This is a genomic window from Mesorhizobium sp. SEMIA396, from assembly GCF_024518615.1.
Lineage (GTDB): Bacteria > Pseudomonadota > Alphaproteobacteria > Rhizobiales > Rhizobiaceae > Mesorhizobium.
Window position 1 is genome coordinate 111590 of the sequence record NZ_JANIFC010000013.1, and the last position, 55279, is coordinate 166868.

The window sequence follows — 55279 nt, forward strand, 5'->3', positions numbered from 1 at the left end:
TTCAACACGGCTGCTGAACGATGCTTTGAAGTCTACGGCTATCCCGAGCTTGAGGCCGTGGCAGTCGCACGGCGTATTGCCGAGATGTCTATGAGACCCACGGCGCCGCGTGGAAGGGTCGCCGGAGCCAGCGATGGTCTTGCCGGAGCAACGACCCCAACCGGCCTTAGCGCGCGTCCAGAAGGCCTACAGACGATGACCTTTGGGTTCACCCTAAGGCGCTGACCCAGCCACCACAAGACCGACATACCGCACCCGGAGCAATGACGCGCCGGGGCGATCCATCACGACCAGAAGGAACGAACACTATGAACGATTTCAGCAAGGCCTCCGGGCTCCAGATCAACAGCAACCAGATCGACATTCGCGGGCAGGAAGCACGGGACCGACAGGGCCTTGAAGACCGCGTGGACCAGATGCGGCGCGACCATGAGCAGGCCGAGAAGGATCGTAAGGAAGCCGCCTTTCAAGAGCAGATCGCGGCGCAAACGGAAGCAGGCCTTCGGGCAAATCAACAGCTTCAGGCTAAGCGCCTTGGCATCAACACCGGGCAGGCGCTGAACGAGAGCCAGAAGGCTCAGGTAGCAGCGGCTAAGCCCATGAATGGCTCAGCGCCGCAGGTCCTTGTGGATCAGCTTGCGGTGACCGTTGGTGGCATCCAGTTGGGACCCCAGCAGGCCAAGGACATGGCGGCACGTGGGGAGATCAGCCAGGGCGACTACGTCGCGGCTGTGAACGCAGCTCTGGTCCCCTACGGCTATTCTTTCAGGTAACCACGGGGGCCGAGAGTGACGACGGGGCTTCGGCCCCTGAGTTGCCCACCGTGGGCGACCAGACCGACGACGATGAACTGACAGCCGACCAGAAGGAAGAGAAGCAGTATGCCGAGTTTGTGCGCATGGCCGACCAGAGCCTTGACCGCTTCAGGGACACTCACAGCGAACCCCAACAGCAGTTCATTGTTGACGCCTTCGTGGAGACTGGAGAAATCCCGACTGGGGAAGCCTTTGGGATCGAGGAGGTTGAAGCGGCTGTGGTCGTGGCTGCATTCGAGCAGCATCTGGAGCGCAACGTGCTTAGGCAGCATGGGCTGACCCTTGACACCTACTTTGAGCATGTCGACGACGCCGACTACCCGGCACTACGCAAGGCTGCAGCTAAGGGCGAATGGCACGTCTTCCATGGGCATGCCCAAGCCATAGCAGCCGCCCGGAAAGCCGGCACAGCCTTCACTGACTAACGCGTCCCCTGCCCCCGATGCATCGCCCCAAGAGGTGTGTCGGGGGTGGGTGCTTTGGGACCGGTATTCTACTGCCCAGCCTTGACCTGAACGAAGCGCATTGAGACTTTCCTGTCTCCGATGTATGCCCTAGACGGGTTGATGCTCACGGTGGGCCGCCGCCTTAGAGAAGGACAAAATGTTCCGGCCGCTGCGTACGCCGCCGTTCGTCTAGTTTGGTGGGCATAGTGGCTCTGATTTATGGGCTGATTAAGGGATGGCGCTCCGCCACGGTCGCCATTCTGGCGCGACTGATAAGGGCGAAGCGCGCTTGGGCGGAGATCGCGCGGCAAGCTCGTGAGCGAGCAGACCAGTAGAGGACACAGCGGGGGCCTTTTGTATACAGCATGAAGATTGTGGCGTCCTGCCCCACCGCCCCCAGCGCACGCTAGCCTTTCCTGGCCCTTAAGCGGGCTCCGAGCCTTCGGCGAACGGTTCTTCCGCGCGGTCAATGGGGTCCAGCACGTTCACCGGGACCCCTTTCGCTCTGGTGTACTCAATGAGCTTCTGCACGACGTGTTCTGCGACCAAGGTGACGCCCATACACATTTCGCTGAGATCATGTCTGGACAGGCGTATGGCGGTGCCGACCGGAAATGCACGCTCTTTCCAGTGCATCCCGAGCATAATCGGCCCACCTCGCGCCACGAACGACTGATCCGTCCCTATCGTGGCGTTGTCCATCAAGACGCTCTGACCGTCCTCGCCAACTACAGAAGCGCCAAACAAGCACCACCGAATGCGAAGTTCGCCGCTTGGAGCATCCTCCAAAGTCACATTGCCCATCCGATGTGAGAGGCAGTTTCGAGCGAGCCGAAAGGTCTCGAACATTTCCCCAAGATCAGGCCTGAGTTGCAGGTCCAGCGCTAGCCAACTGTACTGCGCGCCTACGTTGAGCTTCTCGAACTTCCGTTTCGCCTTCAGGTCTTCGCTTTCGGAATAGGTCATCGTTTGAAGGAGGAGGTGTATGAAAAATGCCTCCGTCAGGAACATAGAAAAACTGTCTGCCAAATCCCTTAGACAGTTGCCGATGGTCCAGCTTTCGAACTCCTCAAGGTAGTGTCGCTTCATTTCATCTGATGGGTCTGGTGGGACGAAATGGAACTGCACGTTGTCAGAGAGGATATGCGAGATAGGAGGATCTACCGCTATAGCGTTCGTACCGACCCCCATGAAAACAGACGCCCTCCGCACTCCGACTTCGGCCACCGCCTTCAGCTTGTTGAAGTCGATATTGAGTTGCATCTTGGGGGGCAGTGCTTCGGTATCGTCCATGCGACAGACTACCAGAAAGATGGCCAACGCGGAGTTTGTATCTGCCTTGACAGAAGGTACACCGCTCGGGCACAAAGAGGTACACCGAGCTTAACCGCTTCGGGGGAAGAGCCCCTTCTACCCCCTTGATTTTTAACGGTTAGTTCGGGTGGAACGCCTCAGTGGGATTTGGCATTTAGCGCCGTCCGGGGGCACCAGCAACATGCCGTTTGTCACGGTGGTGTAACCGCCGCAAAGCTGAAGACGTTCTATCCAGGTGGAAACGCCGAGCGGGATGCAACTTTGGTCGATGGTATTGTTGGAGCAGGCATCGACGTCGCTCTCACACACACGTGTTCTTGCGAGGCGAATACGACTTCTCCTTCTTCGGCAAGAAGTCGCTTGAATGTTGCGGCGGCGGATGCACGCTCGAACACCCGCTTCAGACGCACGATTTCCGCGTCGGATCGCGATGGAGTTCCAACTGTTCAGCTTCTGAGGTTGACGCTCTCCACAGGAATGGCAAGACCAAGGTCCAGCTTGTGAATGGCATTCCGCGGGCGCAATGTCGCCACGAACCCGACGGCCAGGGGCCTGGATCGCAAATAGTTCGCGGCTCAGGCCCCTCGTCCGTCCCGGACAATGCTATGGGGGCTCTTCTGCCGGGCGCTCCGGCCCTTGTTGTGCTGGCCCGGTCAAATTCCACCGGATGAACGTAGCATCCTTCCCGGTGACTTCCCGCACCGCCCTTAACAGCACCTCATGCAAGACGCGCGTCTGTCTGTAGTGGTCGCAATGCGGCGATATGAACGGCTTGATGATGCTCAGGTGCAGCGCTTCCGCCGCCACGAGAAAGCGCTCGATTTCAGCCAGCGATAATCGCTTTGAAGGTTTTGACCGAGCCATTGCGACACCTTTTAAGAGTCGCCCCACCCGAGGATAATATTCCTACTTTCCTCAAGGCATGTAAAGCGGTCACGCCCAAAGCCACCACTAAGACAGGAACCAGGCGGGAGACGCCGTCCCAGGGATGCGACGACGCATTGCCGAGATATTTCTCTGTTGTCGCGCAAAGAAAAAAGCCCGTCGCGGTTTGGCGGCAGGCTCTCTCTATGGGCTCCAGTGGACTAGAATTTGTAGGCGATGCCGAAGCGAACCTCATTGATCTTCAGATCGACATTACCAGTCGGCAATGATTCAGTGCCGAAATCAGTATAGCGATACTCGGCGCGCAGCAGAAGATTGTCGGTCATGGCGTAGTCCAAGCCCGCGCCTATCGTCCATCCAGTAAATGTGTCTCCGAAAGAACCTGAGACGGTATTACTGCTTGTGTCGATGTCGCCAAATGCAACGCCACCCGCGACATAGGGAAGCAAGCGATCAACGGCATATCCCAATCGAAGTCTTGCCGCCCCACTCCACTTAAGTTCCTCGGTCCCGATGCCGCCCGGAAATGGGAGACCGGGAGCGGCGAATATTTGGCCGCTGTCATCAACATTCGCATATACGACGTCCAGTTCCGCACCAATGACGATATTGTTCGGCATCTGGTAGTTGTAACCGGCGTAGACACCTCCAAGGAACCCGTCAGGATCTGTCTCAATGAAGCCCGGGCCGCTGGCCTGCCGTATATTCCCCTCACCCCGAGCGTAGCCTGCCTGAAGACCGATATACCCACCTGTCCAGCTAAAAACCGGGGCGACTTCTTCGACCATGGCATCGGCAGCGAACGCCGACGAAGCCAGCAGAGACAACGACAAACCAAGAAGCAGCTTCTTCATAGGTGATCCCCTGTAACCCACCCTCTCGTAGCAGAGCGCGCCGATATGTGCCGTTGTATTTCCGCCACATTAGACCCTGATTCAAAACTGCGGTCAGCGCGCTTGACGAGATTGTATTGGCGAGAATCTTGCGTGCCGACCTTGCCTATGAGCGAGCAGCAAATGCTGGTCTTGCTCGAACAGCTTGCTCACGCCCGAATGCTCGTTAGAGACGGCCACGATCCGCAGCCCTCTGCACGCCGCCCTTGCGTATCAAACCGTACGTTGAATCCTTCTTGGGTCACGCGCGAAAAGAGAGTAAATAAATCCCTTCGCAGGAAGGGAGGCCGCGATGGTTGAAACGCATATAGAAATCGCACGCGCGGCTATAGAAACCAGCTTTCGGTTGCGGCACCATTCCCTGGCCGGAACCGCCTTCATTTCGCCGCGGTATGGACCACTCCCGACGCGCAATCGAGGCCTCGCGCGAACTGCTCAAGGGCCTTCGCCAACGTCACCGCGATGACCTGGCCCGAGGTTGGGAAGATCCGGATCCAGATCCTGTTGCCGTCTCGGCCTTCGATGCCGACATTCTCCGCTCTGCATTTCGAAACCTGGTAAGGGAAACAAGCGTTCCCGCGTGTGAATGGCGCCACCTGGCTGAAAGCTTGGTCCGCGAATATGTCGGGTGCGAGCAGGTTGACGCAGGCTTGTTGGACTGGATTACCCACAAGTAGTCACCGCTTGGATAAATCGCGTACCGACGCAAAACAGCCCGTTCCGCCCACATTGCCGGTGACACGAAACGGGCTGCGGAAGCCGGCATGCGGTGCTTCCTGCAATCCAACTTTGGACGCGCACGGATGTTCCGTTAGCTTCTGCTGAAAAGCGGGTACATCCTGCTGCTGTGGCCATTCGACAGTCGCAGGTAGAGTAGACCCGCCGCTCCATTTGCGAAGCGACGGGCTCTCGCCCACCCCATACCCGTCAAAGCAATTTAGATGCCAAATTGTTTGACCCGTTATGGAGCACAGCCTTCGCCTTGCCAGTCGGTCCTGCCAGTCGCCTTCTCGTCGCTCTACCTCGACATCGATAACCATGCACATCATGCCGGCGTTGGCCGCGATCACGAAATTGTCGGATTCGTACGAAGCAGAGTTCTGTACGATTCCAACCCTTTAACTTTGTACACCCCTGTTTTGTAATTCGGCGGCTGGGGGGACGCCGTGCATCAGGTCGCATTTCACTGTCAATCGCGCGCCAGAGGGCGTATCTTCTCCAAATCGTCTGCACGTGTTTACGGGCGCAGACGGCAGGGAGATTGGAAAGCTCTTGCCCCAAGCGGGATTGAGCTATGACCAATCCAGAGAACGCTTCCTATAAAAACCAATTGTTGCGTCGGCTTAACCCTGGTGACCTGGGGCTATTGCAGCCACACCTTGAACTGTGTGACCTCGAGCTGAAAATGACCTTGGAGAAAGCCGATTCGGAGATCGAGACGGTTTACTTCCTGGAAGACGGCATTGCCTCTGTGGTCGCGGCGGCTTCAGGTAAGGAGGCCGAGGTAGGTCTTGTCGGCTTTGAGGGAATGACCGGTGCCGCGCTCGTGATGGGCGCTGACTATGCGGCGCATCAATGTTACATTCAGTCGCCCGGCAGCGCTTTCAGGATCGGAGCCGAGCCCTTCAAGGAGGCTCTTGCGAACAGCCCAACGTTGCGCCTGTTCCTGTTGCGCTATGTCCACTACTTCCACATCCAGACCAGCTATACGGCCCTGATCAACGCAAAATCAAACCTTGAAGAGCGGTTGGCGCGCTGGCTTCTAATGTGTGACGATCGGGTCCACGGCGAACGCCTTGCGATCACCCACGAGTTTCTCGCCGTCATGCTTGGAGCAAGACGCCCAGGGGTTACCGTTGGACTGCAAGTGCTGGAAGGGCGCGGTTTCATCTATTCTCGACGAGGCGAAGTGCATATCAGGGACCGCAGCGGCCTTGCGGCTTGCGCAAACGGCACCTACGGCAAACCGGAGGCCGAGTATGCGCGGCTGGTTGGATGAGAGCGCCTTCCCAGCATGCCGGACGTGGACCACTATAATAGGTGGTTCCAGACACTTGTGCCTCGCGCCAGCAAAACAGCCCGTCCCCATATTGCCGATACAGGAAACGGGGTGCGGAAGCCGCGATGCGATGCTCCCGCAATCCAACTTTGGACGCGCATGGATGTTGCGTTAGCTTCCGCTGACATGCTGCAGTCAGCTACCGCGACACCGAAAGTCGTTCATATCCCGTGGGTCAGTACAAGGTAAATAGCGGGCACTAACATCAACCAGCCGCCCATTCCTAGAACCACCAAAATGGCCATGCGCTCCGTTCGCCTGACAAGGTCGGCAATGTTTTCCTCGTCCGGCAACGAGACGGCGTCCGCAAACCCCGCGGCATGGTCGTTGTCATTTCCCGGTTGGTTTGCGCTGCCACTCGCATTCAATCTCTGGACCAATGTCATTGTTACCGTTCACCAAAAAGATCCCAACCGGCCCGTTCTCGGCGCGTGAGCCGGAACGGGCCAAGGCGGAAAACTAGTTAAAATCGAAGGACGACCGAAGGACCACGCCGGCGGTAGCACCGGACGCGACGGCGACCATGCCGCCAGTAACTGCGGCAAACCCGTCTCCAGCCTCGCCGGCGGCGGCGGTGAGGACGGTGGTGCCAGTCCCGATGGTAGACCTGCTGCACTTCTGCCTGTGAATCTTCGTCAAAGGCCTCTGTTTGTGGCGTCTCAAGTTCGTCGAGGATGCCGTGTCCGGCTCCTGGAACACCCGCCATTGCCTCGATTGGGCGGACAGCGCTTGCAAGGGCCGCTGCCCCGGCAACACCAAACATTGCGGTCAAGAAGGATCGCCGATCCATAATAAACCTCCCAAGGTGCATGAGCTAGAAAGCGCTCGCTGCCGAATGAGCAGCCCAGCGCACGGTGAAATACAGGACCCGCCAGCCGCCGAAAGCGGCTCACGGGTCCTATCAGCGCAGGAAGGGACGTAGCCGCGCCGATCCACGTCATGTCAGCCAAGGACTATCCCCATCACCAGGAAAGTGATGGCTGTTGCCAAAATCGGTGCGAGCAACCATCGCGCCTGACCGACACTTTTTTCCACTGTTTCTCTCCGCGTTTGCAGAGACAACAACCTTCAGGCCTAAGCCGTTCCGCCTACTCCCAGCGGGTAAGACCATTGCGTTTCCCAATCAGACTTTGGTCCTGCGGAGATTCCGACAGAAGCCCGTATGAGGAACGTTTGGCCTGGCGACGTGTTCGGGTAGTTCGCGCGCAGCCGATCGTGCTGCCGCCACATTAAAAGAGGAGGAAAACAATGGGGATGCACCTAACCAGCGCCGCTGCGGCGCTCTTGCTGCTGGCCAGCGTCGGCGCGGTTGCGGCACAGGATGTGGTTATCACACAGGAACAGGACACCGTCGTGCGCGAATACGTGAAGAAGCAACCCTTGGCTTCTGTGAAGCTTCCGGGGGTGGAGCTGAACGTCGGCACGGCTCTGCCAGACACGGTCGAGCTCCACGAGGTCCCCAACGTCAAATACCGCTATACTGTGGTCGACAACCGAACGGTTCTGGTGGACCCGAGCACACGCAAGATTGTGAAAGTCTACGACTGAAACTTCGAACCGGCCACGCCCGCCGGCAGGGATGGCGGCGGGGTGTGCTCGTCAAATCGCCACTGAATCGGACAAACGAAAATGATGAGCCCTGAAGTCGAGACGTCGCAAGCCCTCGTGGCGCGCCTGGCTGATCTCCAGGCGAAAGCGCGGGCAGCACCTATAAATGAAGCCGAAATGAAGACCTTCCAAAAGCTCGCAGCCGTCACGGACGACAGTTGCGGTCATTCGGCTCGGGATTTGGCCGTTCCAGCTTCGATGACGACATAGTGGTGCACGAGGTCAAACCCTGATCGCCGCCGCCAAAATCCGGTTCTGCCTGCGGATCGCCGCGCGCAGCTCCGGGTATCTTCGCCGCGTCGCGCTTCACGAACTCGATGAACATCATGTCATTGAAGGTCAGTTCGTCGAGCCCCGACGCTCCAAAATATCCCAAATTGGGCTGCCTTCTATGACGCGCTCGCAACCTGGGCGGATGCCCCAATCCTGGTGAACGTGTTCCGCACCCTGACAGACTTGTAGACGTAGGCGACCCAGAGCCCTGTCACCACAAACGAGACTATGGGGGCCACCAGCGCATCGCCTGCGAGCACCAGGCTCACCGGAACGCCCAGAACTGACGCAACCCAGATCGTGTCCAGGATAAACACGACGGGAATCGCCAGCCACTGGAGCAGAAACAATTGCGGAAAGCGGCGGCTACGCCGCAGCATCGAAACGAGCACAACCAGCTGAAGCGCCAGAAACGCCAGATTGAGGGCAACCTCGCCATACACCGCCAGCGGCCCATTCGAGAGGGTCATGAGTTGCTGGTAGCCGTCGGCCGAATTGGCGAAGTCGGCAAGCGTCCGCAATGGTGACACTGCCTGACCGATAGCCAGCAGCATCAGCCAGCCGCCGAAGCCCACAAGAGCCTCAGGATTCTGTGACGGCTTCGCGGCTGATCGAACGGCAAGGAAAACAGGCACGCCGATCAACAGCAGCAAGATCGCCCAATGCCAGACTGAAAACGTCCCCATTTACCCCTCCCTCTATTTATGCCCTTATAGGTTGTACCAGATTTCAAACTCAACTCAAGAGGCGACCCGCGTCTGAAACCAGGTCTTATGCGGAAGCGACGCTTTCTCCTGCCTGCTCCTGACGTCTCACACCCCAATCGCCGCCACCAATATCCTATTCTGCCTCCGTATCGCCGCGCGCAGTTCCGGTATCTTGGCCGCGTCACGCTTCACGAATTCGATGAACATCATGTTCATGTTGTTGAAGATCAGTTCGCCGAGCGCTGCACCGTCTATGTCCTGGCGCACCAGGCCAATCTCCTGCAGCCGGGCGATCAGGGCGCGGATCTGTTCGGTCAGGGCGCGGTCGAGCGCGGTGTAGGCCTGGCCGAACGGGCTGTCGGGCAGTTGCGTCGAGATTGCCATCGCCTGCCGCCACATCTCCTTGCTGAGATAGTGCAGCGAGTGCTCGATATAGATGCCGACCAGCGTGTCCAGCGCGTCGCCGACATTGGCCGGCGGCCTGGCGACGACGCCTTGCCCGGCATTCAGCACCTCGTTGACCTCCAGCGAGACGATGGCGCCGAGGATGTCGCCCTTGTTCTCGTAGTAGTTGTAGATCGTCCCGACAGAGACCTCGGCCTGCGCGGCGATCGCCTCGATCTTGGCGCCTTCGTAGCCGGCCTCGCGAAACAGTTCGGCCGCCGCCTCGATGATACGCCGGTGCCGGTCCGCCTTTTGCCTAGCCCGCAATCCGCTCATTCCCAGCCTCTTGCCACAAAAACAGAATTGACTCAATTTTAGAATTGGTTCAATTTTTTGCAAGAAGCCACAAAGGCAAGGGAGAACACTCGATGTCACACACAGCCAGCAATCCGCTTTCCATCCTGAAGACCCGTTTGCGCACAGCTGCCGCCGCCGCGGCGCTGCTGCTTTCGACGGGCGCGCAGGCCGCCGATCTCAACGCGCTGATCTGGTGCGATCATGCCGATCCGGCCTTGCTGCAGCCTTTCGAGGAGGCCAATGGCGTCAAGGTCAACGTCAAGGAATTCGAGGGCACCGGCGCCGGCCTCGCCATCGTCGAGCAGTCGCAGCCCGGCGACTGGGATGTGATGGTGATCGACAGCATCGACGTGCCGCGCGGCGTCGAGAAGGGACTGTTCGAGCCATTGCCGGAAGACAAGCTGCCGCTGGCCGATCTGTTTCCGCAGGTGAAGATGGACGGCTCCACCGTGGTCGGCGGCAAGCGCTACGGCATCACCGAAAAGTTCGGCTACAACACGATCGGCTACAACAAGACCAAGGTCGATCCAGCCGACATGCAGTCGATGGCAGCACTCACCGGCGACAAGTACAAGGGCAAGGTCGCCATCTACGACTACTACCTGCCGGTCATCGGCATGGCCGCACTGGCGATCGGCAAGAAGACGGCCGATCTCACCGAAGCCGACCTGCCCGCCCTCAAGGACGAGCTCTTGAAGATGAAGGCCAATGCCAAGCTGGTCGGCGAAGTGACCGCCAGCCAGACGGCGCTTGCGACCGGCGAGGTCGACATATTGGTCGGCGGCGGCGAATGGGTGACGGCGGGCCTGGCCAAGGAAAACCCGGCGCTGGACTTCTCGGTCCCCAAGGAGGGTGCGATTCTCTGGTCGCAGTCGCTGGCCATGTTCAAGGATTCCAAGAACAAGGACATGGCGCTGAAGTTTATCCAGTACATTATGAGCCCGGAAGGCCAGGCGCGCCTTGCCACCTCCTCCTGCTATTGGGGCATGCCGGCCAACACCAAGGCCGCACTCACCGACGACCAGAAGAAGGTTTTGCGCTTCGACGAGCAGCCGGGCTTCCTGGCGCGCGCCCAGGCCTATCCGGCGCCGAACGCCGATCTCGACAAGAAGATGCAGGATATGTGGACCGAAATGCTGCAGGCGAAATGAGCCGATAGCGCTCATGAGCAGCTCGGCAAACAACGGACGTGCCCTGCCCCGGGCGGGCTCTGCTCTGCCCCGGGCGGCCCTGCCCCGGGCGGGCTCTGCCCTGCCCTGGGCGCTGGTCACGCCGGCGCTCGGCTGGACGCTGCTGTTCTTCGTGCTGCCCTTCATCGCCATGGGGCTTTCCAGCCTGACGGCGCATGAGGGCGGCGGCTTCACGCTGTCCAATTACAGCCAGTTCTTCACCAACCCTTCCTACTGGCAGGCGATGGTGAACTCACTGCAGGTCACCGCGATCGTCACCGTGGTCTCGGTGCTGCTCGCCTATCCCTTTGCCTGGATCCTCGCCGAACAGGTGCCGGAACGCTGGCAGCGGCTGGCGCTGATGCTGGCGGTGCTGCCGTTCTGGACATCCTATGTCGTGCGCTCCTATTCCTGGCTGCTGGTGCTGGCGCAGAACGGCGTCGTCAACCGGGCGCTGACCGGCTCTGGCCTGATCAGCGAGCCGCTGCAACTCGCCAACACGCGTTTCGCCACCGTCACCGGCTTCGTGCATTTCTTCGTCATGCTGTTGACGCTGACCATCTTTGCCAACCTCAAGCAGTTGAGCCCGAGCTACCGCAAGGCGGCCGCCGATCTCGGCGCCGGGCCGGTGCGCACCTTCCTGCATATCGTGCTGCCGCTGACCTTGCCCGGCATCATGGTCGGCGCCTTCCTGACCTTCGTGCTGTGCATCGGCGATTACATCACGCCGCAGATCCTGGGCGGCAACAACGAGCTGCTGATGCCGCAACTGGTGATGATGCAGATCGGCCGGCGCGGCGATTTCCCGCTGGCCTCGGCGCTGTCGATTATCCTGATGGCGGTGGTCACATCAGCCTACCTCGCCTGCGCGCGCTGGCTGAAGATCGAGCGGGCCTGAGATGCGCCCGCTCGTCCACATCGCCTCTTGGCTCTACGCGCTCGCCGTCTACGGCTTCATCTTCCTGCCGGTCGTCGTGCTGGTGCTGTTTTCGCTGCAGGCGACGTCGTTCCCGATCCCGCCCTTCACCGGCCCGTCGCTGCGCTGGTACGATGCGGTTCTTTCGGACACGCGGCTGACCTCGGCGCTGGTCAACTCGCTGCTGGTGGCATCCATCTCCTCGCTCGCAGCCGTCACGCTCGGCTTTCTCTCCGCCTGGGGCTTTGCCCGCTTCGTCCTGCCTGGCTCCGGCCTGCTGCGCGGGCTGATCACCCTGCCGCTGACGGTCAGCTATCTCATCATCGGGATGGGGCTGCTGGTGCTGTTCAACTGGGCCGGCGTGCCGAAATCGCTGCTTGCCGCCGGCATCGGCCATGTCGTGATCAACCTGCCGCTGTGCTTTGCCATCATCTACAGCCAGATGGGCGACCACCAGATCAACATCGAGCGTGCCGCGCGCGACCTCGGCGCGCCGGAATGGAAGGTGCTGCTGCTGATCACCGTGCCGGTCATGGCGCCGGCCATTTTCGCAGCTTTCTTCCTGTCGATGACCTTCTCCTGGGACGAGTTCGTGATCTCCTTCCTGCTCACCCGCTTCGACACCACGCTGCCGGTCGAAATCTGGAACCTGCTGCGCTCCGGCCTTAACCCCAAGACCAACGCCGTCGGCTCGCTGGTCTTCGCCGTCTCCATCGTGCTGGTGGTGCTGTTCGAACTGACATTGCTGCGCAGGAGAAAGGCATGACCGCGCCTTTGGTCGATATTCGTGCCGTCTCGCATCGCTTCGGCCAGCACACCGTGCTGAATGACGTTTCGCTGCAGATCGAGCCCGGCAGCTACACCATCCTGCTCGGGCCGTCCGGCTCCGGCAAGACGACGCTGCTCTCCATTCTGGGCGGCTTCGTCACCCCCAGCGAAGGCAAGGTGTTCATCCGTGGCGAGGACTGCACCTCGGTGCCGCCGGCCAAGCGGCCGACGACGACGGTGTTCCAGGACTATGCGCTGTTCCCGCATATGAGCGTCGGCAGCAATGTCGGCTTCGGCCTGCGCATGCAGGGCGTCGACGGCGCTACCCGGGCGGCAAAGGCGCGTGAAGCGCTTGCGCTGGTCGGCCTCGCCTCCGCCTTCGACAAGAAGCCGCATCAGCTTTCCGGCGGCCAGCGGCAGCGCGTGGCGCTGGCGCGGGCGCTGGTGATCGAGCCGGCGGTGCTTCTGCTCGACGAGCCGCTCGGCGCGCTCGATCTCAAATTACGCCGGCAGATGCAGGACGAGTTGAAAGCGATCCAGAAGCGCGTCGGCACCGCCTTCATCCACGTCACCCACGACCAGGAAGAAGCGATGGCGCTGGCCGACCATTGTGTGGTGATGAATGACGGGCGCATCGAGGACGAAGGCCCGCCCGAGCGCGTCTATCACAGGCCGGCGACGCGCTTTTCCGCCACCTTCATGGGCGAAAGCTCGATCCTTGCCGGCACAGTCACGGAGGCGAAGGAGAGGACAAGCACCGTCGCCACGCCCGTCGGGCCGGTCTCGCTGCCCGGCGCGCTGCCGGTGGGCTCCGCCGTTGCGCTGGCCATACGGCCGGAGCATCTTGTCCTCGGCGAGGCCAGCGGCAGTGTCAGGCTCGGCGCGGCCAGAGTGAGCGACGTGGTCTTCCAGGGCAGTTTCAAGCGCGTGCTTGCGGTTTCCATCGAGGACCCCTCGCTTCACTTCATCGCCAAATTGCCCGCGACGGCGGCCGTCCAGCCGGGCGACACGGTCGCGATTTCCTGCAATACCGACCAGATTATTCTGCTGACGGACTGAGCTTTTCTGACGGATTGAACATGGCAACACTTCCGCTCATTGAGGCACCCGACTGGTACGAAACCATCCGCATGAGCGATGGCGTGACCTTGATCCACGAGCCGTGGATAAAGCCGTTCTTCCGCTGCAATATGTGGCATGTGCGCGGTCGCGATCGCGATCTCCTCTTCGACACCGGCCTCGGCCATTTCAGCCTCCGGCGCCATGTACCGCTGGTGAGCGAGCGCAAGCTGATTTGCGTCGCCAGCCACACGCATTTCGACCATATCGGTTGCCACCACGAATTTCCCGAGCGTTGCGTGCACGCCGCCGAGGCCGGCATCCTCGCCGATCCGCGCAATGAATGGACGGCAGCCGGCACCTATGCGACCGACGAGATGTTCGATCGCATGCCGCAAGGCTGGGACACGGCGCGCTACGGCATTCTGCCTGCGCCCGCCGGCCGTTTGCTCGGCCAGGGCGATGTCGTCGATCTCGGCGACCGTGCCTTCGAGGTGATCCACACGCCCGGCCATTCGCCCGGCGGCATCGCACTCTACGAAAACAGGACGGGCATCCTGTTATCCGGCGACATCATATATGACGGCCCGCTGATCGACGACGTCTACCACTCAGACATTCCCGACTACATGGCGACGCTGATGCGCCTGCGCGACCTCCATGTCTCAGTCGTGCATGGCGGGCATTTCCCAAGCTTCGGCAAGGTACGCTACCGCCAGCTTGTCGACGAGTATCTGGCGCAAAAGCGGCAGGCCGGCTGCCATCTGCGGCAGCCCTGAAGCAGTTAGCGCATCAGTTCGAAATGCCGGGGGAACGCCTGATGCAGCAGGAGCAGCATGGTCTTGCGCAGCACGTTGGTGTCACGGCTGGACGGATTGAGATGATCCCAATACCAGGCGCCATGAACCAGATAATTCAGGCTCTCCGACAGCGTATCGATGTCGACGCCGGTATAACCGCCACTGCGCGAAATCTCGATCAGCAGCTCGCGCGCCTCGGCGGTGTAGGCAAGGTCGCTCGGCAGGCCGATTTCGTTGTAGATCTGCATGCTCTTGCGGTCGCTGGAAAACACGACAAAAACTGAAACCCATTTCGGATGCTGGCGGGCGAAACGTTGCGCGCAATCGACCGCGCCCAGAGCCCGCTCAACCGGCGACAGGCCGGGCGCCCGCACCAACGTCACCCACAGCTCATCATATCGATCGCTGAGATACTGCAGGACGGCGCGAAACAGGTTCTCCTTGCTGCGGAAATGGAAGACGACCAGGGCATTGGACGAGCCGACATGTTCGGCGATGCGCTGCATGGTGACGCTTGCCAGCCCCTCCTCCGCGATGAGTTCGATGGTGGCGTCGATGATCCGCTGCACGCTGGCTTCGCCGCGCTCGCGCCGACGGTCCTTGGGCGGCGCGGCATCGTTTGCCGCACGCCCATTCTTCGCCGTAGCGCCTTTGCGTTTTGCCGCCGCAGCCTTTTGTTGCGCCATCTTCGTCCAGCTCCTTTCGGACCTTCTGGCGCGATCACCGGCGCCACCACAGATTCGTCTATTCGAGGTGTCCGGCGTCGGCTCTCCAACCGCGGCAAGAGCCGCATCGCCCTGTTATAGCGACGGACGCGTTTCGGCGTTTGTGTACCACTGCCCGTTGGCCGTCTCATAGGCCATGGCCGCTCGGAAAACATCGGCATCGCAATAGGTGCGGCCGACGATCTGGATGCCTGTCGGCACGCCGCTTGCCGCCCGACCCGAAGGGATGGACAGAACCGGACAACGGCTCATCATGTTGAACGGCGTCGTCATCACCCATCCCAACGACGGGTTCACCTGCTTACCGTTGATCTCGACCGTACCCGTGGTCTGATCGAACTCCGCCGGCACGGAGGGAAGCGCGTTGGTCGGGCAGATCAGCACATCGTAGGTCTCCAGCAGCGGCCCCAGCGTCTGGTACATCCTGGCCGCCACGTCGAGTGTTCCGACAAAGTCCGTCGCCTTCGACTTTTGCCCGTCCTCGGCGAACTGCCTGGCATAGCTCGTCATGTCCTTGCCGTGCTTCTTGAGCAGCTGCGACAGCGATGCGCCGAACAGATGCTCGAGATAGGCCATGCCCGCCCTGAGCACTTCGTCGCCCCAGCCCAGATCGACTTCCTCGACCGTGGCGCCGAGCGAACGGAACACATCGCAGGCGGCAAGCGTGTTCTTGCGCACGTCCGGGTCGACTTCGAAAGAACCAAGGTCCATCGAGAAAGCAATCTTCCAGCCCTTGATCGGCTTGTACTCGAGCGGCAGGCGCAGTTTCGGGCGCAGCGTGGCGATGTCGAGCGGGCTTGGTCCGGCCATCACATTCTGCAGCAGGATCGCATCCCCGACGTTTCGCGCCAGCGGTCCGGTGTGGCAGTAGAAGTCGAGGTTGAATGGCGGCTCGTCCGGATTGCGCCCGTAAGGCGGCTTGAAGCCGACAAGACCGCAGGCCGACGCGGGAATCCGGATCGATCCCGCAATGTCCGAACCGGTGGCGATCGACGACGTGCCGGATGCCAGCGTCGCCGCGGAGCCTCCCGACGAACCACCGGGCGTGAAATCCGGGTTCCACGGATTGCGCGTCACGCCCCAGCGTTTCGACCAGGTGTAGCCGGCGCAGCTGAATTCAGGCGTCGCCGTGCGGGCATGGACAATGCCTCCGGCCTTGATGATGCGCTCGTTCATCGTCGAGGTATGGCCACCGATAGCATCCCCGGACAGCAGCGAGCCGTGCGAGGTCCGCTTGCCCTTGATGTAGCTCTCGTCCTTTATGCCGATCGGCAGGCCCTCGAGCGCCCCGGTCCGGGCGCCCCTGGCGTATTTTGCCTCGGCTTTCCTGGCCAGGTCTATCGCCTCGTCGAAATGCGTGAAGGTGAGGCAGTTGATCGTCGCTTTGGTGGCTTCGGCGCGGCGGATGGTGGCCTGCATCAGTTCGACGGGCGAAAGCTTCTTTGCCTTGAACAGCCGCAGCGCCTCGCTGGCCGGCATGTAGCAAAGGTCGAGATCGGTCATGGGAAGTCTCCTGCGATCTGCGCATCGCGTTTGGCATGGACGGAAGATGACCGCGCCGCGTGCGGCGGCGCGGGAAAGCCTGGTCAGGTCATTTCTGCAGGTCGGTCCAGATCTTCGTGTAGAGCGCCTGCACATCGGGCGGGCAGGCCAGCATGAATTGGCCCTTGGCGGCGAACTCGGCGGGAATGTTGACTTCCGGCGCGGTCTTCATGTCGTCGGGCATGAAGGCTTCCGAGCCCTTGATGCCGTTCGAATAACGCGCAAAGGCTGAGATCAGCGCCGCATTCTGCGGATCCATGATGAAGTTCTGGAACAGCTTGGCGTTGTCGACATTCTTGGCGTCCTTGAGGACAGCGACATTGTCCATCCAGATCGGATAGCCTTCCTTGGGATAGCCATAGACGATCTTGTCGTTCTCAAGCCGCTCGCGCAGCGATATGCCGTTCCAGTTGACGCCCGCGGCGATGTCGCCCCTGCCCAGGCCATCGACGGCCGCATAGTCGAGCGAAAGCCATCTCGCCTTCGCCTCCACCAGCTTGTCATGCACCTTCTTCAGCATCTGCATGTCGCTGCTGCAATATTTGCCACCCTCGTAAGCGATGGCGAGGAACATGATGTCACCCATTTCGGGTACGACATTGATCTTGCCGACGAGTTCGGGAGGTGGGTCGAGGAAGATCGCCGATGTGTTCGGATCGCCGGCATAGACCGACTTGTTCACCGAAATGCCGGTCGTGCCCCACTGCCATGGAACGGTGTATTTACGGCCTGGATCGAATGGAACATCGACCCACCTCGGATCGACGTTCTTGAAGTTTTCCATCTTGTTGGGATCGGTCTCCAAGAGCAGACCTTCGCTGATCCAGACCGGCACGACGCTCGCCGAAGGCACGACGATGTCATAGCCGGAGGCGCCCTGCCGGACCTTGGCCAAGGCAGTATCGTTGGAATCATAGTCGGTGACGGTGACCTTGACCTTGTAAGTCTCCTCGAACTTCTTGATCAGGTCGGGGCTGGTGTAATTGCCCCAATTGTAGATGTTGAGCTCGCCGTCGGCACGGGCCACGCCCGTGACAGTCAGCAGCGACAGGCCGATGGCCGTCACGGTCAGTTTCAAGTTCATGCTGCATGCTCCCATTGTTGGACCGGCGGCGTTACGGCCTCAGGTCCGTTTCCTGCTGACGAAAAGATGACCGCGACAATGCCGATCGACGGCACGAGAGCGGCCGTCGACATCGCACTCGCGGCATGCGGCGCACCGGCAACGGCAAGCCGCATCGCGGTCGAGATATTCCCCTCTTCATTGTGGCCATTCACCGGCTGGCGCCGGCTGTCCAACTCAATTCGCGACCTCAGGAGTAACTATGACTAAACATACAGTCAATATCTTTCCGCGGGTACGGCCATTGCTCGGCGATTGACGATGCGCCCGATGAGATGGTGACTGAGTGAGCAGGCAGAAAGAGGTTTAGCCGCGATACCGGACGCGTCAGGCCGTGGAGGCCGAAATGCTCGCGGCCGCAATTCGCTGGCGGAACCAATCGAAGGTGCGCCCGATGCCTTCCTGATAGCTCGTCCTCGCTTCCCAGCCAGGAAGGACATGCCTCGCCAAAGTCAGGTCCGGACACCGATTTGTCGGATCCTGGGGAGCTGGAGGGTGGTGCTCGATGCGGCTGCCGGGGACAAGCGATCTTACGAATTCCGCGATGCGCAGGACCGAAACCTCGTGGTCGTTGCCAATGTTCAGAGGACCGCGATGCGAGATGCCGTCGCGCCAGAAGTAACGTTCCAGCCCCTCGACGATATCGTCGACATAACCCCAACTGCGCGATTGGGAGCCGTCGCCATAAACCGTCAGAACCCCGGTTGTCAGTGCCTGGATGGCAAAATTCGAGACGGCGCGTCCGTCGTCGATGCGGGTTCGTGGCCCATATGTGTTGAATATCCTGACGACGCGAATGTCGAGCCCGCCGACCCGCTGCTGCTCGAACAGCAATGCCTCTGTGCAGCGCTTGCTTTCATCATAGGAAGCCCTGGGACCGGTGCAGTCCACCGATCCCCTGTAACTCTCGGGTTGCGGTGAAACCAGGGGGTCGCCGTAGACTTCCGAGGTCGAGGCGAAGCAGAAGCGACCGCCGGGCTTGAGCAGCGTCAGGAGATTGAGCGCGCCGCCGATATTGGCCTTGATCGTGCGTACCGGCTCGCGCATGTACCAAAGCGGCGACGCCGGCGACGCGAGATGGATGATCTCATCGAAGCCCTGAAGGGATGAAAAGCTTTCGGCGTCGGCAATCTGCAGATCGAAACGCGGATCGGCGACATGCGCGATGTTGTCTCGCGTCCCGGTCCAAAGATTGTCGACGACGACCAGCTTTTCCAGATCGCTTCGCCGCAACAGACGGTCGACCAGATGCGAGCCCAGGAAACCGCAGCCGCCAGAGATCAACACGCTGCGTGACATGGAAAACCCCCGCTCCAGACACCGGCCAGTCAACGAGCCCAGGGCTTGTTTCCCAACAACAGCGGATGCGAGCTACCCAAAAGCCTTTCCGCCAATCGATGCACCCATCTACACCGCCAAGCGCCGCGAGTGCAAACAGCAAGCCTTCACGAGTGGAACGTGCGGCGGCCGACCGGCCTCTGCTTTTAAGGAGAGAAACTGCCGCGCGATGTCGCGCATCGAAGCGACCGCCGATGCTGCCCGTCATCGCGAGGATGATCAGGACATTTCAGGCCTACAGCGCCCTTTGCGGGCATGGCGCCCCGGCTGCATCACCACAGCGCGACGCCGTGGGCTGCGGCCGGAAGCTCGTCTCTTCGGACTGGCGCACCAGTTCGGCAAAGAGCAGCGCGAAGCTTCCCAGCATCAGGAAGACGATGATCAGGCGTGTTACCGGCAATATGTCGGCCTCGACTGGCTAGCCCCCACGCCACCCATCCACTGCCGGCTAACATGACCGATCCGGCTTTACGAGACTTTAAGGCCCGTCTTAACCATCACATTCGCGTAGCCTTTGACATGATACGCGAACGGCATGCCCGCATCCGCCGACCGGCATGGCCGTATCATCCGGGATGGCGTTGCCATCCGGGATGGTACCTCCCTTTGCAGACGTACCCCGCCCATGCTACCCCGGCGCTGGCGCGGCCCAGCAACCGGCCGCTGCCAATCGGTCGTCATCGGGGAGCCATGAGCAAAGCCGCCAGCCGCATCGCCTTCGTCTCGTCCGACACCGCTGACGCCAAGACGGCGCTGGAAAGCCTGTCGGTGCGCTATGGCCAGTCTTCCGTCGAGGAGGCCGGGATCGTCGTTGCGCTTGGGGGTGACGGGTTCCTGCTGCAGACCCTGCGCGACACGATGGGGACCGGCAAGAAGGTCTACGGCATGAACCGTGGCACCATCGGCTTCCTGATGAACGAGTATCGTTCCGGTGGCCTCACCGAGCGTCTCGAGGCCGCCGTCGCCGAAACGATCCGCCCGCTGGAGATGCTGGCCGTGACCTCGGAAGGCGAAACGATTTCAGCACTGGCGATCAACGAGGTGGCGCTGTGGCGCCAGTCGTACCAGACGGCCAAGATCCGCATCACCGTCGACGAACAGGTCCGGCTTGAGGAACTGAACTGCGACGGCGTCATGATCGCAACCCCGGCCGGGTCCACCGCCTACAATCTTTCGGCGCATGGACCGATCCTGCCGCTCGACGCGCCGCTGCTGGCGCTGACCCCGGTCAGCCCGTTTCGCCCGCGCCGCTGGCGCGGCGCGCTGCTCTCCAACAAGGCGACCGTGCGCTTCGACATCCGCGAGCCGGAAAAGCGGCCGGTAAACGCCGCCGCCGACCATACCGAGGTCAAGGCCGTGACCTCGGTGACGGTGCGAGAATCACCAACGGCGACAGCAACGTTGCTGTTCGATCCCAATCATTCCTGGAACGAGCGTATTCTCGCCGAACAGTTCCGCTATTGAGCCGGCGCTGCGACCGACAGGTCGATTAAGCATCCCGATTAAGGTTACAACTTCACAATCGTGCCATTGCTGCCCGTTTCTGTTGACAAATCGAGGGCTTGCTCCTAATTGCAATACCAATCTTGCAGGCGCGTGGCGCTTGCCGCGACAGACGCCATTAGACGCCGTTGCGCTTCCCCGAACCAGCCAAAGACAACAACACTTGTCCTCAGACACCACGACCGCTCCAGAAGCGTTGACCTTTTCAGACCTCGGCCTGTCGCCGAAGGTCCTTTCCGCAGTCACCGACGCCGGCTACACCGAGCCGACGCCGATCCAGGCGGGCGCCATTCCGCATGCCCTGCTGGGCAAGGACGTGCTGGGCATTGCCCAGACCGGCACCGGCAAGACGGCCTCCTTCGTGTTGCCGATGCTCACAAGGCTGGAAAAGGGCCGCGCCCGCGCTCGCATGCCGCGCACGCTCATTCTGGAGCCGACGCGCGAGCTCGCCGCTCAGGTCGAGGAAAACTTCGTCAAATACGGCAAGAACCACAAGCTCAACATCGCGCTTCTGATCGGCGGCGTGTCGTTCGACGAACAGGACAAGAAGCTGGAGCGTGGCGCCGACGTGCTGATCGCGACGCCCGGCCGTCTGCTCGATCACCGCGAGCGCGGCAAGCTGTTGCTCAACGGCGTCGAGATCCTCGTCATCGATGAAGCGGACCGCATGCTCGACATGGGCTTCATTCCCGACATCGAGCGCATCTGCGAAATGATCCCGTTCACCAGGCAGACGCTGTTCTTTTCGGCGACGATGCCGCCCGAAATCACCAAGCTCACCGAAAAGTTCCTGCACGCGCCGGTCCGCGTCGAGGTTTCGAAGGCAGCATCCGCCGCCACCAACATCATCCAGCGGCTGGTCAAATCAGGCTCCAAGCCATGGGACAAGCGCGAGACGCTGCGCAATTTGATCAAGGCCGAAGACGCAGAACTGAAGAACGCCATCATCTTCTGCAACCGCAAGGTCGAAGTGTCGGAGCTGTTCCGCTCGCTGCTGAAGCATGATTTCGACGCCGGTGCGCTGCATGGCGACATGGACCAGCGCGCGCGCATGCAGATGCTGGCCAATTTCCGCGACGGCAAGCTGCGCTACCTCGTCGCTTCCGACGTTGCCGCGCGCGGCCTCGACATTCCCGATGTCAGCCATGTCTTCAACTATGACGTGCCGATCCACGCCGAGGACTATGTCCACCGTATCGGCCGCACCGGGCGCGCCGGACGCTCCGGAAAATCCTTCACCATCGCGACCAAATCTGACACCAAATACATCGATGCCATCGAACGTCTGATCGGCAACAAGATCGAGTGGCATGACGGCGACTTGTCGACGGTGGTTGCCAGCGAAGGCGAGGACGATGCTCCGCGCCGTGGCAAGGGCGCGCCGCGCCGTGCCGGCCGCAAGGACGACGACCGCGGCAGGGAAAAGAGCGGCGAGCGCAAACCGCGCGAACGCCACGCCAAGCGCAGCGAAGATGCCGCACCGGAAACAGTCCGCGAGGATCAGCCGGTGGCCGAGGCCGCAGCCGCCGACATCGGCGAACGGCGTTCGCGCAAGGAAGCGATCCGTTCGGAAAACACCGAGCGCAAATCATCCGATCGCAATGAACAGCGCGCACCCGAACGCGGCGACACCCGGCCACAGCGTGACAACAGCCGCCCTGCCCGCCAACGCCACCAGGAAGACAATGATTCCACCGTTGGCTTCGGCGACGACATGCCGGCCTTCATGCGGATCGTCGCCAAGGTCTGATCCCGACCGCTTCGAAGGCGAGCCGGCCACTCGGCTGCCTTCTCGGCAAAGCTCTTTCAGCCTGGCTCGCCCGTTACATCGGCCCAGGCATCATCTTGGTCGGTTTTTCCAGCATCGGAAACTCGGCCTTGTTGCATTTCACGTTCGGGTTCGTCGGACTGAACATGCCGTTCGGGTTGTCCCCGAGCCAGGCATGAAGGTCGTAATGGACGAACTCCTTCGGGATGAGAGGGTAGTGCCCCTCCATAGGTCCCATGAAGGTTTGGCCAAACAGCTTGGGCGGCTCCTTGGTGTCCGGCGTCAGCGGCACCAGCCATTCCACTCCGACCAACTTCAGGCCTTCCTTGGTCGGCTCGTAGATCAGCACGTTCGGCCTCATCGGATCAAGCTTCTGGCCGACACTCGGGACATTGACGAAGTGGATGCCCATGGCGCCCTTCGGGTAGTCCATCGCGCCCGGTATCTTTTCTCCGCTGTAGTGGACGCAGCCGACGGTCGACAGATAGAGGTCGCGGACGGCAGCGGTGTAATCCTCATATTTGGCGAGCGACTTCTTCAAGGCTTCGATGTCGGCCTTGTTGGCGTCCTCGGCGCGAGCCGAAGCAACGTTCAGCCACGCGCCTACCAAACCTGTCAAAACGAGGACGCCGCAGCGCCCAAGGCTGGCTGTTCTTGTCATGCATTCCTCCCAGATTTCTGATCTGGCCGTGCAAGACCGAGGCGGAAAAATGCTGATTGCGCGGCCAGTGACACCGCCTCATCCCCTCAGGAACAGCGATGATGCTATTCCTTTCCATAGCTGCGGGAAAGATGTATTTTAGGAATAACTAATTGAATAACACCAATATCCGCTCAAACAAAAACGGCCCCCCATGGGAGCCGTTTCGCATTGGTTTGCCGTACAAATCAGGTGAGCGGCGAAAGCTGGATCTCGACGCGGCGGTTCTGGGCGCGACCTTCGGCCGTGGCATTGGATGCGACGGGGCGCGTCTTGCCGAAGCCTGTGACTGCGAAGCGTCGCTGATCCACGCCCTGACCGGACAGATAGTTCGCCACCGCCAAAGCACGACGCTGCGACAGATCGAAATTGTGCTGGTCGCCACCGGTCGAATCGGTGTGGCCGAACACGTCGACCGTGGTCTGCTTGAACTTCTTCAGCACCAGCGCGACAGAGTTCAGGACTTGGTAGAAGCCGGGCTTCACCGCATCCTGGTCCGAGTTGAAGGTGATGTCGGACGGCATATTGAGGATGATCTGGTCGCCGCTGCGGGTGACGCTGACACCGGTGCCCTCGAGCTGCCGGCGCAGTTCGGCCTCGTTCTGGTCCATGGTGGCGCCGATGGCGCCGCCGGCCAGCGCGCCGATGCCGGCGCCGATCAGTGCGTTGCGGCGGTCGTTGCCGCCGGCAAGCAGGCCAAGGCTTGCACCCGCCAGGGCACCAAGGCCGGCGCCGGCCGCCGTGTTGGAAATCTTCTGGTCGCCCGTATACGGATCGGTGGTGGTGCAGGCGCTCACGAGCACAGCCGTCGCCACGACGACGAGCACAGTCTTTTTCATAGGATGGTCCCTCTCCAAGTCACGCCTTGCGGTGGCGCCAAATCAGCCCTTCCCGCGACTTGTACCACGAATTGCGGCGAAAAGCGGAACGGCAAAAGCGCCGCTCACGGCTTTTCCCGAGGGACCGATACACAGTGATAGCGCCGCATCGCCGGGCCGCAATCGTTCGGATCAGGCTACCAGAGGTTCTTGCCGTCTATGACCACCACTTCGACCTTGTCGAGATCGAAATCGTCGAACAGTCGCGAGTTGACGCTGATCTTGGGATTGTCGAAATCCGGCTCGCCGGTCGACCAGTCCGGCGTTTCGGTAAAGGTGCCGCAGCCGCAGGTGGCGCAAAAACCGTGCTTTACGGTTTTCGATCCCCAGCGGTAGAAAGAGACGTTCTCCATCGGGCTGGTGAGCTTGAATTGCGAAGGCACGTAGTAGGCCCAGAGCGAGCCGCGCTTCGAGCAGAAAGAACAGGTGCATTGCGTCACCGTCTGCGGTGCCTGCGAAACCTCGAATGTCGTCGCCTTGCAATGACAGCTTGCCTTGATGGTCATCAACGAACTCCTCCTGTCGCCCGCCACCCCGTGCGGCAAAGGCAGCATAAAGAGGTGCTCCTGACAACTGTCTGTCAGCAGGCATCACCCGAACTGCGCAAACCCGGCCTGCGGTCCCGGTCACACGCGACCGCGGACGTCCGACCGCCGTCCTGTCGTCAATAGGAGCGCGGCGGCACGAACAGGCAGATTGTCTTGCCGGCGTCGAGGCCCGCCTGGTGCGCACACCAATGGAACTCGCCGTCCGGGCTGTCCTTGACACGCTTGTCGGTCATTGGAACGATCTCACCCGTTCCGGCGATGACATAGCCCTCGGGTTTCTCCAGCACTTCGCCTGTATGGGTCGTGCGACAATCATAGTTGGCGCAGCATGCGAACGGATAACTCCAGCCCTGTGGCTTTGCCGCCGTGGGTGTGGCGTCATGCGCGAAGGCGGGTGCCGTCAGCATTGCCATCGCGCCGATCGCGAACAGGGAAAACAAAAGTCGGCCAGCCGGTTGAACGGCATTGGCCGATCTGAGTGTGGCAGCAGACATGACGCGTTCCTTTCAAACGAGCTCAAGCGTTTCGCTTGCCCGTTCCCGGAACGTATCTTCCCAGTGGCCGGATCGTCGGGTCGCAGATATGCCGCGTCCGGCCATAAATGCTTTTTCTCTCCCAGCGTTTGGATGCTGGGCTGATTCCTTGGTCGGCGCAAGAAGATGCATTCCCGACATCGTTCTATAGACGTCAGGTATCCGCTACCGCCGACGAGATGAGGCCAAGGTCAATTCCCGGCAAACGGGCGTCGAATAAACGGAATTGGCCCGCTGTGGTTCCAGCCTATTGCTGGTCAGAGCCGGCAATCACGTGCTCTTGATGCTGCGGCAGGTCATCGGTGATGGTGAACCAGCCCGCCTTCGAACCGACGAAGATGTGCTCGGTCGGGCGGATGGACGGGTCGTTGACGAGCGTTCCCATGGCGACATGGACGTAGGCGCCGTCGCGCACCAGCGAATAAAGCAAGGAGCCGCACCGGCCGCAATGCGCGTTATGGCCGCTTTCGTCGCCAAAGATCAGGAGCTTGTCCCCGCCTTCGGTGAGGACAAGCTTTTCACGCTCGATACCGGCGAAAGGCTTGAAGGCCGAACCGGTGGTGCGCCGGCAGTTCGAACAATGGCAATTCGCGGCATAGAGGAATTCGTCGGCGACCTCGTAGTGAACCGCGCCGCAGAAGCACTTTCCGGTGAGCTTGCTCGGCAACCCACTCCTCCGTCGCTGTGGTGCGCAGGGGTATGTTCAGATTGAGGTCAGGCTAGCCTCACCTGAACATGGACATATCCTAATCCAGGTCTGCTACGGCTTCGCCCGCACCGCCTTCGATGCGCTGCGACAACGAGGCTTCCATGAAATCGTCGAGGTCGCCATCGAGCACGCTCGACGGGCTGGTGCTCTCGACGCCGGTGCGGAGATCCTTCACCAGCTGGTAGGGCTGCAGCACATAGGAGCGTATCTGGTGACCCCAGCCTATATCACTCTTCGACGCTTCGGTGGCGTTTGCAACTGCCTCGCGCTTCTTCAGCTCTTCCTCGTAAAGGCGCGAGCGCAGCATCTCCCAGGCCTTGGCCTTGTTCTTGTGCTGCGAACGTTCGGCTTGGCAGGCGACCGCAATGCCGGTGGCCAGATGCGTGATGCGCACCGCCGAATCGGTGGTGTTGACGTGCTGGCCGCCCGAGCCGGACGAGCGATAAGTATCGATGCGGACATCCGATTCCGAGACGTCGATCTCGATCGTGTCGTCGATGACCGGATAGACCCAGACGCTGGCGAAGGACGTATGCCGGCGCGCATTGCTGTCATAGGGCGAAATACGCACCAGGCGATGAACGCCCGATTCCGTCTTCATCCAGCCATAGGCATTGTGGCCTTTGATCATCAACGTGGCCGACTTGATGCCGGCCTCTTCGCCGTCATGCATTTCCAGCACTTCGACCTTGAAGCGACGACGCTCGGCCCAGCGCGTGTACATGCGCAGCAGCATCGAGGCCCAGTCCTGGCTTTCGGTGCCGCCGGCACCGGCATGGATTTCGAGATAGGTGTCGTTGGAATCTGCTTCACCCGACAGCAACGTCTCGACCTGGCGGGCCTTCGCTTCGCCTTGCATCGAGCGGATCGCGGCTTCGGCCTCGGCAATGACCCCCTCGTCGCGCTCTTCCTCGCCGAGCTCGATCAGGCCGATATTGTCTTCCAGCGCCTGCGTCAGACCTTTCACCGAGGCGATGCCCTCTTCCAGGCCCTGGCGCTCGCGCATCAGCTTCTGCGCTTCCAGCGGCTCGTTCCAGAGGCTGGCGTCCTCGGCGCGCACATTAAGGTATTCAAGCCGCTTTATGGCCTGATCCCAGTCAAAGATGCCTCCTCAGCAGGGTTATCGCCTGCCTGATCTCGTCGACAATATTCTGCGTTTCCGCGCGCATGGCTGGCTGTTCTGTCCTGTTTGCTGAAGTCGGTCGGCGCGATACATAGGCAGGCCGCCGCCGGCTGTAAAGCAAAATGGGCTGGCGCCAAGGCCAGCCCATCCGCTCATGAAAATCGTCAGTAGAGGCCGCCGCCGCCGGACTGGATGGCCTGGTTGGCCTGCGGTGACAACGCGCCACCGGTGGCATTGGAGCCGTCGGCGCCCATGCCGATGACCCAATAGCTGTCGGCGGGACCGGTACCCGGCTTGAAGGCTTCGATGATGGTGCCCGGATCGCCCGATGCGGCACGCATGCCGGTCTTGCGGTTGATGGCGACCAGGTTCATGCCTTCGGGCACCTTGAAATCGACATTGGGCGTGCCGTCCAGCGCCACCCGCATGAAGTCCTTGAAGATCGGGGCTGCGAGGCCGCCACCGGTGGCGCCATGGCCAAGGCCGCGCGGCGTGTCGTAGCCCATGTAGAGGCCGACGACGAGGTTGGGCGTGTAACCGATGAACCAGGCGTCCTTTTCGTCGTTGGTCGTTCCAGTCTTGCCAGCGATGTGACGGCCGAGTTCACTGATGGTGGCGCCGGTGCCGCGTTGCACGACACCTTCCATCATCGAGGTGATCTGGTAGGCCGTCATCGGATCGAGCACCTGCTCGGAATTGTCGACGAGTTCCGGCTCCGGCTGGTTCTGCCATTCGGGCGCATTGCAGCCCTGGCAGCCACGTTCGTCCTGCTTGAACACCGTCTTGCCGTAGCGGTCCTGGATGCGGTCGATGAGCGACGGTTTGATCGACTTGCCGCCATTGGCCATGATCGAATAGGCCGACACCATGCGCATCACGGTGGTTTCGCCGGAACCCAGCGCCATCGGTAGATAGGGTGCCAGATGGTCGTAGACACCGAAGCGCTCGGCATATTCGACGACCAGCTTCATCCCCATGTCATTGGCAAGCCGCACCGTCATCAGGTTGCGCGACTTCTCGATGCCGGAGCGCAGGGTCGCCGGACCGGCAACGGTGCCGTCGTAATTCTTCGGCGTCCAGCTCGTGTTGCCGCTCTGGATCGTGATCGGCCCGTCCATGATCACCGAGGCCGGCGTATAGCCATTGTCGAGTGCGGCCGAATAGACGATCGGCTTGAACGAGGAGCCCGGCTGGCGCATGGCTTGCGTGGCGCGGTTGAATTCGGACTGCGCATAGGAGAAGCCGCCGACCATGGCCAGCACGCGGCCGGTGTGCGGGTCCATGGCGATCAGGCCGCCTTCCACTTCGGGCACCTGGCGCAGGCTGTAGGCGCCATCGGCACCATCGTTTTTCTGCACGAAGATGACGTCGCCCGGCTTCAGCACCTCCGCCGGCGACTTGGCCTTGACGGTCTTGCCGGCAACCACATGGCGCATGGCAAAACCCATGTCCTCCTTGCTGACGGTGCCTTCGACGCGCTCCTTGACGATCTCGCCCGACGCCTGCCGTGCGGGCTGCAGGCCGATCGACAGCCCGGTCGCCGAACTGTCGAGCACGACGGCGAGCGACCATTCGGGAACATCCTCCAGCCCCTTGACGGCGCCAAGCGGCACGCCCCAGTCGCCCGACACGTCGATCGATGTTACCGGCCCGCGATAACCGCGCAGCGTGTCGTATTTCATCAACCCGTTCTGCATCGATTTGCGGGCAATGAGCTGTATCTTCGGATCGAGCGTGGTGCGGACGGAGAGGCCGCCTTCGTAAAGCGCGTTCTCGCCGTAGCGGGCGATGATCTGGCGGCGCACCTCTTCGGTAAAGTACTCGCCGGCGAACAGATAGGTGCCGCTGCGGCGCGGCGTCACGCCCAGCGGCTCGGCCTTGGCCTTGTTGCCTTCCTCACGCGTGACGTAGCCGTTCTCGACCATCTGGTCGATGACCCAGTTGCGACGCTCGATCGCGCGATCGGCATGCTTGAAAGGGTGGTAGTTGTTCGGCCCCTTGGGCAGGGAAGCCAGGTAGGCGGCCTCTGCCACGGACAGTTCGTTGACCGACTTGTCGAAATAGGTCAGCGCCGCACCGGCGACGCCATAGGCGCCGAAGCCGAAGAAGATTTCGTTGAGGTAGAGCTCGAGAATGCGATCCTTGGGATAGGCCTGCTCGATGCGGAAGGCGAGGATCATCTCCTTGATCTTGCGCTCGTAGGTCTGGTCCGAGGACAACAGGAAGTTCTTCGCCACCTGCTGGGTGATCGTCGAGGCGCCGACCTGACGCCGGCCCGAGCCGAGATTCTGCAGGTTGACGATGATGGCGCGGCCGAGGCCGGTCACATCGATGCCTGGGTGATTGTAGAAATTCTTGTCTTCGGCCGACAGGAAGGCCGCCTTGACGCGGTCCGGTATGGCCTGGATCGGCAAATACAGGCGCCGTTCGCGCGCGTATTCGGCCATCAGCGCGCCGTCCGACGCATGGATGCGGGTGGTCACCGGCGGCTCGTATTTGGCCAGCACCTCGTAGTCGGGCAGATCTTTCGACAAATGGCCGATGTAGATCGCAACGCCCGCCGCGACCAAAAGGGCCAGCGTCGTGCCGATGCCGAAAAAATAGCCAATGAGACGAATCATACCCGCTCCAGTCCTTGGTTCGGGAATTTCCTAAACGAAGCCGCCTTTCGCGCAAGCTTTCGAGCCGGTCCCAATCCGTAATCGAAAACCCTTGTCGCCGCCATGTGGACAAAATACGGCAATGCCTGATTTCGCGGTCGCGAGCAGGAAATAAAAAGCATTGGGTGTTGTCGTCGCGCAACGCCGCCTCTGGTTGCAGGCGCCGCCGGTCATGTCAACCTCCGGTTCCCGGTCCGGCCTTGGCCGACGCGAACAGCGCGACGGCGTTGGTTATACTCTGGGCCGCCTTGCCGCGCCAGTCGGCGTTGAGCAACTGCGCCTCGTCCTTGGCGTTCGAGAGATAACCGAGTTCGACCAGCACCGACGGCACGTCGGGTGCCTTGAGCACCTTGAAGCCCGCCGAACGCTGCGGATTGTTGATGAGGCCGACGCTGGTCGACAACTGGCCAACCAGCGTGTGGGCGAAACTCATCGAGAAATTGTGCGTTTCGCGGCGGATCAGGTCGATCAGGATGTCGGTGACTTCCTTGTTGTCGTTCTTGATTTCCATGCCGGCGAACTGATCGGAGAGGTTTTCTCGGTCGGCAAGCGCCTGCGCCTCGGGGTCCGAAGCCTTGTCGGAGACGGTGTAGACGGTGGCGCCGCGAATGCCCTTGACGCTGATCGTGTCGGCATGGATCGAAATAAGCAGGTCGGCCTCATGCTGACGGGCGATGCGCACGCGGTCATCAAGACGCAGGAATTCGTCTGTGTCGCGCGTCATGAACACATCATAATTGCCAACGGCTGCGAGTTTGTCGCGCAGCTCCGTGGCGAAGGCCAGCGTGACATTCTTCTCGATGGTGCCGTTCAGGCCCTCGGCACCGCCGTCGATGCCGCCATGGCCGGGATCGATGACGACGGTGAACCGATGACCCGGATTGGAAACCGGTCCGGTGCCGACCCGCCCTCCCTTGTCGGTCGAAACGGTCGATCCGGTGGTCAGCGCCTGATTGGCCAGCGCCACATCGAACTCGCGCTCGGATGCCGCCGACATGTCGATGGCAATGCGGTAGCCGGTTCCGTCCTCGTTCTTGAGCACGTCGAGCTTGTCGACGGCAAAGGGACCCTTGCCGGTGAGGATCAGCCGCGAAACGCCCTCGCTAAGCGCGCCCAGACGCACGCCCTTGACCAGGCCCCGCGCCTTCAAATCCTTGGCATCAACGGCGAATCTCGTATTCGCGAGATCGATGACAAGACGGTTGGGACCGCGCAGCAGGAACCATTTGATATCGGGTTCGCGATCGAAGTCCATGACGATGCGCATCTTGGTGGCATCGCCGGCCATCTTGTAACCTTTTGCCACGAGCGGAGCGTCGGCGGCATTGGCTTTTGAGGACAAGGCAGATGAGACCGCCAGCAGCAGCAAGAGGCAGAAAGCGGCCAGGATCCGGCCGCAGACACGACATCCCTTGTCTGTGAAGTCCGCCAATCCCATCTCTCTTCCAGTCGCTCCCGGTTTGGCGCCCGGCGCCGGTCGTTTCGTCGAAATGCCGGTTAGGCCGCGAACTCGATTAACGATTGGTATCCAGAGAAGGTTAACCAAGCCTTTTCATGCAAGGGCGGCAAGCTGGCTTACGCTACGGAACGGCTTTTTGCCGGCATCGGAAATCGGGGTTGCCTTCCACCCCGCCAAATCATAAAAGCGATGGTGGATCACTGCAATCCTGGAACCGCCCTCCTCCGCAGCTTCTTGCTACAGGGTCAGACGTAAAGGCGGCTCCTTTCGCTTCAGGCGAAAAGGGTTCAGGTGATCGCGACGAATTTCGCAGGCGTGCTCCCGTGGCGGGGGAATCGCCTGCGTGAGGAAAACGGCCGGGTTTGTTCCCGTGCCGGCTCTGTAGGAGCAAACAAGCTGGTCCGGTTCATCCGGGCTTTGGTTCAAAAGGTTCTGTTGGTGACGATGGCTTCAAGCGCAATCATGGAAAGGTCCGCATCAAACCGCGCCATTATGGCTGCGGGCGGCACCGCCATGGCGCTCAAGCGGCGGCTGACGGACGTTCAAATATCCGGCACCCACACTCCAGACACGCAGCAGCAGGCTTTGCCTCGCAAGCTGCGGCTGACGGCTGCCGGGGGGAAACGAAATAATGCCCAACAAAATGCTGATAGACGCCTCCCACCCGGAGGAAACACGCGTTGTCGTCATACGCGGTAACCGTATTGAAGAATTCGACTTTGAATCCCAGGACAAGAAGCAGCTCAAAGGAAACATCTACCTAGCCCGCGTAACGCGCGTAGAGCCCTCCCTTCAGGCAGCCTTTGTCGAATATGGCGGCAACCGTCACGGTTTTCTCGCCTTCAGTGAAATTCACCCCGACTATTACCAGATTCCGGTCGCCGATCGTCAGGCACTGCTGCGCGCGGAAGCGCAGGAGGCTGAGGACGAAGAGAACGAGGACGGCGACGGCGATGATCGCCAGAGCCGCGATCGCGGACGGCGCGGCCGCAGGCGCGGCGGCAAGCCCCGCGACCGGGGCGAGCACAAGCGTGATGCTGCCGATTCCAGCGAGGCAAGCGACACTGCCGACGAGGCGGAAGAGGGCGCCGACGCTGGTTTCGAGGAGATCTCGCACACGTCCGAGATCATCGAACATGCGGCCGATGCGTCCGAACATGCCGATGCGTCCGAACATGGCGAGGATTCCGCCGAGCAGGACGAAGGCGAAACCCGCGAAGGCGGCCCGACGTCGATCGCCGCCTCGGTCGAGGCCGATGTGATTTCCGAAGCCGTTCCGCAGGCCGAACAAGGCAGCGAGGCGACCTCCGGAGACAATGATCGCGGCATGCTGGAAGAAGTGCAGTCCTCGCATCCGGACGATCACGAGGTCGAATCAGTCGGCGCCGAGGACGCGCTGGAAGAAGTGCGCAACCGCCGCAAGCCGGTGCGCCGCCAGTACAAGATCCAGGAAGTGATCAAGCGCCGGCAGATCCTCTTGGTGCAGGTCGTCAAGGAAGAGCGCGGCAACAAGGGTGCGGCACTGACCACCTATCTGTCGCTTGCCGGCCGCTATTCGGTGCTGATGCCGAACACGGCGCGTGGCGGCGGCATTTCGCGCAAGATCACCAGCGCGGTCGACCGCAAGCGGCTGAAGGAGGTCGTTGCCGATCTCGAAGTGCCGCAGGGCATGGGCGTGATCCTGCGCACCGCCGGCGAGAGCCGCACCAAGGCCGAGATCAAGCGCGATTACGAATATCTGATGCGGCTTTGGGAAAATGTCCGCAATCTCACCTTGCAGTCCACGGCCCCTGCCCTGGTCTACGAGGAAGGCAGCCTGATCAAGCGCTCGGTGCGCGACCTCTACAACAAGGATATCGACGAGATTCTTGTCTCCGGCGAGGAAGGCTATCGCGAGGCCAAGGACTTCATGCGCATGCTGATGCCGAGCCACGCCAAGGTGGTTCAGCCGTTCCGCGACACGACGCCGATCTTCGTGCGCAACGGCATCGAGGCACAGCTTGACCGCATGCTGCAGCCGCAGGTGACGCTGAAGAGCGGCGGCTACATCATCATCAACCAGACCGAGGCGCTGGTTGCCATCGATGTGAATTCGGGCCGCTCCACCAAGGAGCACTCGATCGAGGACACCGCGCTCCACACCAATCTGGAAGCGGCCGAGGAAGTCGCGCGTCAGCTCAGGCTGCGCGATCTCGCCGGCCTGATCGTCATCGACTTCATCGACATGGAGGAGAACCGCAACAACCGCTCCGTCGAGAAGCGGTTGAAGGATCACCTCAAGAACGATCGTGCGCGCATCCAGGTCGGCCGTATCTCGCATTTCGGCCTGATGGAGATGTCCCGCCAGCGCATCCGCGCCAGCGTGCTGGAATCGACCATGAAGCCCTGCCCGCATTGCGGCGGCACCGGCCATGTACGCTCCGATTCGTCGGTCGCGCTGATGGTGGTGCGGGCGATCGAGGAATTCCTGCTCAAGGATTCGCGCAGCCACATCACGGTGCGGACGCCGGCGGCGACCGCACTCTATGTGCTCAACCACAAGCGCGGCACGCTGGTCGAACTCGAAAGCCGCTTCGGGCTGACGATCACCGTCGAGGCCGACGATTCGGTGGGTTCGCAACACTATGCGATCTTCCGTGGCGCGCTGGCTGAAAAGCCGGAAGGCTTCGTCGAGGCGCGCAGCTTCCCGGCCTATGTCGAGTTGGAAGAGCCCGAGGACGAGATTGTCGTCGTCGAGGAAGACGATGAAGCACCGGTGCAGGCCGAACAGCCACGCCAGCAGCCTCAGCAACAACAGCCCCGGCCCGCTGCCGGTGGCGAAGAAGGCGAAGGCCGCGACCGCAAGCGCCGCAAGCGTCGGCGCCGGCGCGGCGGCAAGGATCGCGATCGCGAACATGGCGCCCCTGCGGACGGTGCTTCCGTCTCGGCTCCGGCCGGTGAGTTTTCGGACCCGGACTCGGCCGCCAGCGATGGCGACACGGAAGCGGACGACAACGCCCCTGTCGGTGTTGCTGAAACGTCTGAGACAGCTGAAGCTTCGGACGAAGGCCAGGGCAAAAAGCGCCGGCGCGGCAAGCGCGGCGGCAAGCGCAACCGTCGCGAAGACGGTGAAGGCGAGGCTGAGGCAAGTGCTGGCGAAACAGCAGACGCTTCTGAAGGCGAAGTCCGGGCAACCGAGGTGATCGCCAGCGAGCCGGTCGTTGCCGCACCAGCCGAAGAGCCGGTGGCGCTTGCCCCGGCAAATGACGACGCGCCGGCCACGGAGAAGCCGAAGAAGCCACGTCGCGCGGCCAAGCCAAAGAAGGCCGCGGCCGAAATTGTCGCCGATGAGCCGGCTGCGGAGGTGGAAGCACCGGTCGACACGCCGGTCACCGCATCCGACGAGGCAGCCATCGCTTCTGTCGAGGAGGCACCGAAGGCCCGCCCGTCGCGGCGCAAGCCGGCGGCGGCGAATGCGCCGGTCGAGCCGGTCGTGTCTTCGATCGTCGCGGAAGAGCCCGCGGCCAAGGCCGAGGACAAGACCGAGGACAAGCCGAAGCGCGGCGGCTGGTGGCAGCGGAAGGGCTTTTTCTAAGCCTTTCAATCGCATGAGCTAGTTCTTTGACAAAAAATCCCGCGCCGTCTCGAAGACGGCGCGGGATTTTCTTATCTGGCGTTATGCTGGATCGCGAAAGGCTAAAACGCTTCTTTGATTCCAAGCATGTCGTTGTCCCAAAACCGCTGCGCACTTTTGGGTGACATGCATCACGGCGCGAAGATCGACCAGTTCATCATCCTGGCCAGCTTTTCCAGCGCGATCGACCCCAGCTTGGAGTTGCCGTTGGCATTGAGGCCCGGCGACCAGACGGCAAGCGACGCCACGCCCGGCACGATGCCCAATATACCGCCGCCGACGCCGCTCTTGCCGGGGATGCCGACGCGGAAGGCGAAATCGCCGGAGCCGTCATAATGGCCGCAGGTCAGCATCATGGCGCCGATGCGGCGTGCCCGCTCGGCCGACACCACGGAATGCCCGGTCGCCGGGTTCTTGCCGCCATTGGCGAGGAAGCGGCCGGCGAGCGCCAGTTGCCGGCAACTCATGGCGATGGCGCAGTGGTGGAAGTAGACGCCCAGCGCCAGTTCCGGCGCATGGTGGAGATTGCCAAAGGATTTCATATAATTGGCAAGCGCGAAGTTGCGGTAGCCGGTGGCGCGCTCGGACGCCGCCACCTCGCGATCGATGATGATCGTCTCGTCGTCGGCGAGGAACTGGATGAAGCGCAGGATCTCGCCGATCGCCTCGCGCGGCTGGTGGCCCGCAAGCAGGATGTCGGAAATGACGATGGCGCCGGCATTGATGAACGGGTTGCGCGGAATGCCGTTCTCATGCTCGAGCTGCACAATCGAGTTGAATGGATTGCCTGACGGTTCGCGGCCGACCCGCTGCCACAGCGCGTCGCCGACATTGCCGAGCGCCAGTGTGAGGGTGAACACTTTCGAGATGCTCTGGATGGAAAAGGCCTGGTCGGCGTCCCCCGCCGTCAGCACGCGCCCGTCATTGGTAACCGCTGCGATGCCGAATTTCTTCGGATCGACCTTACCCAACTGCGGAATGTAAGAAGCGACATCACCGCGATCGGTGCGATCGGCCATTTCGGCAGCGACTTCGGCCAATGCCTGATCAAGTTTGGAGGCCTGATCAAGTTTGTGGGCCTGATCAAGTCTGAGGGCCTGTTCGAGTTCCGGCATGGCGCTACCTCAACCAGCGTTCGAGGCGCGCCATCGCCTCGATCATGTCGTCGTGGCTGCCGGCGTAGGAGAAACGCATCGTGCGGTGCCCGGCCTGAGTGTCGAAGTCTTGGCCGGGTGTTGCCGCGACATGCGCCTCGGCCAGCATCTTGCGCGCGAAGGCCATGCTGTCATTGGTATGCCTGGTGACGTCACAAAAGGCATAGAAGGCGCCGTCCATGGGCGCCGCCAGCGGAAAGCCGAGTTCCGGGAGGCGTTTCATCAAAAGCTCGCGATTCCAGGCATAGCGACCCTTGACCGCCTCCAACTCCTCGGTCGCCCTGAACGCTTCGATCGCCGCGATCTGCGACAGTTCCGGCGGCGAGATATAGAGGCTCTGGGCGACGCGCTCGACCGGCCGCACCAGCTCTTGCGGCAGCACCATCCAGCCGATGCGCCAGCCGGTCATGCAGTAATATTTGGAGAAGGAGTTGATCACGGTCACGTCGCCTCCATAGGCAAGCGCCGTGGTGTCGGGGGCGGCATAGGCGAGCCGGTGATAGATTTCGTCGGAGATGACGGCGATGCCGAGGTCTTGTGCCGTCCTCACCAGGGCCGCCAGTTCATCGGCCGGTATGACCGCGCCGGTTGGATTGGCGGGACTGGCGAAGAGAACGCCTTTCAGCGGCTTTTCACGATGCGCGGTCTCGAGATGGCCGGCATGCAGGTAGGCGGCGTCGCCGAGCTCGATCTCGACCACCTCGATGCCGAGCGCGGCCATGATGTTGCGATAGGCGGGATAGCCGGGTGCCGCGATGGCGACGCGGTCACCCCCGTCGAACATCGCCAGGAAGGCAAGGTTGAAGGCGGCCGACGATCCAGTGGTTACCGCGATCCGGCCGGGCTCGATATCAAGCCCGTAATGATCGGCGTAGTGTCCGGCGATCGCCTTGCGAAAGCCTGCCAGTCCCAGCGCGTCGGTGTAGCCGATGCGTCCATCCTGCAGCGCCTTGGCGGCTGCGGCGCGAACCAGAACCGGTGCGGGATCGGAGGGCTGGCCGACGGCCATCGAAACAACCGGCACGCCCTGGGACTTCAGCCGGTTTGCCTCTGCCAGAATGTCCATCGCATGGAAGGGCTCGACATTGCCACGACGTGAGAGCGAGACGACCATTAAACCAGTATTCCCGATGACTGACGGCGCCAGGCACTGGCGCATGTGCCGCACAAATGCCCGATTGATGTGAGGATCACAAGTTGAGGAAGTTTCCGGCGCCGACTTTTCATCTTTCGCCCGCTCGTCTACCAGTGGAGCCATCATGTTGAGCCGACCCAGATCGACGATTGCCCAGGCAGCGCGCGTCTTCGCGACGCTTTCGCTTGGCGTTGCCGTTGCAATGGCGAGTTCGGTCAGCGCCTTTGCCCAGAACGTGCCGGTGGTGCGCGACGCCGAGATCGAGGCGCTGGTTCGCGATTACGCGCGGCCGATCTTCAGGGCGGCTGGCCTGGCGAATGACGGCATCGACATCGTTCTGGTCAATGACCAGAGTTTCAACGCCTTCGTCACCGGGCGCCGGCTGTTCATCAACACCGGCGCGCTGATGACGGCTGAAACGCCCAACGAGATCATCGGCGTCATCGCCCACGAAGCCGGTCATATCGCCGGCGGCCACCAGCAGAAACTCCGCGACCAGCTTGAACGCGCCAAGACGATGGCCATCATCGCGACGCTGCTGGGTGCCGGTGCCATGGTCGCCGGCGCGACAACCAATAGCCGCGGCCTTGCCGGTGCGGGCGTGGGCGTAGCCGCCGGCGGCGGCGAGATGGCACAGCGCAGCATCCTCGCCTACCAGCGCACCGAGGAGATGACGGCCGACCGCTCGGCGATCACCTATCTCAACGCCACCGGCCAGTCCGGCATGGGCATGCTGAAGACGTTTCACCGCTTCCAGACTGCGCTGTCGCTCTCGGGCGCGCAAGTCGATCCCTACCGGATCAGCCATCCGATGCCGCGGGATCGTATCTCCAATCTCGAAGTGCTGGTGAAACAGAGCCCCAATGTCGACAGGCCGGACCCGCCCGCGCTGCAGCAGCGCCATGACATGGTGCGGGTGAAGATCGCCGTCTACATGGAAGGCCAGGCGGCTGCGTCGCGGCTGATGCGAAAGATGCAAGGGACCCTCGCCGCGCTATATGGCGACGCCCAGTCGACCTACCTGTTCGGCAACATCGCCGCCGCGCTCGCCAAGACCAATGCACTGATCAAGGCGCAGCCCAAGAACGCTTACTTCCAGGAACTGCGCGGCGACATCCTGATGAAGGCAAACAAACCCAAGGAAGCCGCGGACGCCTACGCCAAGGCGGTCAGCCTCGATTCGGCGCGGTCCGGTCTGCTGCCGGTGTCCATGGGCCAGGCGCTGATGGCCGTCGGCACGCCCGACTCTCTGAAAAAAGCCGTCGTGCAGATCAACAACGGCCTCGGGCGCGACAAGGAAAATTCAGCCGGGTATCGCTATCTGGCACAGGCCTACGGTGAGTTGGGTGACATACCGGGCGCCGAACTTGCCACCGCCGAAAGCCATTTCTATTCCGGCAACTACAAGGATGCGAAGATTTTCGCCATGCGGGCGCAGCAGCAGATGAAACGCGGCGAGCCGCGCTGGCTTCGCGCCCAGGATATCATAAACTACAAGCCGTCAACCAAGATCAAGTGAACCTTCCGGCCGCGCGCCACGACATAGCCAGACCGGAAAACAGGTAGAAGGAACAGGAACGATGAAAAAGGCACTGCTGCTGGGCACCACGGGGGTTGCGGTCGCCCTGGCCATGCTGGCTTTCGGATTCGTTGCCGGAAACCCGCAGATCGCCAAGGCCGGTACCGCACAGCCGGTCGAGACCGCGGCGGCCGATACCAAGATCGACCGCACCGAGGTCGAAGGCATCATCCGCGACTATTTGTTGAAAAACCCGGAAGTCCTCCTGGAAGTCCAGGACGCGCTTGAGGCCAAGCAGAAGGAAGAGCAGCGCATCGCTCATCTCGGCGTGATCAAGAATGCCAAGGACCAGATCTTCAACTCCGCCTTCGACGGCGTCGTCGGCAATCCGAACGGCAAGGTCACCATCGTCGAGTTCTACGACTACAATTGCGGCTTCTGCAAACGCGCCATGGACGACATGCAGGCGCTGACCAAGACCGATCCGGACCTGCGCTTCGTGCTCAAGGAATTCCCCATCCTTGGACCGGAATCGCAGAAGGCGAGCGTGGTCTCGATGGCCTTTCACCTGATGCACCCGGAAAAGTACGGCGAGTTCCACAATGCGTTGCTCGGCGGCCAGGGACGCGCCACCGAGGCGTCGGCAATCAAGGTCGCGCTGTCGCTCGGCGCCGACGAAGCGGCGCTGCGCGAGAAGATGAAGGACCCGACAATCAACGAGGCCCTCGCCAAGACCTACGATCTTGCCAACAAGCTGGCGATCACCGGAACGCCGTCCTATGTCATCGGCAACGAGGTGGTGTTCGGAGCACTCGGGCAGGAAGTGCTGGCAGAAAAGATCGAGGCGGCGAAAGCCGCGCTCTGATCTTGCTCGCCAGCTATTTCTCACGGGCACATTTCCGCCTGTTGTGGACAGTGAAAGAACGCACTTGTGCTCTTTCCGCGGGCGGCTATGCCCATTATAGAGGGCCCAGCGCGCCGGCTTGATGACGGCGCCGGGAAAGGTCGGCTTTTTGAAAACGGTTTTCGTCCTGAACGGTCCCAATCTCAACGCGCTCGGCAAGCGCGAGCCGGGCATCTATGGCGGCAAGACGCTTGCCGCGATCGCCGACGACTGCAAGCAGGCAGGCGAGGCGCTGGGGTTCGAGATCGATTTCCGCCAGTCGAACCATGAGGGCGACCTTGTCGACTGGATTCAGGAAGCTGGCGACAAGGCTGTCGGCATCGTCATCAATCCGGGCGCCTACAGCCACACCTCGATTGCCATCCACGACGCCATCCGCGCCGTCGCGCCGTTGCCGGTGGCCGAAGTTCATCTTTCCAACATCCATGCGCGGGAACCATTCCGCCACATCTCCATGGTCGCGCCGGTCGCCGTCGGCATGATCTGTGGCTTTGGGCCGCTCGGCTATACGCTGGCGCTACAGGCGCTGGCCGCACGCCTATGACCGGCCAACAAACAGAAGGCTCGAAAATGTCGATAAAGAAGACCGGTGTTGACCAGCAACTGATCCGCGATCTGGCGGGCATACTGAACGACACCAATCTCACCGAGATCGAGGTTGAACTGGGCGACCTGAAGGTGCGCGTCTCGCGGCAGGCGCCGGCTGTTCATGCAATCGCAGCGCCGCAGCAGGCCTATGCGCCGGCAGCAGCGCAAGCTGCCTCCGCAGCTCTGCCCGTTGTGGCAGATATTTCCAAGAACGCAGTCACCTCGCCGATGGTCGGCACCGCCTACCTGGCGCCGTCGCCGGACGCCAAGGCGTTCATCGAAGTCGGCCAGAAGGTCAAGGAAGGCCAGACGCTGCTGATCATCGAAGCGATGAAGACGATGAACCAGATCCCCTCGCCACGTGCCGGCACGGTGACCGCGATCCTTTTCGAGGATTCGCAGCCGGTCGAATATGGCATGCCGCTCGTCGTGATCGAATAGAGCGGGCCTGATGTTTCAGAAGATCCTCATCGCCAATCGCGGCGAAATCGCCCTCCGGGTGCTGCGCGCCTGCAAGGAACTCGGCATCCAGACGGTGGTGGTGCATTCGACCGCCGATGCCGACGCCATGCATGTGCGGCTCGCCGACGAGAGCGTCTGCATCGGTCCGCCGCCATCGCGCGACAGCTATCTCAACATCCATCAGATCGTTGCGGCCTGCGAAATCACCGGCGCCGACGCCGTGCATCCGGGCTACGGCTTCCTGTCGGAGAACGCCAAATTCGCCGACATACTGGCCGCGCACAACATCACCTTCATCGGTCCGTCCGGCGACCATATCCGCATCATGGGCGACAAGATCGAGGCCAAGCGAACCGCCAAGCGCCTCGGCATTCCGGTTGTGCCCGGTTCGGACGGCGCCGTCACCGACCAGAAGGAAGCCAGGCGCATTGCCGCCGAGATCGGCTATCCCGTGATCATCAAGGCATCGGCCGGTGGTGGCGGTCGCGGTATGAAGGTCGCCCTCACCGAGGCTGACCTGGAGATCGCCCTGCAGACGGCGAGCACGGAAGCCGGTGCGGCGTTCGGCGACGATGCCGTTTATATCGAAAAATACCTGGAAAAGCCGCGCCATATCGAAGTCCAGGTGTTCGGTGACGGCTTTGGCCGCGGCGTGCATTTCGGTGAGCGCGACTGTTCCTTGCAGCGCCGCCACCAGAAGGTCTGGGAAGAGGCGCCCTCGCCCGCCCTCAATGCCGAAGAGCGCGCCCGCATCGGCGGCATCTGCGCCAAGGCCATCGCCGATCTCGGCTATTCCGGCGCCGGCACCATCGAGTTCCTCTACGAGAATGGCGAGTTCTACTTCATCGAGATGAACACGCGCCTGCAGGTCGAGCATCCGGTGACGGAAGCGATCACCGGCATCGATCTCGTGCATGAGCAGATCCGCGTCGCCTCCGGTGGCGGCCTCTCGGTGAAGCAGGAGGACATCAAGTTCAACGGCCACGCCATCGAATGCCGCATCAACGCCGAGGACCCGCGCACCTTCACCCCCTCGCCCGGCACGATCACCCATTTCCACACACCGGGCGGCCTGGGCATCCGCGTCGATTCCGGCGTTTATTCCGGCTACAAGATCCCGCCATACTATGACAGCCTGATCGGCAAGCTGATCGTGCATGGGCGTAATCGCGTCGAGTGCATGATGCGCCTGCGCCGCGCCCTGGACGAGTTCGTCGTCGACGGCATCAAGACGACGTTGCCGCTGTTTCGCGATCTCGTCGGCAATGCCGACATCGCCAATGGCGACTACGACATCCACTGGCTGGAAAAATACCTGGCCAAGGAAGACTAGCGCGGAGACGCGATGACCCGCCCCTACGCGCCCGGCTATCGCATCCCCACCGACCTTCTGCTCAAGGCATACGCCTCGGGCGTCTTCCCGATGGCCGAAAGTGCCGGCGACCCGGAGGTGTTCTGGGTGCGGCCGGAGACGCGCGGCATCATTCCGCTCGATGGTTTTCACGCGCCGAAAAGCCTCAGGAAAACGATCAGGAAGAACCCCTTCGACATCCGTTTCGATTTCGATTTCGAAGCGACCATCGACGGCTGCGCCGAAAAGCGCGTGGAACGGCGCTCGACCTGGATCAATGCGCCGATCCGCGAAGCCTATGTCGAGTTGCATCGGATAGGCCATTGTCATTCGGTCGAGGCGTGGCGCGAGGACCGGCTGGTCGGTGGCCTCTATGGCGTGTCGCTCGGCCGGGTGTTTTTTGGCGAGAGCATGTTCGCCAGGGAGACGGACGCTTCCAAGACCTGCCTTTTCTATCTCGTCGAGCGCTTGAAGGCACGCGGCTTCGCTCTGCTTGACACCCAGTTCACCACCGAGCACCTCAAGCGCTTCGGCGCGGTCGACGTGCCGCGCGGCAAATATGAAAAGATGCTGGCCGACGCGCTGAAGGGCGAGGCCGTATTCTATCCCTGAAGATTGAGCCTACTTCCCAGTGGCGGCTTCCAATGGCGTCTGCGAATGGAACATCATCTTCCAGCCGTTGACGCGATGGACATAGCCGGTGCTGACCAGCGCGACGTAAGGTTCGCCGTTCTCGCGTGTCGCATGTGCCTCGTAGGTCAGCATGATGATGTCGCTGCCCGGCTCGATAATACCCTTGAGGTCGATTTTCAGGTCGCGCCAGCGGTTGGGCCTGGTTGCGGTCTTGGCGAGATCCGCATTGTCCATCGCCTGTGCCATCTGCGGAAACGCCACCAGGCATTCGGTGTCGACATTGGCCGCATAGTAGGCCGCGTCGCCCGTCCAGAATCCCTTTTCAAGTTCCAGCAACTCTGCCTTGCCAGCCGTGATCCGCTTGCTGTCTGACATCGGAAGATCCTCCCTGCGCATAGATGCGCGCTCATCCGTGCCCCAACGTATGGTGGCAAGGAGGGTTCCGGAGGATCAGTTGGTGTCGGTCGTATCGGGGTCCGAAGCGTCCGGCTCCGTCACGCCAGGATCTGTCACGTCCGGAGCGGTCGCGGCTTTCGGTTTGGCCGCCGCGGGCTTGGGCGCCTCGGCTTTGGTTGCGTCAGCCTTGGCGCCGTCGGGCGCCGGCACATCCGACTTCTGCTTGCATTCCTTCAGCCAGACGTCGTAGACGGCATGCTCGACGGCATTGAGGCCGGGGCTTTCGGCAAACATCCAGCCGGTGAAGATGCGGCGAATTTTGCGGTCGAGCGTGATCTCGTCGACCTCGACGAAGGAATCGGTCTTCGGCGCCTCGGCCTGCGGCCGCGAATAGCAGACGCGCGGCGTCACCTGCAAAGCGCCGAACTGCACCGTCTCGTCGATATAGACATCGAAGGTGATGATGCGGCCGGTAATCTTGTCGATACCGGCAAACTCGGCAACGGCATTGGTGACCCGGTCCGCTCCGGCGGGCAGCGCCGGCGCGGGTGCCGCGGGCTCAGGCGAAGCGGCGAAGGCCACGGTGCTGACGGCAAGACCGGCGGCTAGCGCCAGACTGGCCGATATTGAGTAAGAAAAGCTCATGCAAAGATACCGGTGGTTCGCGCCCGGGTGATTCTGTCGATCGCCAAGGCTAGTCGCCGTTTTCTGATCAGCAAGCAGCTAAACACCAATTGTGGCGATAAAGGACCGGCTTGCACCCTGTCGCCTACGACCCGGGTGTCCAGGCATCGTAGTCGCCGGTGACCTGCGGGCGGTGCTGATTGGTCAGCACCGAGCCCTTCGGGCGATAGGCCGCCGGGCTGCCGGTCAGATTGGGCTGATGCGGCTTTTGCCAATCGCGCGGCTTGTAGTCCTCGCTGGACGGCGCGACGTCGACGCGGTGGTGCATCCAGCCGTGCCAGCCGGGCGGTATCGCCGAAGCCTCCGAATAATTGCGGTAGATGACCCAGCGGCGCGTGCGGCCTTCCGAATCGATGCCGCCTTCGTAATAGAAATTGCCGGTCTCGTCCTGGCCGACCTTCTTGCCGTACCGCCACGTGTGCAGGCGGGTTCCTATCGTCTGGCTGTTCCACCAGGTGAAAAACTGCGTAAGGAAAGTCTTCATTTCAAAACCCTCGCGCCGGCAGCGCCCGTTTTCCTGCTTATGGCGTCAGGCCTTGCCGAAGGCAAGGCTTTTGCCACGGCGTGCGCGCAAATGGCTTGCCTGAAGCCCGACACAAGCCTGTGATCCTCCCGGTCGCTGCATGCACGCTTGCCAAGCCTTTGCGGTATTTCTAAAGCTCTGCGCGCCCATGCCTGCATCCAGCCCGGCTTGAGGCCAAGGAGGTGACGATTGGCCACGGAATTGCCGACCACCGACATTCGCATCAGCGCCGAGGCGATTCGCCACCGCAAGGGCGGCACGCCGATCGTTTGCCTGACCGCCTATACCTATCCCATCGCCCGTCTGCTCGATCGCCATGTTGACCTGCTTCTGGTCGGCGACAGTGTCGCCATGGTCCTGCATGGCCACAAGACGACGCTGGGCGCCTCGCTGGAGATGATGATCGCACATGGGCAGGCCGTGATGCGCGGCTCGGCCAGGGCCTGCGTCGTCGTCGACCTGCCGGCCGGCACCTATGAGGCAACGGCAGCGCAAGCCGTCAACTCGGCGCGGCGGGTCGTCGACGAAACCGGCTGCCAGGCGGTGAAGCTCGAAGGCGGCCTCGACATGATCAGCCAGATCGAGGCCATCGTCGCCGCCGGCATTCCGGTGATGGGACATATCGGCCTGCAGCCGCAATCGGTCGAGAAGGACGGCGGCTACAAGATCAAGGGCCGCACCGAGGAGGCTGTTGCGGCATTGCTTCGCGATGCGCTCGCCGTCGAGAATGCCGGCGCTTTCTCGGTGGTCATCGAAGGCACGGTCGAGAGGGTCGCCGCCGATATCAGCCGCCGCCTCGCCATTCCGACCATCGGCATCGGTGCCAGCGGTGAATGCGACGGCCAGATCCTGGTCATCGACGACATGGTCGGGCTGACCGTCGATCGCGTGCCGAAATTCGTCAAGGAATACGCCGACCTGCGCAGCGTGATCTCGCATGCGGCGGAAACCTATGCAGCCGAGGTGCGGGGCCGGACATTCCCCGGCCCCGGCCATGTCTTTTCGGCGGCAAACAGCAGGGACGACACATGAGCCAACCCGTCGTCGTCGACAGCGTAGCCGCACTTCGCGCGCAAATCCGGGACTGGCGGCGCGACGGCCTTCGTGTCGCCATGGTGCCGACCATGGGCGCTTTGCATGACGGGCACATCTCGCTGGTCAGGATCGCGCTCCAAAAAGCCGAGCGCTGCGTCGTGTCGATCTTCGTCAACCCGACGCAGTTCGCGCCGAGCGAAGACCTCGACAAGTACCCGCGCCAACTCGCCCGCGACCTCGAGCAGTTGGGCGCGGCAAAGGCCGACCTTGCCTTCACACCGACGGTTGGCGAGATGTATCCCGCGGGCTTCGCCACGAAAATCTCGGTCGGCGGCCCCTCCGGCGGGCTCGAATCGGACTTTCGGCCGACCTTTTTCGACGGCGTCGCCACCGTGGTGGCAAAGCTCCTCCTGCAGGCAACGCCCGACTGTGCGGTCTTCGGCGAGAAGGACTACCAGCAGCTTTGTGTGGTGAGGCAGCTCTGCCGCGACCTCGACCTGCCTGTCGAGATCATCGGCGCACCGACGATACGCGACGCGCATGGTCTCGCCATGTCGTCACGCAACGCCTATCTCGATGAGGCCGAACTGAAGATCGCCCGCCAACTCAACGTCATATTGCGCAATACGGCTGCGGCCCTGGCGGCAGGCGCCGGCCAGAGCGACGCAACCGAAGAGGCCAGCCGCGCCCTCATCGCCGCCGGCTTTCAAAAGGTCGACTATGTCGAGGTACGCCAAAGCCTGACGCTTGCGCCATGGCGCCGAAACCGCGAAGGGCGTCTTCTCGCGGCAGCATGGCTCGGCAAGACCAGACTGATCGACAATGTGGAGGTTCCCGCTGTCTAGCGCGAAGGCTCGATCCTTCGGCCAGACAGACACGGGCCGACCACAGTCGATGGTCCCGTACTCTTTGGGGTCGACGTATCGCGGCGGATTGCTGCCGCGCCTAGCTCTCGCTCTTTTGTCCGCCGGCCCTGACGATCAGGTGTCCCGCCACGATCCCAACCACCCCGGCAAGGGCTTTCACCAATGCATCGATGAGGCGTGCATGGCGACCGGGATCAATGAGCTGAAGCAGTTCCAGCATGCCGGCGGTCACAGCCACGAAGATCACGACCTGGTACAGTCGGTTGGGGAAGCCGATCGCCAGGGCGAAGCCCAACAGGACATAAGCCAAGGCACGCTCGACATTCGCTTCAGCGAGGTGCGGCCGCATCTGGATCGGCGACAAGGTCGCGAAAATGATGATGGCGAGCAGCGCCAGCGCTGTAATGCGGGACAGTTTGGTCATGCCCTTGCATATCCGTCGTGAGCCGGCACAGCAAACGCCGCGATGACGCATGGCCAGGTCGCTCTATTCATCCCGGTGGCAATCTATCCGAGCGACTTCTCGAAACTCAGCGTCGTCGGTCTTGAGGTATCGCGGGACTCCTCCGCGGCACTGACAGGCAAAAACCCCTTCGACCGGTAGAAAGCAATGGCGCCGCCATTGGCCTCCTCGACCTCGACGCGCAGCGTTCGCGCTTCCGGGAAACTGGCCTCGACCTCGTCGAGCAGTGCTTGCCCGATCCCGCGCCTTTGGCAGTCCGGATGGACGTAGAGCTGGTTCAGCAGGATGATTTTCGCATCGGCGGTGGCGGCGGCGAAAGCCATGCCGCCGATCCGCTTGCCATCATCGGCCACCAGGAATTCCGAATTCGGCCGCGTCAGCCGCGAGCGGAGCGAAGCGACCGAGTGCCATTCGTCGGTGATCTCGGTGACTTTGGCAGCGCCATAAATGGCGTCATAGGTCGCATGCCACGTTTCCACCAGCAGCGTCCGCACAGCGGCAAGGTCGCGTTCACCTGCGGTGCGGACGAACACGGCGCTACTCGATGCCCAGCTTGGCCTTGACGAGGTCGTTGACGGCTTGCGGGTTGGCCTTGCCGCCGGTCGCCTTCATCACCTGGCCGACGAACCAGCCGGCCATGCTCGGCTTGGCGCGCGCCTGTTCGACCTTGTCGGGATTGGCGGCAATAACGTCGTCGACGGCCTTCTCGATGGCGCCGGTGTCGGTGACCTGCTTCATGCCACGGCTCTCGACCAGTTGGCGAGGGTCGCCGCCCTCATTCCAGACGATCTCGAACAGGTCCTTGGCGATCTTGCCGGAGATGGTGCCATCCTTGATCAGATCGATGACCGCACCGAGCTGCTCGGGTGAAACCGGAGCGTTTTCAATGTCTTTTCCGGCCTTGTTCAATTGCCCGAGCAGATCGTTGATGACCCAATTGGCGGCAAGCTTGCCGTCGCGGCCGGCGGCCACCTTCTCGAAATAATCGGCGATCGGCTTTTCCGACACCAGGATCGAGGCGTCATAGACGGACAGGCCGAGCGACGCGATCAGCCGCGCCTTCTTGTCGTCCGGCAGTTCCGGCAATTCCTTGGCCAGCGCATCGACATAGGCCTGGTCGAATTCCAGCGGCAAAAGGTCGGGATCGGGGAAGTAGCGGTAATCATGCGCCTCTTCCTTGGAGCGCATCGAACGCGTCTCGCCCTTGACGGCGTCGAACAGCCGCGTCTCCTGATCGATCTTGCCGCCATCCTCGAGGATGGCGATCTGCCGGCGCGCCTCATAGTCGATGGCCTGGCCGATGAAGCGGATCGAGTTGACGTTCTTGATCTCGCAGCGCGTGCCGAACTCGCCGCCCGGCCTGCGCACCGAAACGTTGACGTCGGCGCGCATCGAACCTTCGTCCATGTTGCCGTCGCAGGTGCCGAGATAGCGCACGATGGTGCGCAGCTTGGTGACATAAGCCTTGGCCTCGTCGGCCGAGCGCATGTCCGGCTTGGAGACGATCTCCATCAGCGCCACGCCGGAGCGGTTGAGATCGACATAGGACATGGTCGCATGCTGGTCGTGCATCGACTTGCCGGCATCCTGCTCCAGATGCAGCCGCTCGATGCCGACCTCGATGTCCTCGAATTCGCCCTGGCGGTCCGGGCCGACCGAAACGATCACCGTGCCTTCGCCGACGATCGGCTGCTTGAACTGCGAGATCTGGTAGCCCTGCGGCAGGTCGGGATAAAAGTAGTTCTTCCGATCGAAGACCGACTTGTGGTTGATCTGCGCCTTCAGCCCCAGGCCGGTGCGGATCGCCTGCTTGACGCATTCCTCGTTGATGACCGGCAGCATGCCCGGCATCGCCGCATCGACCAGGCTGACATTGGCGTTGGGCGGCGCGCCGAAGGCCGTCGAGGCGCCCGAAAACAGCTTTGCTTCCGACGTGACCTGCGCATGGACCTCGAGGCCGATGATGATCTCCCAGTCGCCGGTGGCACCGGAAACAAGGCGCTTGGCGTCGGGTGTGCGGGTGTCGATGAGGGACATTGTGGCCTGCGTATTGGAACTCGGATTATGCATTTACGCATATTTTGGTTTGCAACTTCGCTAGTGCAAACCGCTTCGCGAGACAAGCGCCCAAAAAACACAAGCGCAAAGCCACGGACTGGCCTTCTCAGCCGCTTTCGCCTATAGGACGTCCATTCCAATGGAGAGTGGATGTCCACTTACGCTCAGTCCCGGTAAGGCCCTGACCTCTTGGCGAGGCAGGGCAGAAAACCTGAAACCCCGTGCCGCGAAGCTTCGCGGCGGCGGCATTTTTTGTTTTCCCGGAAAACTCTCACATGGATATTTCGCGCACTGAACAGCGCATCCTGCACCTGCTCGCGCAGGGCGGACGCATTGAAATCGAAAAGAACGACAAGAAGCGGATCGCCTCCGTCAAATGCCTGACCCGCGACGGCTGGCACTATCCGGACGTCGATCTCGACATGTTTCGAAAGCTGAAGCGGAAGAAGGCGGTTTCTTCGTCGGGAGGCGGCCCCTACCGCATCACCCGGCGCGGGCTCGCACTCGTCCGCTCCGAACTCGACAACAGGTAGCCCGCGGTTCCGCCGGTCGGTTCTCCGGCCGGCGGTTCGCCTCACCGTTCAGGCAGTGGCGATATAGGCCCTGATCTGGTCGGCCTCGCGCTCGACATCCTCGATGCGGCGCTTGACCACGTCGCCGATGGACACGATGCCATCGAGCATGCCGTCCTTTTCCACCGGCAGATGGCGGAAACGGCCGCGGGTCATAATCTCCATCACCTCGTTGACGGTGTGATTTTCGTTGCAGATCTTCACCTTCGGCGTCATCGCCGAACGCACCGCGATATCGAGCGCGGCTCCACCTTCCCGGGCGACAACCCGGACGATGTCGCGCTCTGACAGGATGCCGACGATCTTGCGATCGCCATTGGTGATGACCAGCGCACCGATCTTGTGCTCTGCCAGGATGCGGATGGCTTCGCTCAGCTTTTCGTTCGGCCCGAGCGTCAACACGTCATGGCCTTTTCTCTCGAGAATTGCCTTCACCGTCATGGCGTCCTCCTCTGCTTTGCCTGCCGGTTCCTGCCCTGACCGGCCTTCACGTAAGAGTGAACATCGTGCGCCGTGATCGGTTGCATTTCAAGTGCGGTGGTCAGTCGTCTCCCACTCGGGCGCCTGCCATCGCCTGTCGAACCAGCGCAGGCCGAAGAAGCCCGCGACAAAGCCGCCAATATGAGCCTCCCAGGCGATCTGACCATCTACCCCTGGGGCAAACCCGAGCAGGCCGGTGGCGAGATTGATGACCATCCACATGGCGAGGAAGATCACGACACCGCGCAGGCGCAATACGAATGCGATCGGCAGCACAGGGCCGGCGAAGGCGGCCTTGCCGGCCGAACGGTCGGTGCGGAAGCCGAAACGCGCCGCAGCCCCCATCATGCCCGATATCGCACCGGAAGCCCCGACCAGCGGCGCCTCACCATAAGGATGCATCGCCCAGAAAAGCGCGACCGAAGCCAGCCCGGTTGCGGCAAAAAACAGCGCGAACCACAGCGCTCCCAGACGGTTTGCCAATGGTGAACCAAACGCGGCGAGCCACACCATATTGATGGCGATATGGGCAAAGCCGCCATGCATGAAGGCATAAGTGAAGGGCCGCGAAAACAGGAACCAGTCGAAGCCGTATTGCCCGGTGTAGAGAACGGGGATGAAGGCCCCGTCATACAGCAATGTCATCTGCTGGGATTCGCTCAACACATATTGCTGCAACAGGTAGACGACGACACAGATGCCGATCACCGCCAGCACGACGGGCGGCAGGTTGAACACCGGCTCGCGCCGCGGTTCAGGTGCGCCCTCGACCGGGTCGACTTCCGAGGGAGATGCCGGTTCACTCATTTGAAATTGCACTCTGCGGGATTCGGGGCTCGAGCATCTAGATCACCACGGACCGAACCGCAAACCGCGAATCGCCGCGGCGCGAATCAAAAAAGAAGCCGTTCAAGGTTTCCCTTGAACGGCTGGTCGAGCCCCCTGCTCCCCTAAAACTCTTGACTGAAGTGCTGCCGATCGTCGCGAAACGACCGCTTCTGGAGTGGTTTTTGTGTGCCACGGGGCTCGCTTCGATGCAACGTAAACCACTTGTTAACCTTAACGGCCCCGACCCGTGAACAAGTGTTAACGACGCTGGCACGCTTCCTGCTCCGCAACGCATGTAGGTCATCGGAGGGCGCCCTTCTGTTCACCGATGGGACATCAGACGACAGATTGCGCGGAGCAGCATAGTATGAACCAGAATGGATCGATCACGCTGTTCCAATATTGGAACCGCCTGCGTGATGGACGCCCTGCCCCGAAGCGTTCGGAGGTCGAGCCGGCCGACATCAAGTCGCTGCTGGCCGACACCTTTATCCTGGAGCGGGACACGCGCGGACAGGCCGTATTCCGGCTGGCCGGCACCAGGCTTTGCGCCTGCTACGGCCGCGAACTCAAGGGGTTTTCCTTTCCATCGCTGTGGCGCGAGAAGGATCAGCGGCTCGTCTCGCGGCTGATCCATGGCGTCTTCGAGCAGAAGTCGGTCGTGCTCATCAGCTATGAGGGTTTCAGCCGCAACGGGCGCTCCAACAAGTTCGAACTGCTTGCCCTGCCGCTGGACGGCGGTGTCGAAAATCCGCGTTGCCTGGGCGTCATCAGCGCCGTGGAGAAGCCCTTCTGGCTGGGTGCCGATCCGATCACCGACGCGTTGATCGATTCGATACGCGTCATCGATCCGGAGAAGGAGCTTCTCAACAATCGCCCGGCGATCGATGTTCCCTCGCTCGTTCCCGATGAACTTGGAGCACCCGAGACGATCTCGGCGCTCGGCCGGGCGCGCCGCATCCGCCATCTCGTCGTGTTCGATGGCGGGCGCGAGGAATAGTCCGTTTGCGGCCTGATGCACGTCGCCCAAAACTGCGCGGCTGTTTTGGCACCGCGACCTGCAAAAAGGAAACCCCTGGAGCGCCCGCTTTTTCCCTTTGTTAACCCGCTTTGTTGTACTTCTCTGATGAAGTTCCTCGCATCGGCGCGCGGGATGCCAAACGGGGTGTAGGCAGTCATGAGGTCAGCGGCGGTCGACTATGCGCCGTCCCAAGCTGAAAGGCGTAACTTTCAGCGCGTCCGGGTTAAAATCTACGGACGCTTCATGCTGGAAGACCGCACCGAACACCCCTGCCAGGTCGTCGACATGTCACCGGGCAATGTCGCGTTTCGCACCGACCGCATCGGCATGCCCGGCGAAAAAATCATTGCCTACATCGATCATATCGGCCGCATCGAAGGTGTAGTCACCCGCACCTTGCAGGACGGTTTCGCGATGACCGTCATCGCGTCGGATCGCAAGAAGGACAAGCTGGCCGCGCAATTGACCTGGCTCGCCAACAAGCATGAACTCGACCTGCCGGAAGATCGCCGCCACGAGCGCGTCGCGCCGCGCAATCCGACCAGCGTGCTGCAGCTCACCGACGGCCGCCAGTACCAATGCCGTATAATCGACCTTTCGCTCTCCGGCGCCGCGGTCGAGATCGACGTCAAGCCGGCGATTGGCATCCAGTGTGGCCGGTTTTTTGTTTTCGACGCCATGACCGGCATGCTTAGCCCACTCTTGGCGGGCTTGGGAGCCCTCCGCGCACCGAGATTGGCGCCTCAATATGCAAACGAATTAATACTCAAATGATTCAAATTTTACGTTTATTCTACTGGAGTTTTACTCAATATCTACTTCGAGCTTTTGCGTCAAATAAATCCACATGTGGCAATGTCTCCTTCGAACGGGGAGACTACAACAATGAAGAACACGAGGGGCAAGCTGTTGCTGGTGGCAATGGCGATGCAGCTTTCCGCTTGGGGATCAGCATATGCCGCGGGACCGGCCTATATGCACACCGGCGGACGCACCACCCAGCCTGTTGGCCATTATGAGTTCTGCCAGCGCAGTCCTGGCGAATGCAGCGAACGGACCCCGAAGGGTGCGCCGGTCGAACTGACCCGCAAACTGTGGGCGACGATCGTCAACATCAACAATTCGGTCAACACTCGCATCAAGCCGCGCACCGACATGGAAAACTACGGTGTCGAGGAATATTGGGCCTATCCGGCCAATGGCTATGGCGATTGCGAGGATTACGCGCTGGAAAAGCGCCGCGAGTTGATGGATGCGGGCGTGCCGGCCGGCAATTTGCTGATGACAGTGGCGCGCCAGCCGAATGGCGACGGCCACGCGGTGCTGACCGTGCGCACGAGCCTGGGAGAATTCATCCTCGACAATCTCGAGACCAAGGTCCTGTCCTGGACGGACACCGACTACACCTATCTCAAGCGCCAGTCGGACCAGAATTCCGGCGTTTGGGTGACGATCAATGACGGCCGCTCCGACGCGGTCGCCAGCGTCCGCTAGAACAGAGCTCAAGCGCGCCGCGTGAATGCGAGGCGCTTCAGGAGAAACCCGGTCGAGTCCCCACCCTCCCCGTCCCCAACGACCGGGTGAAAGGAGCCGGCCCCGTCCCCGGGCCGGCTCCGCCATTTCTGGCGGAGAATCGAAAACCAATCAGCCTGCGGTAGGCTGAAGATCCCAATCTCATTCAGTCGAATCGTCCCGCCTTCCCACGCCCGGAAGATCGAGGCACTATAGGCCGTCAGTTTCGCCTTCTGGATCACGGCCATGTTGGAAATCCCGGAAGATCGATGCGAGCGCCATCGCCTGTTCAACGTTATCGACGATGCCTTCAAGGCCGGCGACTTCGAGGGCCTCGGCGTGGCGTTGGGCGGCTCTTCCCGCTGGTTCGACGAGCGCATGCCGTTCGAGCTCGGCCTCGGGCATCCGCTGGAATATGCGATCTATTGGAGCCCCGTCGGCTTCATCTCGTCTTTGCTGGATGCCGGCTCGAATCCAAACTATCAGGATCACGGTGGGTTTCCGTCCATCATTGCAGCGCTGTCCACCGACCGCGCCGACCGGCTGGACATCGTGCGGGTTTTGATCGACGGCGGTGCCGACCCCAACATGCGGGGCGTCAACGACTGGACGCCGCTGCACTATTCGGTGGCCATCCGCAGTGTCGATGCGATCGGCCTGCTTTTGGCGGCGGGCGCCGACCCGGTGCTCGAAACCCGCATCGATGACTACAGGACCGCGATCGAGGAAGCCGAGATTGCCGGCTTTGAAGGCGGTGCTTCCTTGCTGCGCGATGCGATGGCCGGGCGCAACTGACGGACAGTGAGTTGGGGCGCGACGAAACCACCGCCAGCAAATGCCAGGCTGATCTCAGACCTTCTTCAACCCCGCCTTGAAGCGTTTGCCATTGGCGACATAGTGCGCCGCCGAGCCGCGCAACCTGGCCACGGCCGCGTCGTCCAGCACCCTGATCGCCTTGGCCGGCGAACCGACGATCAGCGAATTGTCCGGGAATTCCTTGCCTTCGGTGACCAGCGCACCGGCGCCGACCAGGCAATTCCTGCCGATTTTCGCGCCGTTCAGCACGATGGCGCCCATGCCGATCAGGCTGTTGTCGCCGATCGTGCAGCCATGCAGCAAGGCGCGGTGGCCGATCGTGCAGCCTTCCCCGATCGTCAGCGGGAAACCGGGATCGGTGTGCATGACCGTATGTTCCTGCACATTGGTGTCGGCACCGATGACGATGGGCTCATTGTCGCCGCGGATGACGGCGCCGAACCAGAAGCCGGCATTGCGTCCGACCCTGACGTCGCCGATCAGCGTCGCATCGGGTGCGATCCAGTTCGAACCCGCATCGGCGAAGCTGGGCTCTGTTCCATCGATCGCATAAAGCGGCATTTCTGGTCTCCGAATCGTCTCAAGCTGGCAGCTCGGACCCTAGGAGACGGACCGTCCATGAGGCAATGGCAAGCACGACGACGCCCAGCGCCAAGGTCCACGCAATTGCCGTGCAGCCGCAGGACATCAGCGCCAACGTTGAAATGCGGCGCTGACGCCGGGCATCGATGGCATCATTGACCAGCATGAAGGGTCCGGCACAGGCAGTGGCGAGCAGCGAGCGCAAGACATGTGACGGCGACACATAGGGTTCGGTGAAGGCGACCTTGCGGCCCGACACCAGTTCCATAGCCGATCCGGCCAGCCCGCAGGCCGTCAACCCGACGGCAAAAGCAAAGAGTGTGAGTTCCAGCGGTCCCATCTTAACTTTCCATTTACCATGAAATTGCACAGTCGTTCCACGCAGGCTGCAAGAGCCGTGCCGTACGATGTGTGCCGCCCAGGGACACTGGAGGCGGACGGACGGCCCGAGATCCGAGGACTGAGATGAAGCAGGCAGCGCTCGCCAACGAACTCACTGTGGTCGATTCCAGGCTGATGAAGCGGGTGCTCTACGGATTCGCGGCGCTGGCCCTGCTTTCAGCAGCGATCAGCCTTGCAGGCAAATGGTTTGGCCATTCGATCGCCATGGCCGGATACACCGACGACGCAACGATGCACCAAGTGGTGATCGGCAACAATGTCATCACGGTCCCGGCCAACGCCATCCGTTTCGCCCAGGCCCGGCGCGACGGCATCGCCTCGCGGCTCGACCTCTATCTGCGCTATCCCCAGATGGACGGCTACAGCGAGGCCGCGCGGGATGATTTCAACCATACGGGGACAGCCAAAAGCATCGTCTTTCTGGCCTTCGAACAGCAGATGATGTCGCGTGACATGAGTGGCCGCTTCGCGCCGATCTACAGCGCGTTGATCATCCAACCCGGCATTGTCGGGCCTGGCGGCACGATGATTTATGGTTTCAACGAGAAATCAGGCTATCTGAACGAGGTGCTGGTTGTCGGCAATCGCCCCGGCAAGGAGCCGTTTGTGGCCCGTTGCCT

At 61.7% G+C, this 55279-nt stretch carries 60 protein-coding genes (2 of these 60 cut by a window edge); 28 read left to right on the top strand and 32 right to left on the bottom strand.

The features are described 5' to 3' along the window. The 3 genes from NP503_RS27235 to NP503_RS27245 form a co-directional block, all read left to right on the top strand. Positions 1 to 225: the 3' portion of a hypothetical protein gene (locus tag NP503_RS27235; protein WP_127268731.1), read on the top strand. The gene continues 159 nt to the left of window position 1, outside the view; 225 of the gene's 384 nt are visible here — the last part of the coding sequence; the start codon falls outside the window, past its left edge; its stop codon occupies positions 223 to 225. A gap of 83 nt (positions 226 to 308) precedes the next feature. Next, on the top strand, positions 309 to 773 hold the full coding sequence (locus tag NP503_RS27240; protein WP_127268732.1) for a hypothetical protein: 465 nt from the start codon (positions 309 to 311) through the stop codon (positions 771 to 773). A 50-nt stretch (positions 774 to 823) separates the two neighbouring features. Beyond that, positions 824 to 1240 carry a hypothetical protein gene (locus tag NP503_RS27245; protein WP_127268733.1) on the top strand — a complete coding sequence of 139 codons (417 nt, stop codon included), beginning with the start codon at positions 824 to 826 and terminating at the stop codon, positions 1238 to 1240. A gap of 444 nt (positions 1241 to 1684) precedes the next feature. Here NP503_RS27245 and NP503_RS27250 read toward each other — a convergent pair whose 3' ends face one another. The 3 genes from NP503_RS27250 to NP503_RS27260 form a co-directional block, all read right to left on the bottom strand. Then, positions 1685 to 2554, bottom strand: a complete 870-nt coding sequence (locus tag NP503_RS27250; protein ID WP_127268734.1) for a hypothetical protein — start codon at positions 2552 to 2554, stop codon at positions 1685 to 1687. 624 nt (positions 2555 to 3178) lie between these two features. Next, entirely contained in the window at positions 3179 to 3439 is a 261-nt protein-coding gene (locus NP503_RS27255; protein WP_127268735.1) for a hypothetical protein, read from the bottom strand. A 221-nt stretch (positions 3440 to 3660) separates the two neighbouring features. Then, a complete protein-coding gene (locus tag NP503_RS27260; protein WP_127272367.1) occupies positions 3661 to 4314 on the bottom strand; it encodes an outer membrane protein in 654 nt (217 codons plus the stop codon). A 1333-nt stretch (positions 4315 to 5647) separates the two neighbouring features. On the opposite strand from NP503_RS27260, the gene NP503_RS27265 reads away from it, so the two are divergent. Together NP503_RS27265 and NP503_RS27270 are read left to right on the top strand one after the other, a co-directional pair. After that, positions 5648 to 6352, top strand: coding sequence for a Crp/Fnr family transcriptional regulator (locus NP503_RS27265; RefSeq protein ID WP_127270307.1), 705 nt, complete (start codon positions 5648 to 5650; stop codon positions 6350 to 6352). Between the two features lie 1308 nt (positions 6353 to 7660). After that, positions 7661 to 7960: a DUF1236 domain-containing protein gene (locus NP503_RS27270; RefSeq protein ID WP_127271999.1), complete on the top strand. Its 300-nt coding sequence runs from the start codon at positions 7661 to 7663 to the stop codon at positions 7958 to 7960. A 205-nt stretch (positions 7961 to 8165) separates the two neighbouring features. On the opposite strand, the gene NP503_RS27275 is transcribed toward NP503_RS27270, so the two are convergent. From NP503_RS27275 to NP503_RS27285, 3 genes are all read right to left on the bottom strand, one after another. Then, positions 8166 to 8348: a hypothetical protein gene (locus NP503_RS27275; protein ID WP_236383443.1), complete on the bottom strand. Its 183-nt coding sequence runs from the start codon at positions 8346 to 8348 to the stop codon at positions 8166 to 8168. 61 nt (positions 8349 to 8409) lie between these two features. Beyond that, the gene (locus NP503_RS27280) at positions 8410 to 8979 is read right to left on the bottom strand and encodes a DUF2569 family protein (protein ID WP_127272713.1); all 570 of its coding nucleotides are present in this window, start codon (positions 8977 to 8979) and stop codon (positions 8410 to 8412) included. 126 nt (positions 8980 to 9105) lie between these two features. Then, positions 9106 to 9720 (bottom strand): TetR/AcrR family transcriptional regulator, encoded by a 615-nt coding sequence (locus NP503_RS27285; RefSeq protein WP_127270785.1) that lies wholly within the window; start codon positions 9718 to 9720, stop codon positions 9106 to 9108. Positions 9721 to 9812: 92 nt separating this feature from the next. Between NP503_RS27285 and NP503_RS27290 the strand changes: the two genes are divergently transcribed. From NP503_RS27290 to NP503_RS27310, 5 genes are read left to right on the top strand one after another with little or no spacing between them, the layout of a single operon-like run. Next, a complete protein-coding gene (locus tag NP503_RS27290; RefSeq protein ID WP_127270786.1) occupies positions 9813 to 10892 on the top strand; it encodes a spermidine/putrescine ABC transporter substrate-binding protein in 1080 nt (359 codons plus the stop codon). A 13-nt stretch (positions 10893 to 10905) separates the two neighbouring features. Beyond that, complete coding sequence (locus NP503_RS27295) at positions 10906 to 11808, top strand: ABC transporter permease (RefSeq protein WP_127270788.1); 903 nt, start codon at positions 10906 to 10908, stop codon at positions 11806 to 11808. 1 nt (position 11809) lies between these two features. After that, positions 11810 to 12592, top strand: coding sequence for an ABC transporter permease (locus tag NP503_RS27300; protein WP_127301950.1), 783 nt, complete (start codon positions 11810 to 11812; stop codon positions 12590 to 12592). Beyond that, positions 12589 to 13653, top strand: coding sequence for an ABC transporter ATP-binding protein (locus NP503_RS27305; RefSeq protein WP_127272608.1), 1065 nt, complete (start codon positions 12589 to 12591; stop codon positions 13651 to 13653). The genes NP503_RS27300 and NP503_RS27305 overlap by 4 nt, the downstream gene beginning before the upstream one ends. Positions 13654 to 13673: 20 nt before the next feature. After that, a complete protein-coding gene (locus NP503_RS27310) occupies positions 13674 to 14432 on the top strand; it encodes an MBL fold metallo-hydrolase (RefSeq protein WP_127269128.1) in 759 nt (252 codons plus the stop codon). A gap of 5 nt (positions 14433 to 14437) precedes the next feature. Here NP503_RS27310 and NP503_RS27315 read toward each other — a convergent pair whose 3' ends face one another. The 3 genes from NP503_RS27315 to NP503_RS27325 form a co-directional block, all read right to left on the bottom strand. Then, the gene (locus NP503_RS27315) at positions 14438 to 15139 is read right to left on the bottom strand and encodes a TetR/AcrR family transcriptional regulator (protein ID WP_013531378.1); all 702 of its coding nucleotides are present in this window, start codon (positions 15137 to 15139) and stop codon (positions 14438 to 14440) included. Positions 15140 to 15253: 114 nt separating this feature from the next. Then, entirely contained in the window at positions 15254 to 16681 is a 1428-nt protein-coding gene (locus NP503_RS27320; protein WP_127269127.1) for an amidase, read from the bottom strand. Positions 16682 to 16769: 88 nt separating this feature from the next. Continuing rightward, the gene (locus NP503_RS27325; RefSeq protein WP_127269126.1) at positions 16770 to 17804 is read right to left on the bottom strand and encodes an extracellular solute-binding protein; all 1035 of its coding nucleotides are present in this window, start codon (positions 17802 to 17804) and stop codon (positions 16770 to 16772) included. Positions 17805 to 17870: 66 nt separating this feature from the next. Here NP503_RS27325 and NP503_RS27330 point away from each other — a divergent pair, with 66 nt between their 5' ends. Next, positions 17871 to 18053 (top strand): hypothetical protein, encoded by a 183-nt coding sequence (locus NP503_RS27330; protein ID WP_127269125.1) that lies wholly within the window; start codon positions 17871 to 17873, stop codon positions 18051 to 18053. Between the two features lie 117 nt (positions 18054 to 18170). Here NP503_RS27330 and NP503_RS27335 read toward each other — a convergent pair whose 3' ends face one another. After that, positions 18171 to 19142, bottom strand: coding sequence for an NAD-dependent epimerase/dehydratase family protein (locus tag NP503_RS27335; RefSeq protein ID WP_127272607.1), 972 nt, complete (start codon positions 19140 to 19142; stop codon positions 18171 to 18173). Positions 19143 to 19416: 274 nt separating this feature from the next. Beyond that, the gene (locus NP503_RS27340) at positions 19417 to 19581 is read right to left on the bottom strand and encodes a hypothetical protein (RefSeq protein WP_164748845.1); all 165 of its coding nucleotides are present in this window, start codon (positions 19579 to 19581) and stop codon (positions 19417 to 19419) included. 290 nt (positions 19582 to 19871) lie between these two features. On the opposite strand from NP503_RS27340, the gene NP503_RS27345 reads away from it, so the two are divergent. Both NP503_RS27345 and NP503_RS27350 read left to right on the top strand, forming a co-directional pair. Then, positions 19872 to 20645, top strand: a complete 774-nt coding sequence (locus NP503_RS27345) for an NAD kinase (protein ID WP_127270270.1) — start codon at positions 19872 to 19874, stop codon at positions 20643 to 20645. 202 nt (positions 20646 to 20847) lie between these two features. Further along, positions 20848 to 22434, top strand: coding sequence for a DEAD/DEAH box helicase (locus NP503_RS27350; RefSeq protein ID WP_164748844.1), 1587 nt, complete (start codon positions 20848 to 20850; stop codon positions 22432 to 22434). A gap of 73 nt (positions 22435 to 22507) precedes the next feature. On the opposite strand, the gene NP503_RS27355 is transcribed toward NP503_RS27350, so the two are convergent. The 9 genes from NP503_RS27355 to NP503_RS27395 all read right to left on the bottom strand — a co-directional run bounded on the left by NP503_RS27355 (position 22508) and on the right by NP503_RS27395 (position 31041). Continuing rightward, positions 22508 to 23113 carry a hypothetical protein gene (locus NP503_RS27355; RefSeq protein WP_127272004.1) on the bottom strand — a complete coding sequence of 202 codons (606 nt, stop codon included), beginning with the start codon at positions 23111 to 23113 and terminating at the stop codon, positions 22508 to 22510. A 227-nt stretch (positions 23114 to 23340) separates the two neighbouring features. Then, positions 23341 to 23991, bottom strand: a complete 651-nt coding sequence (locus NP503_RS27360) for an OmpA family protein (RefSeq protein WP_013531371.1) — start codon at positions 23989 to 23991, stop codon at positions 23341 to 23343. Between the two features lie 176 nt (positions 23992 to 24167). Further along, complete coding sequence (locus NP503_RS27365) at positions 24168 to 24536, bottom strand: GFA family protein (protein ID WP_024503891.1); 369 nt, start codon at positions 24534 to 24536, stop codon at positions 24168 to 24170. A 158-nt stretch (positions 24537 to 24694) separates the two neighbouring features. Beyond that, complete coding sequence (locus NP503_RS27370) at positions 24695 to 25072, bottom strand: hypothetical protein (RefSeq protein WP_023812122.1); 378 nt, start codon at positions 25070 to 25072, stop codon at positions 24695 to 24697. Between the two features lie 286 nt (positions 25073 to 25358). Next, positions 25359 to 25778, bottom strand: coding sequence for a GFA family protein (locus NP503_RS27375; protein WP_127270927.1), 420 nt, complete (start codon positions 25776 to 25778; stop codon positions 25359 to 25361). 79 nt (positions 25779 to 25857) lie between these two features. Further along, positions 25858 to 26989, bottom strand: a protein-coding gene (gene prfB / locus NP503_RS27380; protein WP_127272597.1) for a peptide chain release factor 2 whose coding sequence is annotated in 2 segments (ribosomal slippage) — positions 25858 to 26922 and positions 26924 to 26989 — 1131 coding nt in all. Because the reading frame shifts where the segments join, the coding sequence is not laid out codon by codon here. 118 nt (positions 26990 to 27107) lie between these two features. After that, a complete protein-coding gene (locus NP503_RS27385; RefSeq protein ID WP_027039214.1) occupies positions 27108 to 29564 on the bottom strand; it encodes a penicillin-binding protein 1A in 2457 nt (818 codons plus the stop codon). Between the two features lie 30 nt (positions 29565 to 29594). After that, positions 29595 to 29777, bottom strand: a complete 183-nt coding sequence (locus NP503_RS27390; RefSeq protein ID WP_127272598.1) for a hypothetical protein — start codon at positions 29775 to 29777, stop codon at positions 29595 to 29597. Between the two features lies 1 nt (position 29778). Further along, positions 29779 to 31041 carry an N-acetylmuramoyl-L-alanine amidase gene (locus NP503_RS27395; protein ID WP_127269499.1) on the bottom strand — a complete coding sequence of 421 codons (1263 nt, stop codon included), beginning with the start codon at positions 31039 to 31041 and terminating at the stop codon, positions 29779 to 29781. Positions 31042 to 31693: 652 nt separating this feature from the next. On the opposite strand from NP503_RS27395, the gene NP503_RS27400 reads away from it, so the two are divergent. Further along, complete coding sequence (locus NP503_RS27400) at positions 31694 to 34636, top strand: ribonuclease E/G (protein WP_127374614.1); 2943 nt, start codon at positions 31694 to 31696, stop codon at positions 34634 to 34636. Positions 34637 to 34806: 170 nt separating this feature from the next. Here NP503_RS27400 and NP503_RS27405 read toward each other — a convergent pair whose 3' ends face one another. Together NP503_RS27405 and NP503_RS27410 are read right to left on the bottom strand one after the other, a co-directional pair. Continuing rightward, entirely contained in the window at positions 34807 to 35790 is a 984-nt protein-coding gene (locus NP503_RS27405; protein WP_127272410.1) for a glutaminase, read from the bottom strand. A gap of 4 nt (positions 35791 to 35794) precedes the next feature. Then, on the bottom strand, positions 35795 to 36943 hold the full coding sequence (locus tag NP503_RS27410; protein ID WP_127272409.1) for a pyridoxal phosphate-dependent aminotransferase: 1149 nt from the start codon (positions 36941 to 36943) through the stop codon (positions 35795 to 35797). 145 nt (positions 36944 to 37088) lie between these two features. On the opposite strand from NP503_RS27410, the gene NP503_RS27415 reads away from it, so the two are divergent. The 6 genes from NP503_RS27415 (at position 37089) to aat (ending at position 42400) form a co-directional block, all read left to right on the top strand. Continuing rightward, on the top strand, positions 37089 to 38483 hold the full coding sequence (locus NP503_RS27415; protein WP_127271627.1) for a M48 family metalloprotease: 1395 nt from the start codon (positions 37089 to 37091) through the stop codon (positions 38481 to 38483). A 61-nt stretch (positions 38484 to 38544) separates the two neighbouring features. After that, positions 38545 to 39348, top strand: coding sequence for a DsbA family protein (locus NP503_RS27420; protein WP_127272408.1), 804 nt, complete (start codon positions 38545 to 38547; stop codon positions 39346 to 39348). 148 nt (positions 39349 to 39496) lie between these two features. Further along, complete coding sequence (gene aroQ / locus NP503_RS27425; RefSeq protein WP_127269235.1) at positions 39497 to 39931, top strand: type II 3-dehydroquinate dehydratase; 435 nt, start codon at positions 39497 to 39499, stop codon at positions 39929 to 39931. 26 nt (positions 39932 to 39957) lie between these two features. Further along, positions 39958 to 40416 (top strand): acetyl-CoA carboxylase biotin carboxyl carrier protein, encoded by a 459-nt coding sequence (gene accB / locus NP503_RS27430; RefSeq protein ID WP_127269234.1) that lies wholly within the window; start codon positions 39958 to 39960, stop codon positions 40414 to 40416. Positions 40417 to 40426: 10 nt separating this feature from the next. Next, a complete protein-coding gene (gene accC, locus NP503_RS27435) occupies positions 40427 to 41770 on the top strand; it encodes an acetyl-CoA carboxylase biotin carboxylase subunit (RefSeq protein ID WP_127269233.1) in 1344 nt (447 codons plus the stop codon). A 12-nt stretch (positions 41771 to 41782) separates the two neighbouring features. Beyond that, positions 41783 to 42400 (top strand): leucyl/phenylalanyl-tRNA--protein transferase, encoded by a 618-nt coding sequence (aat, locus tag NP503_RS27440; RefSeq protein WP_127269232.1) that lies wholly within the window; start codon positions 41783 to 41785, stop codon positions 42398 to 42400. A 9-nt stretch (positions 42401 to 42409) separates the two neighbouring features. Here the strand turns inward: aat and NP503_RS27445 are convergent, their stop codons facing one another. The 3 genes from NP503_RS27445 to NP503_RS27455 all read right to left on the bottom strand — a co-directional run bounded on the left by NP503_RS27445 (position 42410) and on the right by NP503_RS27455 (position 43985). Next, on the bottom strand, positions 42410 to 42796 hold the full coding sequence (locus NP503_RS27445; RefSeq protein ID WP_127269231.1) for a hypothetical protein: 387 nt from the start codon (positions 42794 to 42796) through the stop codon (positions 42410 to 42412). 75 nt (positions 42797 to 42871) lie between these two features. Beyond that, entirely contained in the window at positions 42872 to 43462 is a 591-nt protein-coding gene (locus NP503_RS27450; RefSeq protein WP_127269230.1) for a DUF2155 domain-containing protein, read from the bottom strand. A 124-nt stretch (positions 43463 to 43586) separates the two neighbouring features. Then, on the bottom strand, positions 43587 to 43985 hold the full coding sequence (locus NP503_RS27455) for an NADH:ubiquinone oxidoreductase subunit NDUFA12 (RefSeq protein WP_013531353.1): 399 nt from the start codon (positions 43983 to 43985) through the stop codon (positions 43587 to 43589). A 228-nt stretch (positions 43986 to 44213) separates the two neighbouring features. Between NP503_RS27455 and panB the strand changes: the two genes are divergently transcribed. Both panB and panC read left to right on the top strand, forming a co-directional pair. Then, positions 44214 to 45056 (top strand): 3-methyl-2-oxobutanoate hydroxymethyltransferase, encoded by an 843-nt coding sequence (panB, locus tag NP503_RS27460; RefSeq protein ID WP_127272407.1) that lies wholly within the window; start codon positions 44214 to 44216, stop codon positions 45054 to 45056. Next, entirely contained in the window at positions 45053 to 45904 is an 852-nt protein-coding gene (gene panC, locus NP503_RS27465) for a pantoate--beta-alanine ligase (protein WP_127272406.1), read from the top strand. Before panB ends, panC begins: the two co-directional genes overlap by 4 nt. A 100-nt stretch (positions 45905 to 46004) precedes the next feature. Here the strand turns inward: panC and NP503_RS27470 are convergent, their stop codons facing one another. The 3 genes from NP503_RS27470 to gatB form a co-directional block, all read right to left on the bottom strand. Beyond that, a complete protein-coding gene (locus tag NP503_RS27470) occupies positions 46005 to 46349 on the bottom strand; it encodes an antibiotic resistance protein VanZ (RefSeq protein ID WP_023812139.1) in 345 nt (114 codons plus the stop codon). Between the two features lie 83 nt (positions 46350 to 46432). Further along, positions 46433 to 46921, bottom strand: coding sequence for a GNAT family N-acetyltransferase (locus tag NP503_RS27475; protein ID WP_127272405.1), 489 nt, complete (start codon positions 46919 to 46921; stop codon positions 46433 to 46435). A 4-nt stretch (positions 46922 to 46925) separates the two neighbouring features. After that, positions 46926 to 48425 carry an Asp-tRNA(Asn)/Glu-tRNA(Gln) amidotransferase subunit GatB gene (gene gatB / locus NP503_RS27480; RefSeq protein WP_127276897.1) on the bottom strand — a complete coding sequence of 500 codons (1500 nt, stop codon included), beginning with the start codon at positions 48423 to 48425 and terminating at the stop codon, positions 46926 to 46928. Positions 48426 to 48721: 296 nt separating this feature from the next. On the opposite strand from gatB, the gene NP503_RS27485 reads away from it, so the two are divergent. Further along, positions 48722 to 48979 (top strand): YjhX family toxin, encoded by a 258-nt coding sequence (locus tag NP503_RS27485; protein WP_127269620.1) that lies wholly within the window; start codon positions 48722 to 48724, stop codon positions 48977 to 48979. 48 nt (positions 48980 to 49027) lie between these two features. Here NP503_RS27485 and NP503_RS27490 read toward each other — a convergent pair whose 3' ends face one another. Together NP503_RS27490 and NP503_RS27495 are read right to left on the bottom strand one after the other, a co-directional pair. Beyond that, positions 49028 to 49459 carry a CBS domain-containing protein gene (locus NP503_RS27490; protein WP_027039198.1) on the bottom strand — a complete coding sequence of 144 codons (432 nt, stop codon included), beginning with the start codon at positions 49457 to 49459 and terminating at the stop codon, positions 49028 to 49030. A gap of 87 nt (positions 49460 to 49546) precedes the next feature. After that, positions 49547 to 50305, bottom strand: coding sequence for a rhomboid family intramembrane serine protease (locus NP503_RS27495; RefSeq protein ID WP_127269621.1), 759 nt, complete (start codon positions 50303 to 50305; stop codon positions 49547 to 49549). Between the two features lie 388 nt (positions 50306 to 50693). Here NP503_RS27495 and NP503_RS27500 point away from each other — a divergent pair, with 388 nt between their 5' ends. From NP503_RS27500 to NP503_RS27515, 4 genes are all read left to right on the top strand, one after another. Further along, positions 50694 to 51326 (top strand): PAS domain-containing protein, encoded by a 633-nt coding sequence (locus NP503_RS27500; protein WP_023812148.1) that lies wholly within the window; start codon positions 50694 to 50696, stop codon positions 51324 to 51326. Between the two features lie 177 nt (positions 51327 to 51503). Next, positions 51504 to 52121, top strand: a complete 618-nt coding sequence (locus NP503_RS27505) for a PilZ domain-containing protein (RefSeq protein WP_236383445.1) — start codon at positions 51504 to 51506, stop codon at positions 52119 to 52121. A gap of 111 nt (positions 52122 to 52232) precedes the next feature. After that, positions 52233 to 52841 (top strand): transglutaminase-like cysteine peptidase, encoded by a 609-nt coding sequence (locus NP503_RS27510; RefSeq protein WP_127269622.1) that lies wholly within the window; start codon positions 52233 to 52235, stop codon positions 52839 to 52841. A gap of 264 nt (positions 52842 to 53105) precedes the next feature. Beyond that, positions 53106 to 53654 (top strand): ankyrin repeat domain-containing protein, encoded by a 549-nt coding sequence (locus NP503_RS27515; protein WP_127271822.1) that lies wholly within the window; start codon positions 53106 to 53108, stop codon positions 53652 to 53654. A 54-nt stretch (positions 53655 to 53708) separates the two neighbouring features. Here the strand turns inward: NP503_RS27515 and NP503_RS27520 are convergent, their stop codons facing one another. Next, positions 53709 to 54236 (bottom strand): gamma carbonic anhydrase family protein, encoded by a 528-nt coding sequence (locus NP503_RS27520; protein WP_127271824.1) that lies wholly within the window; start codon positions 54234 to 54236, stop codon positions 53709 to 53711. A 19-nt stretch (positions 54237 to 54255) separates the two neighbouring features. Continuing rightward, the gene (locus NP503_RS27525; protein ID WP_127271612.1) at positions 54256 to 54597 is read right to left on the bottom strand and encodes a hypothetical protein; all 342 of its coding nucleotides are present in this window, start codon (positions 54595 to 54597) and stop codon (positions 54256 to 54258) included. A 125-nt stretch (positions 54598 to 54722) separates the two neighbouring features. Here NP503_RS27525 and NP503_RS27530 point away from each other — a divergent pair, with 125 nt between their 5' ends. Beyond that, positions 54723 to 55279 carry the 5' portion of a hypothetical protein gene (locus NP503_RS27530; protein ID WP_127271611.1) on the top strand. It continues 169 nt past the right edge of the window, so the window shows 557 of its 726 coding nt (coding positions 1-557); it begins with the start codon at positions 54723 to 54725; its stop codon lies beyond the right edge, outside the window.

Bases quoted from the DNA above. Each gene is read 5' to 3' on its own strand.
- NP503_RS27240 (WP_127268732.1), top strand. From the start codon at position 309: ATGAACGATTTCAGCAAGGCCTCCGGGCTCCAGATCAACAGCAACCAG.
- NP503_RS27250 (WP_127268734.1), bottom strand. From the start codon at position 2,554: ATGGACGATACCGAAGCACTGCCCCCCAAGATGCAACTCAATATCGAC.
- NP503_RS27255 (WP_127268735.1), bottom strand. From the start codon at position 3,439: ATGGCTCGGTCAAAACCTTCAAAGCGATTATCGCTGGCTGAAATCGAG.
- NP503_RS27260 (WP_127272367.1), bottom strand. From the start codon at position 4,314: ATGAAGAAGCTGCTTCTTGGTTTGTCGTTGTCTCTGCTGGCTTCGTCG.
- NP503_RS27265 (WP_127270307.1), top strand. From the start codon at position 5,648: ATGACCAATCCAGAGAACGCTTCCTATAAAAACCAATTGTTGCGTCGG.
- NP503_RS27270 (WP_127271999.1), top strand. From the start codon at position 7,661: ATGGGGATGCACCTAACCAGCGCCGCTGCGGCGCTCTTGCTGCTGGCC.
- NP503_RS27275 (WP_236383443.1), bottom strand. From the start codon at position 8,348: ATGATGTTCATCGAGTTCGTGAAGCGCGACGCGGCGAAGATACCCGGA.
- NP503_RS27280 (WP_127272713.1), bottom strand. From the start codon at position 8,979: ATGGGGACGTTTTCAGTCTGGCATTGGGCGATCTTGCTGCTGTTGATC.
- NP503_RS27285 (WP_127270785.1), bottom strand. From the start codon at position 9,720: ATGAGCGGATTGCGGGCTAGGCAAAAGGCGGACCGGCACCGGCGTATC.
- NP503_RS27290 (WP_127270786.1), top strand. From the start codon at position 9,813: ATGTCACACACAGCCAGCAATCCGCTTTCCATCCTGAAGACCCGTTTG.
- NP503_RS27295 (WP_127270788.1), top strand. From the start codon at position 10,906: ATGAGCAGCTCGGCAAACAACGGACGTGCCCTGCCCCGGGCGGGCTCT.
- NP503_RS27300 (WP_127301950.1), top strand. From the start codon at position 11,810: ATGCGCCCGCTCGTCCACATCGCCTCTTGGCTCTACGCGCTCGCCGTC.
- NP503_RS27305 (WP_127272608.1), top strand. From the start codon at position 12,589: ATGACCGCGCCTTTGGTCGATATTCGTGCCGTCTCGCATCGCTTCGGC.
- NP503_RS27310 (WP_127269128.1), top strand. From the start codon at position 13,674: ATGGCAACACTTCCGCTCATTGAGGCACCCGACTGGTACGAAACCATC.
- NP503_RS27315 (WP_013531378.1), bottom strand. From the start codon at position 15,139: ATGGCGCAACAAAAGGCTGCGGCGGCAAAACGCAAAGGCGCTACGGCG.
- NP503_RS27320 (WP_127269127.1), bottom strand. From the start codon at position 16,681: ATGACCGATCTCGACCTTTGCTACATGCCGGCCAGCGAGGCGCTGCGG.
- NP503_RS27325 (WP_127269126.1), bottom strand. From the start codon at position 17,804: ATGAACTTGAAACTGACCGTGACGGCCATCGGCCTGTCGCTGCTGACT.
- NP503_RS27330 (WP_127269125.1), top strand. From the start codon at position 17,871: ATGACCGCGACAATGCCGATCGACGGCACGAGAGCGGCCGTCGACATC.
- NP503_RS27335 (WP_127272607.1), bottom strand. From the start codon at position 19,142: ATGTCACGCAGCGTGTTGATCTCTGGCGGCTGCGGTTTCCTGGGCTCG.
- NP503_RS27345 (WP_127270270.1), top strand. From the start codon at position 19,872: ATGAGCAAAGCCGCCAGCCGCATCGCCTTCGTCTCGTCCGACACCGCT.
- NP503_RS27355 (WP_127272004.1), bottom strand. From the start codon at position 23,113: ATGACAAGAACAGCCAGCCTTGGGCGCTGCGGCGTCCTCGTTTTGACA.
- NP503_RS27360 (WP_013531371.1), bottom strand. From the start codon at position 23,991: ATGAAAAAGACTGTGCTCGTCGTCGTGGCGACGGCTGTGCTCGTGAGC.
- NP503_RS27365 (WP_024503891.1), bottom strand. From the start codon at position 24,536: ATGACCATCAAGGCAAGCTGTCATTGCAAGGCGACGACATTCGAGGTT.
- NP503_RS27370 (WP_023812122.1), bottom strand. From the start codon at position 25,072: ATGTCTGCTGCCACACTCAGATCGGCCAATGCCGTTCAACCGGCTGGC.
- NP503_RS27385 (WP_027039214.1), bottom strand. From the start codon at position 29,564: ATGATTCGTCTCATTGGCTATTTTTTCGGCATCGGCACGACGCTGGCC.
- NP503_RS27390 (WP_127272598.1), bottom strand. From the start codon at position 29,777: ATGACCGGCGGCGCCTGCAACCAGAGGCGGCGTTGCGCGACGACAACA.
- NP503_RS27395 (WP_127269499.1), bottom strand. From the start codon at position 31,041: ATGGGATTGGCGGACTTCACAGACAAGGGATGTCGTGTCTGCGGCCGG.
- NP503_RS27400 (WP_127374614.1), top strand. From the start codon at position 31,694: ATGCCCAACAAAATGCTGATAGACGCCTCCCACCCGGAGGAAACACGC.
- NP503_RS27405 (WP_127272410.1), bottom strand. From the start codon at position 35,790: ATGCCGGAACTCGAACAGGCCCTCAGACTTGATCAGGCCCACAAACTT.
- NP503_RS27410 (WP_127272409.1), bottom strand. From the start codon at position 36,943: ATGGTCGTCTCGCTCTCACGTCGTGGCAATGTCGAGCCCTTCCATGCG.
- NP503_RS27415 (WP_127271627.1), top strand. From the start codon at position 37,089: ATGTTGAGCCGACCCAGATCGACGATTGCCCAGGCAGCGCGCGTCTTC.
- NP503_RS27420 (WP_127272408.1), top strand. From the start codon at position 38,545: ATGAAAAAGGCACTGCTGCTGGGCACCACGGGGGTTGCGGTCGCCCTG.
- accB (WP_127269234.1), top strand. From the start codon at position 39,958: ATGTCGATAAAGAAGACCGGTGTTGACCAGCAACTGATCCGCGATCTG.
- accC (WP_127269233.1), top strand. From the start codon at position 40,427: ATGTTTCAGAAGATCCTCATCGCCAATCGCGGCGAAATCGCCCTCCGG.
- aat (WP_127269232.1), top strand. From the start codon at position 41,783: ATGACCCGCCCCTACGCGCCCGGCTATCGCATCCCCACCGACCTTCTG.
- NP503_RS27445 (WP_127269231.1), bottom strand. From the start codon at position 42,796: ATGTCAGACAGCAAGCGGATCACGGCTGGCAAGGCAGAGTTGCTGGAA.
- NP503_RS27450 (WP_127269230.1), bottom strand. From the start codon at position 43,462: ATGAGCTTTTCTTACTCAATATCGGCCAGTCTGGCGCTAGCCGCCGGT.
- NP503_RS27455 (WP_013531353.1), bottom strand. From the start codon at position 43,985: ATGAAGACTTTCCTTACGCAGTTTTTCACCTGGTGGAACAGCCAGACG.
- panC (WP_127272406.1), top strand. From the start codon at position 45,053: ATGAGCCAACCCGTCGTCGTCGACAGCGTAGCCGCACTTCGCGCGCAA.
- NP503_RS27470 (WP_023812139.1), bottom strand. From the start codon at position 46,349: ATGACCAAACTGTCCCGCATTACAGCGCTGGCGCTGCTCGCCATCATC.
- gatB (WP_127276897.1), bottom strand. From the start codon at position 48,425: ATGTCCCTCATCGACACCCGCACACCCGACGCCAAGCGCCTTGTTTCC.
- NP503_RS27485 (WP_127269620.1), top strand. From the start codon at position 48,722: ATGGATATTTCGCGCACTGAACAGCGCATCCTGCACCTGCTCGCGCAG.
- NP503_RS27490 (WP_027039198.1), bottom strand. From the start codon at position 49,459: ATGACGGTGAAGGCAATTCTCGAGAGAAAAGGCCATGACGTGTTGACG.
- NP503_RS27495 (WP_127269621.1), bottom strand. From the start codon at position 50,305: ATGAGTGAACCGGCATCTCCCTCGGAAGTCGACCCGGTCGAGGGCGCA.
- NP503_RS27500 (WP_023812148.1), top strand. From the start codon at position 50,694: ATGAACCAGAATGGATCGATCACGCTGTTCCAATATTGGAACCGCCTG.
- NP503_RS27505 (WP_236383445.1), top strand. From the start codon at position 51,504: ATGAGGTCAGCGGCGGTCGACTATGCGCCGTCCCAAGCTGAAAGGCGT.
- NP503_RS27510 (WP_127269622.1), top strand. From the start codon at position 52,233: ATGAAGAACACGAGGGGCAAGCTGTTGCTGGTGGCAATGGCGATGCAG.
- NP503_RS27515 (WP_127271822.1), top strand. From the start codon at position 53,106: ATGTTGGAAATCCCGGAAGATCGATGCGAGCGCCATCGCCTGTTCAAC.
- NP503_RS27520 (WP_127271824.1), bottom strand. From the start codon at position 54,236: ATGCCGCTTTATGCGATCGATGGAACAGAGCCCAGCTTCGCCGATGCG.
- NP503_RS27525 (WP_127271612.1), bottom strand. From the start codon at position 54,597: ATGGGACCGCTGGAACTCACACTCTTTGCTTTTGCCGTCGGGTTGACG.